Raw genomic sequence first — 53,746 nt, 5'->3', positions numbered from 1 at the left:
CCGACACCCGCGACGGGTATGCGCGCTCCTGATGCATTCGGATGGTCCCGTAACGCCCGTTGTTTGCGACCAGCACGATGACCTGCGCGCCATGTTGCACGGCGGTGGACATCTCGTTCAACGTCATCTGAAAGCACCCGTCCCCGGCCCAGCAAATCGCGGGTCGCCGCGTTTCGAGCGCGGCGGCGATGGCGGCCGGAAAGCCGTAGCCCATGGAACCGGAGGTGGCGCCGAGATAGCTCTTCGGTGTGGTGAACCGATAATACCTGTGCAGCCACATGTTGTAGTTGCCCGCCCCGTTGGTGAGCACGCTGCCCTCCGGCATCGCGCGTGCCAACTCGCTCACCACTTGTTCGAGCTTCACCGCACCCGGCGTCTCCAGCGGCTCGATCCATGCTTCGTAGTCATCGCGCAGACATGCCGTCCAACTCGCCCGATCATTGCGCTTTTGCGCCTCCCTCGCCGCCAAGACCTCCAGCATCGCGGGCGCGCCGGCGCATACAGCCACATCAGGGCGATAGACACGGCCCATTTCATCCGGGTCGGGATGGACGTGGATCACGGTCTTGCCCGGTGAAGCGGGGTCGATCGCGTAGCCGCCGGAGGCGATATCGCCGAACCGCGAGCCGAGGATCAAAAGCGCATCCGCTGCCTCGAGCGCCGCTTTCAACCCCGGCCTCATCCCGACCGACAGATCGCCCACATAGTTCGGATGATGGTTGTCCATGTAATCCTGCCGCCGGAAAGCCACCGCCACCGGAAGTCCATGCGCTTCCGCGAAATGCGTAAGATTTCGCGCCGCGTCGTCGGTCCAGAGGGGGCCACCGGCGACAACCAGCGGTCGCTCGGCAGTCGCCAGCACCTCGAGCACCGCGTCGGCATCTTCAGGCGCGACATGCGTCACCCCCGTCTCGCGTGCCGGCAGGTCCGGGACATCCGCCTCGGCCGAAAGCATATCCTCGGGGAGCGCGAGAACGACCGGGCCGGGACGCCCGGACATTGCGACGTGAAACGCGCGCGAGATGTATTCGGGAAGCCGCGCGGTGTCGTCCACCTCGGCCACCCATTTCGCCAGCCCGCCGAACATCTGGCGATAATCGACCTCCTGGAACGCACCCCGGTCCCGATGTCCCCGCTCGATTTGACCGACGAACACCACCATCGGGGTCGAATCGTGCATCGCGACATGGATGCCGGAGGATGCGTTCGTCGCCCCCGGTCCCCGCGTCACGAACAGAACGCCGGGCACATTGGTGAGCTTGCCATGCGCCTCCGCCATCATCGCCGCTCCGCCTTCCTGCCGACAGACGACGTTCTCGATCCCGCTGTCGTAAAGCCCGTCCAGCGCTGCGAGGAAACTTTCGCCCGGCACCGAGAACACCCGGCGCACGCCTTGTATCGCCAGTTGATCGGCGAGGATTTTGCCGCCATGCCGCATGGTTGAACCTTTCGCGATTTTGCTTCGTTATCGTCCAGACAGAATGAGGGAGCGCGATATGTCCAGACCCACCATCCTTGGAATCCCTGGAGCGTTGCGTCAGGCGTCGACCAATCGCCTGCTGTTGCGTGAGTCGGTGCGGGTTTTGGGCGACTGCCAATTCGTCGAGGCGGACATCGACTTCCCGGTGTTCAACGAAGACATCGAGAACGGACCGGGTATACCGGAAGCTGTCCAGACATTGTTCGATCAGATCGACGCGGCGGATGCGGTCATCATTTCGTCCCCCGAATACAACAAGAACATTCCCGGCGTCCTGAAGAACGCGCTCGACTGGGTGTCACGGTGCAAAGGCAACCCTTGGAAAGACAAACCCGTGTCCCTGATCGCTGCTTCGGATGGCCGCGCGGGCGGCGAGCGCATGATGCACAACCTGATCCTGTGCATGATGCCGTTTCGGCCGGATCTCGTCTACGGTCCGGAAATCTTCATCGGCAACTCGCGCGAGGCGTTCGACAATGACGGACGGCTCAAGGACGAGCGATCCGTAAAATTCCTGACGACGTTGATGGAAAACCTGCGAGAGACCGTAAAAGCCTGAGCCGTAGCCTTCGCGCCTCGCTCACTTGGACCCAAGCCGGTGCGGCTCGAACCCGGGCGTTCCGCCCGCCTCCGGATTGGCCGCGACATATTCCTGCTTCAGCCGTTCCGAACCGCCCCCGGTCCCGTCGTGGCGCCAACCCGGCGGCATGACCGCATAGAGCAACCGATCCCGCCACGTGATCCCCGGCTGAAACCAATCCCGAAAAATCGCGATCCATTCATGGAAGGCGACCCGCAACGGATTGAAGGTGCCGATATTGTGGACCAGCCCGTAGTCCGGGCGGTCGTTTTCCTGCTCGGGCACGAAGGTTCCGAACATCTTGTCCCAGATGATGAAGACCCCCGCGTAATTGGCATCGAGGTAGCGCGGATTGCGCCCGTGATGGACGCGGTGGTGCGACGGCGTGTTCATCACCGCCTCGAACCAGCGCGGCATCTTGTCGATCGCCTCGGTGTGTATCCAGAACTGGTAGATCAGGTTCAGACCGCCGACGAACAGGATCATCGCCGGGTGGAAGCCTAGCAGCACCAGTGGCGCGCGCACGATCATCATGAAGGTGAAAGTACCGGTCCAGGTTTGCCGGAGCGCCGTGGTCAGGTTGTAGTGCTGGCTCGAATGGTGGTTCACATGACTGGCCCAGACCCACCGCACACGGTGACCGAAGCGATGCACCCAGTAATAACGCAGGTCGTCCAGCACAAAGCACAGCGCAACGACCCACCAGCTGGTGCCAAGGTCGAACGGTGTGAGCGCCCAGAGCCACATGAAGAACCCGAAGGTGACGAACCCAAGTAGGATGCCCGAGGCCACATTGCCAACACCCATGGCAAGACTGGTCATCGCATCCCGCGTCTCGTACCGCCCACCCCGTTTGGCGATGAATATCCAGGTCATCTCGATCAGCACAGCCGCGACGAAGAACGGCACGGCGAGCGAAACGACGTCGGGATAGGTCAGTTCTGTAAGGTCCATTCAGGTCTTTTCGATCAGCGCAGTCCAGGTCGACGCCTCATCGGGCGCGAGTTCCAGTTTAACGCGCGGCGCGGCAAAGTCACGAAGTGTGAGTACGAGTCCCGAATTCGTCGGGATGATCTGAGGCGCATCGAGCACATGTGTCGCGACGTCCTGCCCCATCACCCAAAGCACATGAAGATTGCCGTTTGCCCGCACCAGGGCCGCCTGACCCGTTTTGGCCATGCGAATGTCGTCCGGCTCCAACCCGGGATTGTCCGCCATGAACTCGCGCCGTGCGGCATCTTCGTCGAGGGTCAGAGGCTTGTCATAGCCATAAAACCGCATCGCCACCCATATGGCGATGAGCCCGACGACCACGAATGCTCCTAGCAACCAAATCGGCATGTCTGTCCTCCTGCCGGGCGAATGTGTTTTTCGCACCTCGGAGTGTCAATCAGGCGAGTCCGGATCGGCAGGGAGCCGCCCGTCTCACTTATGGATCAGGTATCGCGTCAGCCTTCGGCGCCAATGAGTGCCGACATGATCGCCTTGGCGCTCTCGGAATTCCATTCCGCGTCACCCATCAGGCGTGCGATCTCCTTGCCCTCACGGTCGAGGATCAATGTTACGGGAAGCCCCATCACGCCGGAGGCGCGGGCCAGATCTCCGTTCGTGTCCATGAGAAGCGGCAGGTGCTCGACCTCGATCTCGGCAAAGAATTTCTCGGCGGCCATCTGTTTCGTGCGGAGCGTCGCGATCGGCACGACCGCAAACTGGTCGCCCCCGAACTCCGCCTCGAGCGCGTCCAGCCCCGGCATTTCCTTGCGGCACGGCGCACACCATGTCGCCCAGAAATTCACGACGACGATCTTGCCTTCGTAATCGGCAAGCGTCACGTCGCCGCCTTCCGCATCCTTCACGGCCATATCGCGCGGCACGTCTTTCGGCTCTGCATGGACCGCGAGCTTCTTCATCGTGCCATCTTTCAGGGCCTCGATGTCCGGCATGTCGGCAAACGCCGCGTTTGCAGTCAGAACGAGGGCCGCGTATAGCCAGTTTCGAAATTTCATGCTCTTCTCCAAGGCCTCATGCCATGACAGACACCAAGAAAGACGCCAACGCCATGTGGGGCGGACGTTTCGCCGCAGGCCCTGACGCGATCATGGAGGCGATCAATGCCTCGATCGGGTACGACCAGCGGCTCGCCCAACAGGACATCACCGGCTCTCGCGCCCATGCCGCGATGCTGGCGGCGCAGGGCATCATCTCTGATAAAGACGCCGAGGCGATCCGGGAAGGCCTGCTCACGGTTCTGTCAGAGATCGAGAACGGTGATTTCGCGTTTTCGACGGCGCTTGAAGACATCCACATGAACGTGGAAGCGCGGCTGAAAGAGCTGATCGGCGAACCTGCCGGGCGTCTGCACACCGCGCGGTCGCGCAACGATCAGGTGGCGACGGATTTCCGGCTCTGGGTGCGCGATCAAGTGGACGCCGCCATCGAAGGGCTCGACGCGCTCATCCGGGCGTTTCTGGATCAGGCCGAGGCAGGGGCCGACTGGGTCATGCCCGGCTTCACCCACCTGCAAACCGCGCAGCCCGTGACATGGGGCCATCACATGATGGCCTATGTCGAAATGTTCGCCCGCGACAAGTCCCGCTTCGAGGATGCCCGCCGCCGGATGAACGAATCCCCCCTGGGCGCTGCGGCGCTCGCCGGGACCGGCTTCGACATCGACCGCCACATGACCGCCGAGGCGCTCGGGTTCGACCGCCCGATGGCCAATTCGCTCGACGCCGTGTCGGACCGCGACCACGCGCTCGAGTTCCTGTCCTGCGCGACGATCTGCGCCTTGCATCTCAGCCGGTTCTCGGAAGAGCTGGTGATCTGGTCCTCGGCCCAGTTCCGCTTCGTGACCCTGTCGGACCGGTTCTCGACCGGCTCCTCGATCATGCCCCAGAAGAAGAACCCCGACGCCGCCGAGCTGATCCGCGCCAAGATCGGCCGGATCATGGGAGCGATGGTCGCGCTGTTCACGGTGATGAAGGGCCTGCCGCTCGCCTATTCCAAGGACATGCAGGAAGACAAGGAACAGGTCTTCGACGCCGCCGACAACCTGATGCTGTCGCTCGCCGCGATGACAGGCATGGTCTCGGATCTCACCGCCAATCGCGACGCGCTCGCCGCCGCCGCATCCAGCGGGTTTTCGACCGCGACCGACCTCGCCGACTGGCTGGTGCGCGAATTGGGCCTGCCCTTCCGCGATGCCCACCACGTCACCGGGTCGCTCGTCGCGCTCGCAGAGGACAAAGGCTGCGACCTGCCCGACCTGTCGCTCGACGACCTCAGGTCCGTGCATGACGCGATCACCGAGGATGTGTTCAACGTCTTGACCGTCGATGCCTCGGTCGCCTCACGCACGTCCTACGGCGGCACGGCCCCGGTCCGGGTCCGCGAACAGACCGCCGCCTGGCGCGAGAAGCTGAGCTGAAAAGGAGCGCGCTGACGCACGCACAGGATGTCCACGCCCCGCCGTGCGGCGGGTCGTGCAGCTGGAGGGCCAGCCCTCCAGACCTCCCGAAGTATTTCGGAAACGGTGAAAGGGATTGAAACCGGTCGCGTGTTCGGCGCGTATAGGTTTCATGTCTCGACTTCGCCTCATATATCTCGCCCTCGCCATCATCGGCGCGGTTTGGCCCATGTATCATTTCCTGACCTACCTTCTTGGCGAAGGTGGCAGTTTTTCGGGAATGCTCGCGGAATGGACCGATGGCCCCGCCGTGACTGGCATGGCGCTCGACCTCACCATCGCAGGCGTCACGCTTGTCGTCTTCGCGATCGCTGAAACAAGCGTGCGCCGCAACTGGAGCGCGCTCTGGGCGATCCCGGCTACGCTGTTCATCGGCGTGTCCTGCGGTCTGCCGCTCTACCTGTTCCTGCGCACACGCCCGGTCTAGAGGCTCGCGGCCAGTCGGGTGCCCTGGTCGATAGCGCGTTTCGCATCGAGTTCTGCGGCCACGTCCGCGCCACCGATGACATGAGGCGCTTTGCCCCGCGCTTCGAGCGCATCAGCGAGGCTCCGCTCGCTGACCTGCCCCGCACAAAGCACGATCGTGTCGGCTTCGATCACGCGCGGGTCCTCGCGCGCCTCGCCGGTGGTGACGTGGAGGCCGTCCGGCCCGATGCGTTCGTAATTCACGCCGCCCTGCATGGTGACGTTTTTCATCTTGAGGCTCGCGCGGTGAATCCAGCCGGTCGTCTTGCCCAGCCCCTTGCCCAGCGCCTTCGCTTTTCGTTGAAGCAAAGCGACGTTTCGCGCCGGAGGTTCCGGTTGCGGCCCTTCGGGGGCGAGGCCCGAACGATACGCCTCCGTATCGGCGACGCCCCATTCCTTCTGCCACAGTTCGAGGTCCATTGTCGGGCTGATCCCCTCATGGGTGAGGTATTCTGCGACGTCGAACCCGATCCCTCCGGCCCCGATGATCGCGACTTTCTCGCCCACCGGCTTCTTGTGCAGGAGCACGTCGATATAGGAGAGCACATTGTCGCCCTCCTGCCCCTCGATGCCGGGGTCGCGCGGGTTGACGCCGGTGGCAACGATCACCTCGTCATAATCCGCAAGGTCGTCCGCCGTCGCCTCGGCGCCCAGCCGGGTTTCAACGCCATGTGCCTCGACCCTGCGGGTGAACCAGTCGATCAGCCCCACGAACTCTTCCTTGCCGGGAATCGCGGCGGCCATGTGAAGCTGCCCGCCAATCCGGTCAGACTTGTCGAACAGCGTGACGCGATGCCCTCGCTCGGCCGCCGTGATCGCCGCCGAAAGCCCCGCAGGTCCCGCGCCGACGACGGCGATGGATTTGGGCTTGTCGGTTTTCGCGATGACAAGCTCGGTCTCGGAACAGGCGCGCGGGTTCACAAGGCAAGACGTGAGCTTGCCCGAAAACGTGTGATCGAGGCAGGCTTGGTTGCAGGCGATACAGGGCGCGATATCGCCTGCCCGCCCCGCCTCGGCCTTGGCAACGAAATGCGCATCCGCAAGGAAAGGGCGCGCCATCGACACCATATCGGCAGCGCCGCCTGCGAGCAGCTCTTCGGCCACGTCCGGCGTATTGATCCGGTTCGACGTGATGACGGGAATCGACACTTTGCCCATGAGCTTCTTGGTCACCCAGGCGAAGCCTGCGCGCGGCACGCTTGTCGCGATGGTCGGGATACGGGCTTCGTGCCAGCCGATGCCGGTGTTGATGATGGTCGCCCCGGCCTTTTCGATTTCCTGCGCCAGTTGGACGACTTCGTCATAGGTCGACCCATCCGGGACCAGGTCGATCATCGACAGCCGGTAGATGATGATGAAATCCGGCCCAACTGCCTCGCGCACCCGGCGCACGATCTCGATGGGGAGTCGGATACGGTTTTCATAGGATCCGCCCCAGCGATCCTCGCGCTTGTTGGTATGGGTCACGATGAACTGGTTGATGAAATAGCCTTCGGACCCCATCACCTCGACACCGTCATATCCGGCCTCCCGCGCGCGCGCCGCAGAGGTGGCGAAATCCGCAATCTGCTTCTCGATCCCGTCCTCGTCAAGCTCCTGCGGCGGGAACGGTGAGATCGGCGACTTCACAGGGCTGGCCGAGACGCATTTCGGCCCGTAGGCATACCGCCCAGCATGAAGGATCTGCATGGCGATCTTGCCGCCCGCCTCGTGAACCCGGTCCGTGACCATCCTGTGATTGGCAATGTCCTCGGGCGTGTAGAGCCCGGCAGCCCCCGGAAACACGCCGCCCTCGTCATTCGGTGCAATGCCCCCGGTGACCATCAGCCCGACGCCGCCGCGCGCGCGCTCGGCGTAATATTCGGCCACCCGGTTCCAGTCTCCGCGTTCCTCGAGCCCGGTATGCATCGACCCCATGAGCACGCGGTTCTTGAGGGTCGTGAACCCCAGATCGAGCGGAGCCAGCATATGTGGGTACTGTGTCATCGTCACCTCCCTGACATCCGCGCAAGGATACGCGCGACATCCGACCTGTCACCCCCATACGCCGCGTCAGCCCGCGTCCCTTCATCGTTTCGGAAATACTTTCGGGGTCGGTGAAATCCCCCGGGATTTCGCCGGGAGGGGCAGACAGCCCCTCAGCCGCGCGTCAGCGCGGCCCACCGCGACGCGCCTTGCGCGGCGCAATCACATGGTTTCGACGCAATGACGCCGGAACGCGCGCTTGAGCATGTCAAGCTCGGCCCGCAATAGCTCCATCTCGGCGCGGAAATCCTCGTCGAGCGGCTGCCCGGTCACAACGGTGAAACTCGCCAGCCTGTCGCCGCTCGCCTTCTCGGAAATCAGGAAGGTCTGCACGCCTTCGGACAAGAGATCCTGCGGGATCGGCACGAACACCCGGAACTGGCCCTCGATATCCGGGTCGTCTCGAAGCGACGCGCCGGCGATCTCCTGGCCATTATGAGTAACGGTAATGTCGGGCGGCGTATCGGCACCCGTCAGGACGCCCTCCCAGACACCGGCCTGAATACGGGTCTTCGTCAGCACCAAATCCGCCATGTCACACCTCCGCCCGCGGGCGGCGTGAAAAATTCACGTCCCGCAGCATCACTTGGTTCATCTCCGGTCCCTCGAAAATAAGGTCGACCCAGGCCCGTTCCACGCGTTTCTCGTTGAGCTTGGTATAGGCCAGGTCGAAATCAATCGAGAATTCCTTGTCATCGAGCGGCAGTTCACGAACCATCTGTTCGGTGTTCGGACCATGCTGGATGTTCACGCGCGCGAATATCTCGAGCTTCTTTTCCGTCTCGATCACCGCGTTCAGGCGCAGGAGATGCTTTCGCGTCAACCCGCGCATCGCGCTGTCCGGCAACTCGATGACCAGTGACAGGAAAGAGCCGTCGAACTTGAAGACATCGAGGCGCAGGCCATAGGGCGCGAGGTCCTCTTCCCGCGTATTGCGCATCTGCCGCACCGTGAGTTCCGATATCCGGCAATCGTGGAAGATCGTAACCTCGTCACCGAAATCGCTCTTGCTCTCCACCGCCGCGCGCCCCGGTGGGAAAATCGGCCCGCGCCAGAGCTGTGGGCGCCAGGACCAGTCGGAATGAAGCGGCTTGGGAAACGTATTCGACCCGATCAGGGGCAACGCGAGACGACCGTTCGCCACGAAGATGATCCGGTCGAGCGCCTGGCGGAGTTCCAGCGCCCGCAACCGAATGCGGCGCAACATGCCCAGACTGACTTGATCAGCGGCCGAGGCAGTCCGGCGCCAACGGCGGATCACTAGGGGGTGCAGGATAAGGTCAACGAGACCGAAAGCACGTTTGGACATCGGCGGGTTGTTTCCAGATCGTGAACACCGAAAGCAGTTAGACCAGAATTGTTAACCTATAGCAAACGCTCGAAGAAGGCGCGCAGCGCCCCGGGTTTCGTCCCGACCGTATTCGGGTCGCGCTCAAGCCGCTCGGGGTCCGCAACAAGGATTGGCTCGGCCGCGTCTGGTCCGGTTTCGGCCTCGGTTTTGGTATTGGCCGCTTTTATGGCAGCTACGAAATTCGTGACAAGAGCCTTGCCGCTGTCCTCGGGGATCTGAGCGGTGGCAAGGCTCGACACGGTGAGCGTGACCAAGGCACCGGACTCCGGAAAGATCGCGCGCCAGAACGCGGGGTCCATTCCGCGTTCCCCGGCATCTCGGGCGCGTATGAAAATCAGATCACCGCTGTGCAGGATGGTCTCGACCTCGACCTCCGATGCGTCACCGCCGCGAGACAGTGATGCCTTGCCCTCGGGCGTTGCGAGAAATCCGGCGAGTTGGGCGAAGTCACTTTCTGTAAGCGGCCCCGTGGACCGGGAAACGGCCGCGGTGAGAACGGCGGGCCTTGTCGGGGACTTGCCGCTCCCGGTGATCGCCCGGCACGACCCGAAAAGCACGAATGCGGATACATCGTCGCGTCTGGTCGAAACCGGGTCTTCGCAATACCCCGGTGGTGCGGCCAGAACGACGTCGCCTGCGAGAACGGAGACCGCGCTGCTTTCCGCCCCGGTGCCACCGGACCGTCCGCCCGAGAGACCGCCACCACCCGAACATGCGGCAAGACCCAGACACGCCGTCAGAGCTATGCCGAGCATCGCCGGTTTGGTCGCCATTTTTCCGTTCCCTCATTAATTGGCAAAGGGTCTAAGCGCGCACCCGTATGGATGCAACCACGACGCCACGACGGGTTGCCGATTTCCGGCGATACACTATGTACTTGCGAGAATGAGGGAGCGCGAAGTGATTGAATTCTGGCGGCCGGCAGAGCCGTATACGCAAGTCTGGCGCACGATCCTTGGATTTGCGCTCATGATCGGCGCGTTTTTCGCGGCGACCTTCGCGGTGTTCACGCTTGCTGGCGTGTTCCTCGGCACATCGCCGTCCAGTTTCCTGTCTGGTGAAAGCCCGATCTCCGCGGGTCTGTTTTTCGCCACGTTCATCGGATTTCACATCGGTCTCGTGATCGTGCTGCCGATCCTGCACAAACGCGGGTATACGAGCCTGTTCGGCCCGAACCGGCGACTGAACCTGCGCCATTTCGCCTTGGGCACACTCGTGGCCGTCCTTATCGCCACGGCGCTCTACTCGATCATGTTCTTCGAACGCGTGGTCCTGCCCGCCGAACTATCGCCAATGATCGAACAGGTGAGACCCGTTTCGGATTGGCTGGTCTGGCTCCTTCCGGCCCTGTTTCTGATCTTTCTGCAGACCTTCGCGGAAGAGGCGATATTCCGGGGTTATCTCCTGCAACAATTGCGTGCGCGGTTCCGCTCGATCTGGATATGGGCGGTGCTGCCCTCGCTGATTTTCGGCCTGCTTCACTTCGATGCAGCGACCTATGGCACGATGAACGCAGCGACCTACGTGATCAATACGACGGCGACAGGGATCATGCTTTGCCTCGTGACGATCCGTACCGGCAACCTCGGCGCGGCGGCCGGGCTTCACTTCGCCAACAACGCCTCCCTCACCGTGATCGGGATCGAAGGAACGCTGGACGGCTTTTCGCTGTTTACCGTCGGCATGGACCCGCAATCGGGCTATACGGCCTATTCGATCCTGTTCCAGACCGGCTTCAACATCCTTCTGTTCGCGCTCTGGTGGCTGTGGATGAACCGGCGCGACAAGATTGCAAATACCGTCTTCGCGGCATAGGTAGGGCGCTGAAAACGTCCCAAGGATCACGCGATGAACTGGATTTCCAACTACGTCCGGCCCCGGATCAACTCGCTCTTTTCGCGCCGCGAGGTGCCCGAGAACCTGTGGATCAAGTGCCCGGAATGCGGGACCATGCTGTTTCACCGCGAATTGTCGGACAACCTGAACGTCTGCACATCCTGTGACCACCACATGCAGATCACCCCGCGTGAGCGCTTTTCGGCCCTCTTTGACGGCGGCGTGTTTGCCGAGGTGTCCGTTCCCGACCCCGTCGAGGACCCGCTGAAATTCAAGGATCAGAAGCGGTATCCCGAGCGCATGAAGGACGCCAAGAAAAAGACCGGCGAAAAAGAGGCGATGCTCGTCGCCGAAGGCGAGATCGGACGCACGCCCATCGTCGCGGCCTGTCAGGACTTTTCGTTCATGGGCGGCTCGATGGGCATGTATGTCGGCAACGCGATTATTGCCGCAGCCGAACGCGCGGTGAAGCTGAAACGCCCGCTGATCCTGTTCTCCGCCGCCGGTGGCGCCCGGATGCAGGAGGGTATCCTGTCGCTCATGCAGATGCCGCGCACGACGGTCGCCGTCGACATGGTGCGCGAGGCCGGGTTGCCCTACATCGTGGTCATCACGCACCCGACCACCGGCGGCGTTACGGCCTCCTATGCCATGCTGGGCGACGTTCAGATCGCCGAGCCGAACGCGCTCATCTGTTTCGCCGGCCCCCGCGTGATCGAGCAGACGATCCGCGAAAGCCTCCCCGAGGGCTTCCAGCGTGCGGAATACCTCTTGGACCACGGGATGCTCGACCGCGTGACCCACCGCACGAAGATGCGCGACGAGCTCATCACCATCACGCGCATGTTGATGAAGCACCCGCCCGCGGTCATGGGCGACCTGCCCGCTCCGGAGCCTGACGTGGCGCCCCCCGCCGACGATGCGGGCAAACCACCCGAGGTCGCCGCCGAGGCCAAACCGGAGACCGAGGCGCCGAAGGAATGAGCCAGGGCTCCGATGTCATCCTCGACCGGATGATGGCGCTGCACCCGAAGATCATCGACCTGACGCTCGACCGCGTCTGGCGGCTTCTCGACGCACTCGACCATCCCGAAAAGCGCCTTCCCCCTGTGATCCATATCGCGGGAACCAACGGCAAAGGCTCCACGCTGGCGATGATCCGCGCCGGGCTGGAGGCGGCTGGCAAGAGCGTCCACGCCTATACCTCCCCCCACCTCGCGCGGTTCCATGAACGCATCCGTGTCGCGGGCGAATTGATTTCCGAAGACGACCTGACCGAGGTCCTCGACAGGTGCTACTCCGCCAACAACGGCGAAAGCATCACCTATTTCGAGATCACCACCGTCGCCGCGATCCTCGCCTTCTCGGAAACGCCAGCGGACTACACCCTGCTCGAAGTCGGTCTGGGTGGTCGGCTGGACGCGACCAACGTGGTCGACCCACTCCTGTCGGTCATCACGCCGGTTTCCATCGACCACACGCAATATCTCGGCGATACGCTCGCCGCCATCGCGGGCGAGAAGGCCGGGATCATCAAACGAAGCGTGCCTTGCGTCGTCGGCCCGCAAGAGGACGCCGCTCTCGAGGTGATCGAACGCACCGCCGAACGACTCGGCGCACCGCTCGTCGCGCAGGGTCAGCACTGGCATGTGTGGGAAGAACGCGACCGGCTCGTTTTTCAGGATGAGACCGGGTTGCTCGATCTGCCCATGCCCGCCCTCATCGGCGCGCATCAGGTCGAGAACGCCGGAGCTGCCCTCGCAGCCCTACGCACACTCGGTTTCGACGAGACAGCCTGCGAGGCCGCCATGACGAAGGCGACCTGGCCCGCGCGGCTGCAACGGCTGCGCAACGGTCCACTGGTCGACGCGGCCGGATCAGCGGAGCTTTGGCTCGACGGCGGGCATAATCCGGCGGCCGGTATCGCGCTGGCCGAGGCGCTCGAGCGTCTGCCGGACAAGCCCCTTCACCTGGTCTGTGGCATGCTCAACACCAAGGACGTGGTCGGCTACATGCGCCCTCTTGCATCACGCGCCGCAACCCTCACTGCCGTCGCGATCCCCGGCGAAGCGGCCACCTTACCAGCCGACGAGACCGCGAAAGCGGCGCGCGAAGCTGGCATGGCAACGGAAACCGCGCCCGATGTCGAAGCGGCGATCGAGCGCATCACCGAGACGGCCCCTGGCGCGCGCATCCTGATTTGCGGCTCCCTTTACCTTGCCGGACAGGTGTTGCGCGACAACGGGTGATTTGCCCGAAACGACCCTTCGGGGCGGCATTTTCCAAACGTGATCACGAAAAAAATTTCACGCCGTACGGGATCGTGTCGCTTCGACACGAGTCAACCCTTTGGTGCGACTCACTTTTCCGCCACTTCTGGCGGCAACCACGAAACACACACGAAATGTTGACCGATTCACGCAATTCGACCAATATATGGCGTATTGTTGCCCGGGCTCGCACCCGGAAAAAGGACTAAACCTGTCGAGCAGACAGGTCGGGGGATTAGGGATGTTTCGGTTGCTCTTGAGCGCCATTTCGGCACTTGTGATCACAAAAAACCCAGCCCATGCGCCTAAGCCGCATTTTGATCGGCATTCGCTGTTTTCAGGCAAAACAAAAACGCTCGCAGGCACGGCCTCCGGCGCATCTCTCCCCCGCTCATCTCACGTCAGTGTGTCGAACCTCGTGGCCCTGACGCGGGTGAGCAAACCCCATGCCAAGCGGTCGGGGGTCCATAGGACCCAGCGGCACGACCGAAATGCGGCATGGAACAGGCCGGGTCCGGTAATCGGCTAAGCCGGCCACCCGCCAAGGTGCACCGCCCCGGTCCCTCGCCGGGGCGGTTTCCGTTTCACCGGGTCAACTGCCCCAGTTCTTGTCCTGCATTTCGCGCAACCGGCTTGCCGTGCGCTCGAATTCGAAGCTGCCTTCGCCTTCGAGATAAAGGAATTCCGGCTCGGCCGCAGCAGAGGCGATCAGGCGCACATGCGCCTCGTAAAGCGCGTCGATCAGCGTAACGAAACGCTTCGCTTCGTTGAAGTTCTGCCGGCTGAGCGTCGGGATATCGTCCAGCACCAACACCTTGAGCGCATCGGCAATCGCAAGGTAATCGCCGGGCCCGAGCATCCGCCCGCAAAGCTCATAGAAACTCGCCCGCCCGATTCCGTTGCGAAACGCCGGTAATTCCACCTCGCGGTTCTTTACGTCGAGCATCAGCGGATCCGCCTCGCCCCCGCCTGTCAGGTCATGCCACACCTGATCCATCGCCTTGCGGCTCTCACCGTTAATGGGCGTGAAATAGACCTGGCTGCCCGCCAGCCGGTCTTGCCGGTAATCACGGTGGCTGGTCAACTCGTGAACGACGAGCCGGTCCTTGATGAGGTCGATGAAGGGCAGAAAAAGCTGCCGGTTCAGCCCGTCTTTGTAAAGATCATCGGGAACGCGGTTCGACGTTGTCACGATCACCACGCCATCGGCCATAAGCGCCTGAAACAACCGCCCCACCACCATCGCGTCGGCGATGTCGGTGATCTGCATCTCGTCCAATGCGAGCAGGCGAAGGTCCTTCCCAAGTTTCGCCGCGACCGGGGCAATCGCATCCGCCTCCCCTGCCTTGCGCGCCGCGTGAAGCCCCGCCTGCACCTCCTGCATGAACGCGTGGAAATGCACCCGGCGCTTGCCCTCGATCGGCAGATGCTCGACGAAGAGGTCCATCAGCATCGACTTGCCGCGCCCGACCCCGCCCCAAAGATACAAGCCGTCCGGCACGTCCTCGGGCTTGTGAAACAACCCGCCCAACAGCCCCCGGCGCTTCGATTTCTCGGCCAGCAGGTGCTCGCGAATGTCATCGAACAACGGAAGCGCCTCTTCCTGCGCCGGGTCCGGCGACAGCGAACCGCCCTCGACACGGGCGGCGTAGATCTCTTGCAGGGTCTCGCTCATGCCTCTGGTTAGCGCGGGGCGCGACATAAGGAAAGCTGATCCCACGCATCAAGAATTGCCGTTTGACGGCCAATGGATTTCGGGCATTTATGCACCCCATGACACGCGCGCCCCTCATCTCGCCGGTGCTGATCGCCGGCTGCATCATCATCATGGTCTCTTTCGCCGTACGGGCGAGTTTCGGGGTGTTCCAGATCCCGATTTCCGAAGAATTCGGATGGGCGCGGGCCGAGTTCAGCCTTGCCATCGCGATTCAGAACCTCGCCTGGGGTATCGGTCAGCCGATCTTCGGCGCGATTGCCGAAAAACTCGGAGATCGCCGCGCGATCATCCTCGGTGCGCTGACCTACGCGGCGGGCCTCGTCGCCTCGTCATTCGCCGTGACACCGGCGGCGCATCAGTTCTGGGAAATCGCCGTGGGCTTCGGCATCGCAGGCACGGGCTTCGGCGTGATCCTTGCCGTCGTCGGGCGCGCGGCGAGTGACGAAAACCGCTCCATGTCGCTCGCCATCGCGACGGCAGCCGGCAGCGCAGGTCAGGTCTTCGGCGCACCGCTTGCAGAATGGATGCTGGGGCTCATGCCCTGGCCAAACGTCTTCCTGATCTTTGCCGTGGCGATCATCGCGTCGCTCGTCATGCTGCCAATGATGCGCGCCCCCGCCGCAACTCGGCAGGAGATCGAGGAAAGCATGGGCACCGTTTTGACCCGCGCATTCCGCGACCCGTCCTACACGCTGATTTTCCTCGGTTTCTTCTCCTGCGGCTATCAACTCGGCTTCATCACCGCGCATTTCCCGGCGTTCGTGACCGAAATGTGCGGCGCCATCGACCCGTCCGGCACATTGGCCAGCATCGGCGTCTCGACCACATCCGCACTGGGCGCCATCGCCATTTCACTCATCGGTCTCGCCAATATCGCGGGCACGCTCTACGCGGGATATCTCGGCAACAAGTTCCCCAAGAAATACCTGCTCGCCTCGATCTACACCGCACGCACCATCACTGCGGCAATCTTCATCCTGACACCGATCACTCCCGCCACGGTCATCGTGTTCTCCATCGTGATGGGGAGCCTCTGGCTCGCCACCGTGCCCCTGACCTCCGGTCTCGTCGCGCACCTCTACGGGCTGCGCTACATGGGCACGCTCTACGGGATCGTCTTCTTCTCGCACCAATTGGGCAGCTTCATGGGCGTCTGGCTTGGCGGTCGGATGTATGACCTTACCGGCGACTACACTTTCGTCTGGTGGATCGGCGTCGGCGTCGGCGCGCTCTCGGCGCTCCTGCACCTGCCGATCAAGGAACGGCGCGTCGAACTGGTCCCTGCCTGACCCTCAGGTCGGCAACGCCGTGGTCTTGAACACCGTGCGCAGCGCGAAGCTGGACTGCATCCCCAGCACCCCGGGCAGGGAGGCGAGCTTCTGTCGATGCACCCGCGCGAAATCGTCGGTGTCGCGGGCGACGACCTTCAGGATGTAATCGGCCTTGCCGGCCATAAGGTGACATTCCAAGACCTCCGGCACGAGCGACACCTCCCGCTCGAACGCGGCCAGCAATTCATCGGCCTGACCGGAAAGCGTGATCTCGACGAAAACGATGGTCGGATAGCCCATCGCGCGGGGATCGAGCAGCGCGACGTAGTCCTTGATGAACCCCTCTTTTTCCAACCGCTGCACCCGGCGGTGACAGGCCGAGGGCGACAAGTGAACCTTGTCGGCAAGGTCGGCGTTCGACATGCGCCCCCTGCGTTGCAGGACACCGAGTATGCGAAGGTCCATATCGTCTAGTTGGTCGTCCATCGAAGATCCTGTCGTTAAACACGCCATATTGCGCAATATCCTCCCGCTACATTCCTCGCTTCACTGAAGAATATCAATCCTTTGCCTGTTCACCCCGCGTATCCTGAAGCAAAGAGGAGGACACGCGATGCTCATTGGATGCCCAAAAGAGATCAAGGCACAGGAATTCAGGGTCGGGATGATCCCGGCCGCTGCGGGCGAGGCGATTGCCCATGGTCACGACGTTATCGTCGAAACGAACGCGGGGATCGGTGCCGGTTTCACCGACGACGATTACCGCGCAGCGGGGGCCGAAGTGGTCGCCACAGCAGAAGAGGTCTTCGAACGCGCCGACATGATCGTGAAGGTCAAGGAACCGCAGGCCGAAGAACGGGCGCGGCTTCGCAAGGGCCAGATCCTGTTTACCTACCTGCACCTCGCGCCCGACCCGGACCAGACGCACGACCTGCTGAAATCCGGTGTGACGGCCATTGCCTATGAAACGGTCACGGATGCGTTCGGGCGTCTGCCCCTGCTCGCGCCGATGTCGGAGGTCGCAGGCAAGCTCGCGCCTCAGGTCGGGTCCTGGACACTGCAAAAGGCCAACGGCGGGCGCGGCGTTCTCATGGGCGGCGTACCGGGAGTCGGGCCGGCCAAGGTGGTGGTGATCGGCGGCGGCGTGGTCGGCACGCAGGCCGCGCGGGTCGCCGCCGGGATGGGCGCGGACGTCACCGTGCTCGACATGTCCCTGCCGCGCCTGCGCGATCTGGACGACATGTTCCGGGGTGAATTCAACACGTCCTATTCCTCGCAGGCCCGCCTTGCGGAGCTTGTCGCAGATGCGGACATGGTGATCGGCGCCGTGCTGATCCCCGGCGCCGCAGCGCCAAAGCTCGTCACGCGCGCGCATCTGGCGACCATGAAACAGGGCGCGGTGCTCGTCGACGTGGCCATCGACCAGGGCGGGTGTTTCGAAACCTCGCACGCCACGACGCATCAGGACCCCATCTACGAGGTTGATGGGATCATGCATTACTGCGTCGCCAACATGCCCGGCGCGGTCGCGCGGACCTCGACCATCGCGCTTGGCAACGCCACCCTGCCCTACCTCCTGCGGCTTGCCGACATGGGCTGGCGCGACGCCTGTGCCTCGGACGACGGGCTGGCGGCGGGCCTCAACACGCACGAGGGCAAGCTCACGAATTATGCCGTAGGCAAAGCGCTCGAGATCGACGTTGTATCGCCGCAACTGGTTCTGAAAGGCTGAGGAGTTTTACGTGGTGGCGTGGGGCGGACTTGAACCGCCGACCCCAGCATTATGAGTGCTGTGCTCTAACCAGCTGAGCTACCACGCCATTCACGTGAGGCGCTAGGTAGCCGCGCTGGCGGCACCTGTCAACGCTGATTCTGGGCAAATTTGCAGGGTGCGGGCAGCTTGGTGGAAACCAGCCCGCACCCCGCGTTTCAGGCAGCGTTGCTCTGCACCTTGACCGGATCGCCCTCGCCTTGCTGGACGAAGAGCACGCGATGCGGGAACGGGATCGACACGCCGGCCGCATCGAAAGCCTCCTTGAGATCCTTGCGCAGCGCAAAGTGGAGATTCCAGAAGTCATCGGCCGTCGCCCAGACCCGCATGGTCAGATCCACCGAACTGTCACCCAGGTTCGTCACCCGCGCCCAGGGTTCCGGGTCCTTGAGCACGAGATCGCTCTTCTCGGCATAATCCAGCATCACACCGAGCGCCTTGTCGATATCATCGCCGTAGTCGATGCCCACCGTAACGTCGGCGCGGCGTGTATCATGTGCGGAATAATTGGTGATGATCGCACCCCAAGCTTGGCCGTTCGGAACGATGATCTGAATATTGTCGGGCGTCGTCAACTCGGTGAAGAACAGGTTGATTTCCTTGACCGTCCCGGACGTGCCGTCAATCGAAACATACTGTCCGTTGCGGTAAGGCCGGAACATGATGATCATGAAACCGGCGGCCATATCACCCAGCGTCCCCTGCAGCGCAAGGCCGATGGCGAGGGTCGCAGCACCAAGCATGGCGACGAGCGAGGTGACTTCGACACCAAAGACATTGAGCACCGTGATCCCGACGATGGCCAGTAACACCCAGCGCACGATCGAGGACAGAAAGCTCCCGATGGTCTGGTCGATCCGCTTGTTCTTTTCGATCCGTTTTCGGACCATCCGGCTGATCGCCCCCGCGATCACCCAACCGATGATCAGGATGATGAGGGCTTTCACCCCGTTCACGATATAGGGGAGAAACTCCCCGAACTTGTCCAACCAAACGGCGATTTGCTGGTCGATGGCTTCCATGATGTCCTCTCTCTTGTCGGAGTTTCAGGCAATGAAAAGGGCCCGCGGCGGGCGGGCCCTTACACGTTGATAATATTCGGTTATCTGGTCGCGAGCGAATCGCGGATTTCGGTGAGAAGCTCGATCTCGGTCGGCGTCGGCGGATCCTCCGGCGCGCTTTCCGCTTCCGGTTTTTCGGCAGCTTCCTTGATCCGGTTGACCTGTTTGACGAGCAGGAAAACGACGAATGCGATGATGAGGAAGTTGATGACGGCCATGATGAACGAACCGTATGCGAAGACCGAAGCCCCGGCCTCCCGCGCGGCTTCCAGACTCGCACCTTCCGCAACGTCGCCACTGAGAACAGCGTAATTGTTGGTGAAGTCGACGCCGCCCGTGAAGAGCCCGATGATAGGATTGATGAGATCGTCCACAAGCGATGTGACGATCGCCGTGAACGCCGCACCGATGATGATACCCACCGCCATGTCCATGACATTGCCCTTGGCGATGAAGTCCCTGAATTCCTGTAACATTGTCCTGTCCCTTACTAAGCCGCGCCGAGGATTGTAGCGCGTGAGGAAACAATAACATGCAAGCGTCGTGGAACTTAGTGGTTTTTACGGCAACGGCCCCGCTGGCGGGAGGATGCCAGCAGGGCCGGGTGTGGATCTCGGCAGATTGCCGGATCACGGTCAGACCGTGGCGGAACGGGACTTCGGCCCGAGGAACAGCCACAACAGGAAGCCTACGAGCGGCAGCAGGATCACCAGAAGCGCCCAGAGCACTTTCGAGCCGGTCGACGCGCCGGACGAGAAAATCGAAACCAACGCCCAGATGTCGAGTGCGAGCAGAATGATGCCGCCAATGCCGGTCAGTTCAAACATGTTCATCTCCATATCTACTGGTCCTTTTTGGATCAGGTCGTGAATTCAACGCATTGGATAAAATTTGGTTCCCGACGTCGTGAGTTCGGCGCGATTAACCACCCCGGCGAAGGGCCGATAGCCACATATGGAAGACGTATGGAACACGTATGGAAAACGTATGGCACGACACCCCGACGCGGGGGCCACGGTTTTGCGTGAACGCAACGTTCGCTGCTCATTGCAACGGGTCCACCCGACACCGATGAAACCCGGCGAACCCGCGCCGATCATCCGCGGGTTTCCCCGATCCGAGGCGGGCTTCCGCCGCCGCGCGGCGAACCTGCGCCGAAGATGTCGCCCGAGCGACCGCAACCTCGCAAACCCGGCCTGAACCGACGAGACAGGAGCGCAATCAACGCTCAATCGGACGAGAGACAGGAGAGACCCAATGGACATGAGACCCAACCGGACGTTCAGAATGCTTCCGCTCGCCTTCGGCGTCATGCTGACCACGGCAGGTATCGCGCAGGCACAAGCGATGAGCTTCGCCGGGATCGACACGGACAGCGACGGAATGCTGTCGGAAGTCGAACTGGAAGCGGCCTTCGGAGCGAACGCGGCGCTTGCAATGCAACAATACGACCTCGACCGCGACGGGATGGTCGCCATCGAGGAAGCCAGCCGCGTTGCAAGCCGTGGCACCGTCGGTGCCGAGAGCGGCCTCGCGGCAATGCCGGAAACCGCGAAGGTGGACGGAGAAGACATCCCGGACGAATTGATGACCGCCAAGGAAGCCATCGACGCCGCAGAGGCCCGTCAGGCCGAAGTCGGCGCATCGGGCGCGGTCGAAGCCGTCTCAGATACGGAAATGAGCGGTAGCTGATCCTGCTGCCCTTCGTCTCTGTCCAATCCCCTAGCAGAGGCGAAGCTGGCCCCGGCCTTCGGGTCGGGGCTTTTTTATGCGCGCAGGGCTGTCGCGGTCATCCGGGCAAATTGCCGGTGAGCACGTAGCGCAGGATATCGACCACCTGCTTCGGTTCGCGGGCCACGGCAAGCGCGGCGGCGTCGACCTCTTTCAATGCGTGATCGTGTTCGGGGGGCTGCAGGATGATGAGCGACTGGCCGAACGCCGCGGCCATGCCGGCGTCGAACGCCGCGTTCCACTGCTTGTACTTGTCGCCGAAACGCACCACGACCACGTCCGCCTGTTCGATCCCGCGTCGGGTGCGGATCGCGTTGACCTGCGCCCCCTTCCGGTCATGCCAGAACTTGTCAGGTTCAGCGCCAAGGATCTCGACCCCGCAATCGTCAGAGGCGGCATGGTCGGTCACGGGCGATGAAAATGCGATGTCCAGACCATCCGCCCCGGAGATGATCTGCTCCCGCCAATCGGTGTGGATTTCGCCGGAAAGATAAACAGACAGGGTCATGGGGGGCCTCCTGCGCCGGATGGGAGATTGACACGTGCGACCGCAACTCTGCGGGATGCATCCGGGTTTAGCAACCGGATGCCCGCGCCCGGCCACCTGGCCTAAGGTATCAGGCCCGACGGTCTGGGGGTCTCAGGCTATGAGCCACAGGGCAGTCGAACACTGGATGCGCTGCGTGCAATTTTAGCGTCGGACGACGGCCTGTCCCTGCGATAGGTTCCCCGCTCGGCAGGCGGCTCATCGCTGACCCGAGGCGGTTTCTCGCACGGGGTCGGCGGTGTTTCGCAGGCGGTTGGCAACCCTCTGCTGACCATGTCGTGAGGCGTCAGGTCGGGATGGAACGTTTGACGGGGGGATGTTCGTTTCGCAGGTGAGGGACGTCATGATGGCGCCCGCAACCTGGAAAGGAGACACCATGAAACCGATCCGCACGACACTCGCCGCAACGCTCGCACTTGGCACGGCATTCGCCGCAGGTGGCGCATTGGCGCAAGGCATGAGCTTTTCGCAGATCGACGCGAACGGTGACAGCATGCTCGACGCGACCGAGCTTCAGGCCGCGTTTGGCCAGAATGCCCAAGCCGCGCTGACCACCTATGACCAGAACGGCGACGGCATGGTCGCGCTGACCGAGGCGACCGCCGTGTCCGCACGCGGTGCCGCCGAGGACGACCGGATGATGACCCAGGCCGAAGCCGATGCGATGGCCGAAGTGGGTTCGGAAGTCGAGACCGGCAACATGAACGCTTCTGGCATGGCCAACGTCGACGGTGAAACGGAACTCGACCTCGGTGTGAACTGATACCTGCCACATCGGCATGTATCGCGCCCCGGCCAGCCTCTGGCCGGGGCTTTTTCTTGTCGGAATCTGAACCGGCGTCGAGGCCCGGTCACTCCACTCCGAATGTGACGCTGTAGTCGCTCACGTCGCTGGATTGGCTCACGATTTCGACGGTGTAATCCCCGCTCGCGGGCAAAGTACCGGAAAACGGTTCGGTCGCATCGGTGCCTCCGATCAGCCGGGAATCGTCCGGCCCGATGATCTGGAAATACATGTCTGCCCCCATCGGGTCGATCACGACGCTCATCGTCTGACCCGCTGACGCGCTAAGGACGTATTGCGCAACGCCGCCTGCCTCCATCGTGGCCTCGTAGGTCGCGCCGGAAGCGCCGGAGTCGAACGTGACGCGGGTCGGCTCGAACGGGTCGGGGAAATCCGGTAGGTCGGCTTCGGACACTTCCGTAAGCTCACCCACGGCGCCGTCGGAATAGGCCAAGCAGCGCCAATACGTGCCATCCGCTGCCATCAGATAGACCTCGGTCGCCGCTTCGGAGAAGGAGGAGTTCAGAATCTCTCCGCCGATGAGTCCGACGCGTTCGCGCACGGCGTCGATGCAGCCGTCTATGGCGTCCTGCTCGGCGGCGAACGCCGGCGCGGCAAAAGACAGTGTCGCCAGAACCATGGCGGGGAACCTGTAAGGGCCGATCATGAGGCGCACCTCCTGCTCCGTTGAAACCGGGTTCAGAATGGCGGGAGTCGGTGTTTCGGTAAACACATTAGAAAAAGCGCCGCGTTTCGGCGGCGCTTCCCTTCGCGGTCGGGTGCGGGGGCAATCAGCCCCGAAGCGTGCCGCCTGTCGCCTTCTCTACCTTCTCGACAATCTTGGCGGCGACCGCCTCGATATCCTTTTCCTTGAGCGTCTCGTCACGCGGTTGCAGGCGCACGGTGATGGCGAGGGATTTCTTGCCCTCTTCGCCCAGCGTGCCACCGGTGAATTCGTCGAACACGCGCACTTCGTCGATCAGAACCTTGTCCGCGCCCTGAGCCGCGTTGACGAGCGTCAGCGCCTCCACATCGGCACCCACGACGAAGGCGAAGTCACGCTCGACCGGCTGGAGGTCGGATGCACCCAGAGCGGCGCGGGTGGCCGCGGATTTGCGCGGGAGCGGGATTTCCTCGGGGTAGATGGTGAAGGCCACGGCGGGGCCTTTGACGTCCATCTCGGCCAGCACTTTGGGGTGCAGTTCGCCGAACACGCCGAGCACTTTCTTGGGCCCGAGACAGATCTTGCCGTGGCGACCGGGGTGCCACCAGCCTTCGGCCCCGCGCAGGATCTGCACCTTGGCGGGCGCGCCCATTGCGGCGAGGATCGCCTCGGCATCGGCCTTGGCGTCGTAGACGTCGACCGGGCGCATTTCGCCATGCACATCCTTGGGGCCGGTATTTCCGACGAGGATGCCGGTCACGGCGGTCTTCTGTTCCTCAGGCTCGCCGCCGAACCATTGCGGCCCGACCTCGAACAGGGCGAGGTCGGAGAAGCCGCGCGCCTGGTTGCGGGCGGCCGCCTGCAGGAGGCCCGGAAGCAGGTCGGGGCGCATTTGGGACATTTCCGACGAGATCGGGTTGGCGAGACGGGTGGCGTCCGCGCCGCCAGCGAACAACGCCGCCGAGGCCGCGTCGATGAAGCTGTAGGTCACGCATTCGTTGTAGCCCAGCGCCGCCGCCGTGCGCCGTGCGGCGTTTTCGCGTTTCTGCATCGGAGTCATCACCGGTTTCGGCACACCGATCTGCCCGCGCGAAAGGGGTTTGCCTTCGAGCTTGGTCAGCGACGCGATACGCGCGACTTCTTCGACCAGATCCGCTTCGCCCAGAATGTCAGGCCGCCACGACGGGGGATGGGCCATATCCCCCTCGAGCGTGAAGCCCAGCGCTTCGAGCGAACGGCGCTGTTCGTCCGCCGGAATGTCCATTCCGACGAGCGATTGCACGCGGTCGGTGTCGAGCTTGTAGGCGCGGTCCGTGTCCGGCACGGCGCCAGCGGTCACGACGTTGGACGGCTCGCCCCCGCAGAGGTCGAGGATCATCTGCGTCGCAAGCTCGATCGCGACCGGGTTGAAGGCCGGGTCGATGCCGCGTTCGTTGCGGTAACGAGCGTCCGAGTTGATCTTCAGCGCGCGGCCTGTCTTGGCGATCTGCACTGGCTCCCAGAAAGCCGCTTCGAGGAAGACGTTGGTGGTTTCCTCGGTGCAGCCGGTATGCTCGCCGCCCATGATGCCGGCGATGCTTTCCACGCCGTCTTCGTCGGAGATCACGACCATGCCCGGCTCGAACCTATATTCCTTTTCGTCCAACGCGAGGAGCGTTTCGCCGCCCTCGGTCTGATGGATGCGCAGGCTCCCCTTCACCTTGTCGGCGTCGAAGACGTGGAGCGGGCGGTTCTGGTCATAGGTGAAGAAGTTGGTGATATCGACGAGCGCCGAAATCGGGCGCAGGCCGATGGCCTTGAGCCGGTCTTGCAGCCACTGGGGCGACGGCCCGTTCTTCACGCCCTTGATGAGACGCCCCTGAAAAAGCGGTGCAAGCTCGGCGGTGTCGTCGTCGATGGTGACGCCGATGGGGCTGTCGAACGTGCCTTCCACCTTCGCTTCGGGCGCGGGTTTGAGCGTGCCCAGGCCACGGGCCGCGAGGTCGCGGGCCACGCCGCGCACGCCCAACGCGTCGGGGCGGTTGGGCGTGATCGCGATTTCAATGACCGGGTCGACTTTGGCCGGGTCATTGGCGGCGAGCCAGTCGACGAAGGCCTCACCCACCTCGCCCGAAGGCAGTTCGATGATGCCGGTGTGCTCGTCGGACAATTCAAGCTCTCGCTCCGACGCCATCATGCCGTGGCTTTCAACGCCGCGGATATTGCCGACCGACAGGGTTACGTCGATGCCGGGAACGTAGTCGCCCGGCTTGGCCAGAACTACGGTGATGCCTTCGCGCGCATTGGGCGCGCCGCAGACGATCTGCTTCTCGCCCTCGTTCGTCATGACGCGGCACACACGCAGACGATCGGCGTCGGGGTGCTGTTCAGCGGCGATCACCTTGGCCAGCGTAAAGGCCGACAACTTCTCACCCGGATTTTCGACGCCTTCGACTTCGAGCCCAAGGTCGGTCAACGCTTCGCAGATCTCGTCCACGGAAGCCGTGGTATCGAGGTGGTCCTTCAGCCAGGAGAGGGTGAATTTCATCGGTCTCGTATCCCTTTACGCGTGCCCATGCGGGTTACTGCAAATGGCCGCGGTTGAAAAGGCCGAGGCTTACGGCTCGGCCTTTTGCGCAAGGTGATCGACATGGCCCATGTGATAGAGCTTGATCTCCCGCGAGATCCTGAGCGTGGGCTTGGTCGCGAAGAGCACCGATCCTACGAGATAAGTCCAGATCACGGTCGTCTCGGACACGTTCAGCATATACATCACCGACCCCGCCACGAAGGCGAGCGATGCGGCGAAGTCGACGGCGGTATAGGCCAGTTGGAACCGGGCGTAGATGGTCTTCGACCGCTCGGTCCGCTGGCGGTTGGAATGGCGAAACAGTCCCATTTCTCGCTCCTGTCATTGGCGTTGCGATGCCGGTAACGGAAGCGGTCGGGCGGGTGTTCCGACGTTGCGGAAATTTAACCTTGTGGGCGGCGGCGTCAGCCCTGCTCGCGCTCCGCCAGCGTCTCGATCTTGCCCATGCGGTAGAGCTTGATCTCGCGGATCAGGCGCAGGGTGGGTTTCACCGCGAAGGCGAAGGAGCCAGCGACGAAGAGCCATGTGGCGATGGTCTGGGTCGCTTCGGAGAAGAACAGGAAAGAGCCGATGAGGAACAGGAAGGCGGCGGTGAAATCGACGAAGGTGTAGATGATTTCGAAGCGGGCGTAGAGCGCGCGGGAGGCATGGGAGCGCTGGCGGTTCTCGTGTCGGAAGAGGGGCATGGGTTCGGTTCTCCCAGTTTTTTCGATTTTGCGTTAGGGGAGAATCCCTATCTGCTGCAACAGAATGCGTCCCAAAACAAACGCGGCAATCGAAGTGACGATTGTAGGAATGTTTTCGATGATGTTTGCCCACCATCTGTGAAGCAGGGGCTTATAGTGCTCTTCCACAAATTCCCAACCTTCGCGCGTCAAACAAACCACCTCATCTTCAAGGTGGTACGCAGACTTGTCCTTTTCAGGTAGAAATTCAATTTCTTGGTATCTTGAACGTGTGACCAAACCAAAACGCCAAGCTAAAATGAGGTAGTCCTCAAATTCGTCTTCGCTAAACCTGTGAGCGGACATTACGGAAATTCTGAATCGGTTTGACTGGTATTTTCTGCCTCTATCCATCACCTTTCCGATGATGCCATTGTGATCCATTCCGTGAATCCCGGACTCCCCAACAATCGATAGAACTTGGGCCATCCAGTCCTTTCGATAAACAAAGCTCACCGACTCAACCCACCCCGCATCGTCGGCACGTCCAGCGCACTGAAGCCGTAATGCCGGAGCCAGCGCAGGTCGCTGTCGAAGAACGCGCGCAAATCTGGGATACCATATTTCAGCATCGCGATGCGGTCGATGCCGATGCCGAAGGCGAAGCCCTGGTACTTGCTGGCGTCGATGCCGGCGGCTTCCAGCACCTTGGGGTGGACCATGCCGCTGCCCAGAATTTCCATCCAGTCGTCGCCCTGCCCCACGGTCAGTTGGCCGTCGTTCCATGAACAGCGCAGGTCAACCTCGGCCGAGGGTTCGGTGAAGGGGAAGTGCGAGGCGCGGAAGCGGAGTTCGACTTCGTCCACCTCGAAATAGGCGCGGCAGAATTCTTCCAGCGTCCATTTCAGGTTCGCCATCGAAATGTCGGTGTCGATGGCGAGGCCTTCGACCTGGTGGAACATCGGCGTGTGGGTCTGGTCGTAATCCGAGCGATAGACACGGCCCGGCGCGATGACGCGGATCGGGGCGCCCTGATCCTGCATCGCGCGGATCTGCACCGGCGAGGTGTGGGTGCGCAGCACGTGCGGCGGGCGGTTGTCGCCCGGCTCGCGGTGCATGAAGAAGGTGTCGTGCTCCTGGCGCGCCGGGTGGTGCGGCGGGATGTTGAGCGCGTCGAAATTGTGCCAGTCATCCTCGATCTGCGGGCCTTCGGCGACGGCGAAGCCCATGTCGGCGAAGATCGCGGCGACTTCTTCGGTCACCTGGCTGATCGGGTGGATGGTCCCTTGCGGACGGGCGCGGCCCGGCAGGGTCACGTCGAGCCATTCGCCGCGCAGACGCTCATCCAGCGCGGCGTCGCCGAGCGCGGCTTTCTTGGCCGCCAGTGCCGCGTTGATCTCATCCTTGAGCGCGTTGAGCTTGGGGCCCATGACCTGCCGCTCCTCGGGCGTCATCTTGCCCAGTTCGCGCATCTTGAGGGCCACTTCGCCCTTCTTGCCGACCGCTTGCAGGCGGATGTCTTCGATCGCGGCTTCGTCGCCCGCATTCGCGATCAGGTCGAGGTATTTGCTCTTCAGGTCGTCCATCCCGGATCCCCTTGGTTTTCGTCGTGTCCCTGCTAGCCAGCGGGGGGCGCGTTTGCAAGTCGCTCGCGATGCTCATCCGAGCCGTTGGCCCGTCTTCGCGATGAAAGGCCGCCCGGAGTTGAAGGGCGGCGCCAGATGCAAAGAAGCCGCGGGCACCTTTCGGCTCCGCGGCTTCAATTCTTCGACCCTGACGGGTGCTTACGCGAGCGCGGCCTTCGCCTTGTCGACGATGGCGGTAAATGCTTCGGGCTCATGAACGGCGAGGTCGGCGAGCACCTTGCGGTCCACTTCGATGCCGGCAACGGACAGGCCGTTGATGAACTTCGAGTAGGTCAGGCTTTCGTCGTTCGCACGCACGGCGGCGTTGATCCGCTGAATCCAGAGCGAGCGGAAGTTGCGCTTGCGCTGCTTGCGGTCGCGAGTTGCGTATTGGTTCGCCTTGTCGACGGCCTGGGTGGCGGTCTTGAAGTTGGTGGAGCGACGGCCGTAGTAGCCTTTCGCTGCCTTGATCACCTTCTTGTGGCGAGCGTGGGTGGTGGTTCCGCCTTTAACGCGAGACATGTCAGTACCTCCTCTTAGCGATCGTAGGGCATCATCGACTTGACGATTTTCGCGTCAGGCGCCGACATGACAGTGGTACCGCGTGCGTTGCGGATGAATTTCTTGTGGCGTTTGATCATGCCGTGGCGTTTGCCGGCCTGACCCGTCAGCACCTTACCGGTGGCCGACACCTTGAACCGCTTTTTGCAGCTCGACTTGGTCTTCATCTTGGGCATTTGCGTCTCCATTCTTTTCAGACGTTACGCGCGACTCGGCATGCCTCTGTCGGCCGGTCCCGCATGGAAATGCGGCGTATAGTGGGGTTGGTCCCGTCTGGCAAGGGGTTTTTGGCGGTTTTCGTCTACCAGTAATGCCCGATCACGGTGATGAACACGCCGGGGATTTCTTCGAGCGTGTAACCCCCTGGTTTCGTCCGAAGCGTCCAGACGATCAGCCCTCCGCCTGCGAGGATCAGAACCGTCGCGATGCGTGGCGACCGGCGCTCGATCCAGGACGACAGCGCCGAAGGGATCGCCAAGGCGAGCACGATGATCCCGATGGACATGTAAAGGTCGTGGGGCATGTGCCCAGTTATTCCGGGTCAGTCGCGAAAATCAAACGTTCCGCACAGGGCGCGATGCGCAGGATGTTCGTGGTGCCGGGCACGTTGAAGGGCACGCCGGCGGTGACGACGATCTGGTCGTCCTCGGTCGCCAGCCCGCTTTCCCGCGCCGCGCGTGCCGCCGAGACCACGGCCATCTTGAAGCGGTCCACCTCGCCGGTCATGTGGCTCTGGATGCCCCACGAAAGGCAGAGCCGCCGCGCGGTGCCCTTGAGCGGCGTGAGCGCGATGATCGGAACCTTGGGCCGTTCCCGCGCCACGAGGAGCGCGGTGGTGCCCGATTGGGTGAAGCAGGAAATGACCTTGATGTCCGTCGCTTCCGCGATTTCGCGGGCCGCCGAGACGATCCCGTCGGCAATCGTCGTGCGCGCGACCTTGCGGGAATTGTCGAGCACTTCGCGGTAGGTCGGATCGCTTTCCACCTCGATCGCGACGGCGTTCATCGTCGCGACCGCCTCACGAGGGTAGTTGCCCGCCGCGGATTCCGCCGACAGCATGACCGCGTCCGCACCTTCATAGATCGCGTTGGCCACGTCCGAGACCTCGGCGCGGGTGGGCACCGGGCTTTCGATCATGGATTCCATCATCTGCGTTGCGACGATCACCGGTTTGGCGGCGCGGCGGCAGGCATGGACGAGACGCTTCTGGATTGGCGGCACGTTCTGCACCGGCAATTCGACGCCCAGATCGCCACGGGCGACCATAATGCCGTCGGAGGCGGCCAGGATCTCGTCGAAGGCGCGCACGGCCGAGGGTTTCTCGATCTTGGCGAGCACGGCGGCGCGGCCCTGTGCCAGCGCGCGCGCCTCTTCCACGTCTTCGGGGCGCTGCACGAAGGAGAGCGCGAGCCAGTCGACGCCGAGCGAACAGGCGAATTCGAGGTCTTCCTTGTCCTTCTCCGACAGGGCGGCAAGTGGCAGCACCGCGTCGGGCACGTTCACGCCTTTCCGGTCCGAGATCGTGCCGCCGACGATCACCTTGCAATTGGCGAAATCATCGCCGTTGTCGACGACCTCGAGCCGCATCTTGCCGTCATTCACGAGAAGCGTGTCGCCGGGGCTGAGCGCATCGAAAATCTCTTTGTGCGGCAGGCAGACGCGGTGGTTTTCGCCCGGCGCCGGGTCGAGATCGAAGCGGAACATATCCCCGTCTTCCAACTCGGCGGAATGGGCCACGAAAGTGCCGCAGCGCAGTTTCGGACCTTGAAGGTCGGCGAGGATCGCGATGGGTCGTCCGAGTTCCTTTTCGACCTTGCGGATCTGGGCGTGCCGTTCGCGGTGATCGTCGTGTGTGCCGTGCGACATGTTCATGCGGAACACGTCGGCCCCGGCTTCGGCGAGCACCTTGATCATCTCGTAGGTCGAGGACGCCGGACCCAACGTGGCGACGATCTTGGTGTTTCGATTACGGCTCATGGGGCGTCGGACCTCGCTGCGGGTGTTTGCGGTAACAGTCGGCTTCTCTCTATCGGTTGCCGATGCGGCAAGCAACGGCATCTGCCGAAAAATCGGGCGCATTCGCCCTCTTTTGCTTTCCCTGTGGCTCGGTTACGCAGGTTTGGCGAAAAACACGACAGGCGCATGACATATCATCCCTACCACATTTTCGGAGAGGCGCGGCCCGGCCGGTGGCTGGTGACCTGCGATCATGCGACGAACACGGTGCCCGATGAGGTGGCAGGCGGCGATCTGGGGGTCGCGGCCGAGGACATGGCCCGTCATATCGCCTTCGATCCCGGCGCGGCGGGGGTGACGGTGGCGCTGGCCGAGATGCTCGACAGCCCGGCGATCTGTTCGAATTTCTCGCGTCTCGTGATCGACCCGAACCGGGGCGAGGACGATCCGACGCTGTTGATGAAGCTCTATGACGGAACGATCGTGCCCGCCAATCGCCACGCCGGTCAGGCCGAGACGGAACGGCGGCTGAACCTGTGCTACCGGCCCTATCATCAGGCGGTGGCGCGTCTGGCCGCGCGACAGGACGATACGATCTACGTCGCGATCCATTCCTATACCCGGCAGCTTCGCGGGCGTGACCCGCGCCCGTGGCATATCGGGATTCTGTATGCCGAGGACGAGCGGTTTTCGCGCCCGCTGATCGAGCGGCTGGCGCGAGAGCGTGACCTCGTGGTGGGTGAGAACGAGCCTTATGGCGGGCATCTGGAAGGCGACAGCGTAGATCGCCACGCGATCCATCACCGCCGCGCGAACGTCTTGATCGAGATCCGCAACGACCTGATCGAAACCGACGCGCAGCAATATGCATGGGCCGAACGGCTCGCCCCGATCCTTGAAGAGGTGCGCATCGCCGCCCAATTGTAATCCAGGAGGACCACACATGGACGACCAGACCCGCATCGAATTGGAAGCCGCCGCGTTTCGCCGTCTCCAGCAGCACCTGATGGAGGACCGTCCCGACGTTCAGAACATCGACATGATGAACCTCGCCGGGTTCTGCCGGAACTGCCTGAGCCGCTGGTATCAGGAGGCCGCGAACGCGCGGGGAATCGATATGACGAAGGAAGAGGGACGCGAAGTATTCTATGGAATGCCTTATGAAGACTGGAAGTCGCAGAACCAGACCGAGGCAAGCCCGGAAAAACAGGCTAAATTCGAAAAATCGTTCAAAGAGAACGTCCTGAAAGACAAGTCGTAGGGATTTATTGTCCCGTTCTCGGCGACAATATTCTCAATTGAGGCGAATTAAGGGCCGGACTTTCGCCTATTAACCAAAAATGCTCGAATAATAACCTATAATCGGCACATTCCCGTGCGAGATTGCGCGTCGCAACAATCAAGTTCGGGGTTTGCCATGCTTGTCGCTTTCATTGCACTTGTCGCCTTGGCGATCGTGGGCCTCGTCCTGAGCGGGCTCTTTTCCAAGGACCTTGACGATTGGGCCGAGGACGGCGAGCCCGAGACCCTGGCACCCGAGGAAGATCGGGCCGGGTTCGAGCCCGTGGGCCTGAAGCCTTCGTTCGGTCAGACCGATCTGATTGTCGAAAAGGGCGATGCCGTCGATGATGGCGATGAAGAAATTGATGAGGACGGCGACGAGGCCGAAGATATTTCGGACTCCGGGACCGTCATCGCCTTGGTGAAGACCCCCAACGAGCCGGATCAGGACAACGAACCAGACACCGCTGAAAGCGAACCTGCCGAGGTGGAGAGTGCCGACGATATCACGCCGCGCCGACCGAAAGTCGATTACCTGTCCGGTGGCGCCGGGGACGAAAACCTTTTCGAGCCGGAAGACGCGCAATCGTCGGATGTTTCGCCTGATGAATCCGAGGATGACGACGACAGGAATATTTTCGGATCTGAGGACGCGACGGCCGATGCCGAAGAGGACGAGGACGAGGACGCCGGCATACAGGCGGCCGCAATCGAGGACGAGGGCGACGCTTTCGACGACCCGGACGATAAGCCCTACGCGGTTGAGGATGAACGCCTCGAAGTGATCGGCGCACATGCGCTGTCGCCCACGGCGTTCAGAATGTACACGATGCAGGACGCCGGGGATGTCGAAGACGCTATCGAAGTGCCCGATCAGGTCGCGGAAGAGACCAAGGCCCAGAGCGAAGACTTGACCGAGGTCGATGAGGTGCTGGCCAGTGCCGCGCCGGTCGAGCCGGTCGAGACGCCCGAAACGGACGATGCGGATTGCCATATCTACGACAGCTACGGCGCGGACGATCCTGTCGTGATCGAGGATTTCGATCCGCGCGCCGAAGCCCTGAACATCATCGCCAAGAACGCCTGCGCCATCGGCCCTGCACGGTCCCACGCCAAGGACCCGGTCGAATACAGTCTGACGGAGAAGGACGGCAACGTGGAAGTGCGCGTCGATGGCGGATTGATCGCAGTGCTCAAGGGCGTGTGCGTGGATGACCTCAAGGTCAGCAGCTACCCGGGCGATCCGGAGGTGGAAAACCCGAACCTGTCGCTGTGCTACGCCGCGGCGGACGTGCAGGAGACGCGGTGGCCGGCGCAGGCCGTCTGATCGCTTGCGCACAGATCATGTTTGGCATCGGGCACTTCTGTTAACATCTGAAATGGTCCATATCTGATCCAACCGAAGATCGGAGTGCGACATGACACGGATGCCAACATATTTCATTTCTCACGGCGGCGGCCCCTGGCCGTGGATCGAGGACATGCGCAAGGGCTTCGCCGCGCTGGAGAAAAGCCTTGCCGCGATGCCCGGAGAGCTGCCCGAAACACCCAGGGCGATCCTGATGATCTCGGGCCATTGGGAGGCGGACGAGGCGCGGGTGATGCACGCCGCCAACCCTCCGATGGTTTACGACTACTTCAACTTTCCGCCGCACACGTATGACGTGGTCTATCCCGCGCCCGGTGCGCCGGACATCGCGGAACGCGCCAAGGCTCTGCTCGAAGAGGCAGGGATCGACGCCACGCTGGACGAGACGCAAGGCTACGATCACGGCACCTTCGTTCCAGCTTATATCATGTACCCGGAAGCCCAAGTGCCGGTGTTCCAGATCTCGCTTCTGAAAGGCTATGACCCGGAGGCGCATTTCGCCATCGGACGTGCGCTCGCCCCGCTCCGGGACGAGGGCGTGCTGATCGTCGGGTCGGGCTTGTCCTATCACAACCTGCGCAACTTCGGCCCGCAGGCGGAAGTGCCGTCGAAGGCGTTCGATGCGTGGCTGAACGACGCGCTGGACCTCGATGCCGGGGCACGGACCGAGGCGCTCATCCACTGGGAGGACGCGCCTTACGCTCGCGTCTGCCATGCGGAAGAAGATCACCTTGTCCCGCTGTTCGCTGCGTTGGGCGCGGCGGAGGACGGCAAGGCGACGCGGGTCTACCACGAAGACGGGATCTTCGGCGGTGTGACCGCATCGAGCTGGCGGTTCGACTAAGCCTCAGCGGCCACCACTTCGCCGAGCCATTCACGAAAACGGCGAACCTTGGGTGTATCCCATGTGTCCGCCCCACCGATCAGACAGCCTCGCCCCATCGGCGAGGCTGTCACCATATCGGGGAAGGGCAATACGAGGGCACCGCTTTCGATCTCGTCCCGGCACAGGGTCAGGTCGGCCATGACCACGCCCGTCCCCATCACGGCTGCGCGTGTCGCCATGTCGAGGTTCGGAAAGGCGTCTCCGGCGGTCGGGTCGAGACCCGGCACGGCAAATGCCGTCTGCCAGTCGGTCCAGTCGCGGTGACTTTCGGATTCATGGAGCAGCGTCTCGCCCGCCATGTCGGACGGCGCCGAGAGCCGCGCGGCGATCGACGGCGTGCAGGCCGGAACGAGCGGAATGTCGAACAGGGGCATCATCGCTGTCGGCGCGGTGCGCGACCAGTTCTCGACCGAAAAGCCGACGTCATACTCGATCGCGTCGAAGCCGTCGCGACCGTGAAAGTCAGTGGTCAGCCGCACCCGAAGATCGGGGTTGCGGGACCGAAAATCATCGAGACGAGGAAGGAGCCAGCGGATCGACATGGCGGGTGGGCAGATGATGCGCAGATCGGCGGCATCCGTGGCGATCCGCGACGTCTCTGCCGCGATCCGGCCAAAGGCATCCGTCAGGACAGATTGAAGCCTGCGCCCTGCTTCCGTCAGCGTGACGCCCTTGGCGTGACGGCTGAACAGCGGTGTGCCGAGGTGATCCTCGAGCAGTTTAACATGGCGGCTGATCGCGCCGCGCGTCACATGAAGTTCGTCTGCGGCACCAATGAAACCTTCGTGGCGTGCGGCAGCCTCGAACGCGCGAAGGGCATTGGGCGGGGGAAGTCTCATGGCACCTCTAGGATCAGAAAACCTGATCCATGATAGGAGAAAGCTTGCTTTGCAGGCAAGCATGATGGGGCCGTAGACTACCAACACGTCAGATTTGTTGGGAAGCCAATCATGATTTCAGCAGCCAGCCGAAGCAATCGCATTGTCCTCCACCCGGTGCCCGCGGCAATTTCGCGGCTCCTGGTGCGAAGACGTGAGGCGCGGTTGGACCGGATCACGCGAGCCGAATTCGAAAGGCTCGCAGCAACCTCGCCCCACCTTCTGGAAGATATCGGTGTCAGGGCAGAATATCGGACGGATCGGGCACAGGCGGCTGGCCTTCGTGCTGAGGCAGACCGTCTGTGATGTCGCAGCAGGCGGATTTCTGGGCCGTGAAGGCGTGGCGGAAGACGTCGAGGCCACGAGTGTCGTCCAGAAGGCCCGCGTGCAGGATCACCATTCCCGCACCCTCGATTTCGACCGGAAGCGGCGAGCCGCAGGTCTTGCAGAAATTACGACGATAGGCCGGCGGCGCGTGCAATATCGGCGCCTCGTAAGATGCGATCTGATCCCGGTCGCCCACCCATTGAAATTTTTCTGACGAGGCGGCGATTTCGGGGGCGAACAGGCCGCCGGTCGCCTTGCGGCAGCGTTCCGCGTGACAGGCCTGCACCCGGCTGACCCAGCCTTCCAGCGAAAAACCGATAGCGCCGCAGAGACAGGTTCCCGTGAGTTTCATAATGCGCTCCCGTCTTGGCTGACGATGACGCGCGCGCCGATCAGCCCTGCCAGTCGAAAGTGGTGCGCCGGTTCGCGGCGCGGCCTTCTTCGGTGTCGTTCGACGCAATCGGCTCGGTTTCGCCGTATCCGATGGCGACCATCTTCTGCGGCGAAATTCCGCGCGCGGCGAGTGCATTGCGCACCGCGTTCGCGCGCGCGACCGAAAGCGCGAAATTCTCGTTCTCGTCACCGTCACTGTCGGTGTGTCCGCCGATGGTCACCCGCATCCCGTAGGCCTGCGTGCAATGAAGCACCAACCCGGCAAGGTCGTTGATCACGGCGAGCGACGGCTTGTCGAGTTCGGCCGAACCGGTGAGAAAGCCGATGCGCCGTTCCTCCTGCAGGTCTTGCGCCCGTTCGGTGCAGACGGCACCGGCGACGTCGAAGTCCGGCTTGACCAGCCAGTGCCCTTCGTGAAGCACTTCGGTCTCTCCCGTCGCGATATTCTGTCGGGTGGTGCCCGGTTCGGCGTCGATCACGGGATCGGTGAAATCGACCGAGATGCGGCCCAGCGCCTCGGACAGGACAGAACCGACCAACGCGATATCGAGGCCCGGAAGAACCTGCGCGGTCGCCTCGGCCACCTGTCCGTCCTCGACTCTGAGCGTGAGCCCGTTCAGATCCGGCAGAACGGCCGAAAGCTCGGTCAGCATGTCGCCAAGACCCTCCATGGCGGCGTCGGTCGTGACGATTTCGCCGGATGGTGCAGGCAGGCCCATGGCAGCCGCGATCCCGTCGGGTCCGAGCGTTTCGGGGATGCTCCCATCGAGGTCGAGGCCCGTCACCGGGTCGTAGCGCAGTTCGAAGGTGACGACGCCCGGATCGTTGACCTCGATCTCGGTCACGGTTTCATAGCCGGACGGCATGTTCGCGAGCGCGGATCGGGCGGCTTCGGCACGTTGTGCGCTGAGCGCGACGCCACTCAACATCGCCTTGGTCGACGTGAGCGCGAAATTTCCGTGGTCGAGCGAGGCGAGCGCGTCGGCACCCGCCGTGAATGCGGCTTCCCACTGGTCCGGTGCGCCGGATGCAAGCGGAAGGTCGGTCGCGCCCACCACGCCGGCCTGTTCGAGCGTTGCGGCGGCGGCAGCGTTCGGGATGAACCCGGACACGTTTAAAGACCCATCGCCAGCCTTGGCAAGCGCGGTGGAATACGGGTCGGCGACGGGAATGACGTCTACGGTGTCGAAATTGATGCCGCGATGGCCTTCGACCTTGTCGAGCGCCGCGACGATGGTCGCGAGTTCTTCCTCCGTGTCGGCAATTCCGGTGAGCGTGATGTCGCGCCCGGAAACGATGGCCTTTATGGAATGGACAGCGCCCCGGGTCGCGGCCTCGGCGGCCACGCGTATCTGGTCTTCGACACCCGGCCCACGCTCCGTGGCACCCCAGAGCGTCAGACCGCCGATGCCCGCGATCATGACGATGCTGCCCAAGATTATCCGCATGGCGTCCCCTTCCACCCGGTCGCTCTAATCACATTCAGGCCCGAATGGTTCGAAAAATGCAAGCAAATATGGGCGGTCAGATGCCAACCTTACGGCTTTCCTCCAGGTAAATCTCCCTCAGGCGGCTTGCGACCGGGCCGACGGACCCCGAACCGATCGGTGCGCCATCGAGTTCGACAACCGGCATGACGAAGGTGGACGCCGAGGTGACGAAGGCTTCGTCGGCCTGTTTCGCCTCGTCGATGGTGAAGCTGCGCTCCTCCACCTTCATCTGCGCTTCCTTGGCGAACCGCAGGACGGCGGCGCGGGTGATGCCGTGCAGAATGTCGGTGGACAATTCACGGGTGATGATCTTGCCGTCCTTGACGATGTAGGCGTTGTTCGATGTGCCTTCGGTCACTTTGCCGTCCTCGACCATCCAGGCATCGTCCGCCCCGGCCCTCTTGGCCATCATCTTGCCCATCGACGGGTAGAGAAGCTGCGTCGTCTTGATGTCCCGGCGGCCCCAACGGATGTCGTCGATGGAGATCACCTTGATCCCGGTCTTCGCCGCAGGATTGTCGGCAAGACCCGGCTTGGACTGGGTGAAGAGCACCAATGTCGGCTTGACCACCTCCGGGTCCGGGAAGGCGAAGTCGCGATCGCCCGCCGAGCCGCGCGTGACCTGAAGATAGATCATGCCCTCGTCGATGGCGTTCTTGGCGACCAGTTCGCGGTGGATGCTCAGAAGGTCGTCGAACGCCTCGGGCTTTTGCATGTCGAGCTCGTTCAGAGACCGTTCCAGCCGCGCGATATGCCCGTCGAAGTCGATGATCTTGCCGCCCAGCACGCTGGTGACTTCGTAAACGCCATCGGCCATGAGAAAGGCCCGGTCGAAGATCGAGACCGTAGCCTCTTCTTCCGGCAGGTATTCTCCGTTCACGTAAACGATGCGGCTCATGGCAGTCTCCTTCTGGCTAGGCGCTTTCATCGGACCAAGTGGCGGCAGCGTCAAGGGTCAGGCGAAGTCATTGGGGGCGAGATGACCCCTGCGCAAGAGATGCTGAAGCGCGCGGGCGGTCGACAGGGCGTCGCCCAATGCGTCATGGGCGGCAAGGTCGTCGTCCGGCAGGCCGAAATGCGCGGCGAGCTTGTCCGAGCGCAATTGGTGAATGTCATCGACCGGTAGGCCCGCGCGCTGAAACAGCTGCGTCGCATTGCCGAACGCGGTCACGGGGAGCGGCGGGTCTATACCTGCCACGTAGCAGGAAATGGCCACGGCGAAATGCTCGTCGTTGCCCCAGGCCCAGATGCGCGCGCCATTCGCGAAATCGCCGAGCGCTTCAAGCGCAGGGGCAAGCCCGACACCTTCTGCCGCGATTCGGGCCTTGTCGATCCCGGTCAGCTTCGTGAACAGCGCGGACGGGGCGAGCACGTTGCCGTCGCGGCCACGCGGGGTCACGATCCGCTCAAAGGTCGCGCCAATCGGACAGTCCTCTTCGAGACCCAGCTTCACTGCGCCGATCTGCACCAGCACCGGGTCCGGGTCGTTCGGGCCGCACCAGAAGCGTTGCGGCGCACCTATGTCGGTCAGAAACTCCACATCCCAGATCACCGTCTCTCGCAGCATACTACCCCCAAAGCTCGGGCGTGGGCGGATGCACGCCCGCCTCGTCGAAGATCAGCGGCGCGGGGCGGTCTTCGGCCAAGAGGAGCGGTCCGTCGAGATCGGTCACCATTGCCCCCTGCGCCACAAGCGTCGCGGGCGCCATGGCGAGCGACGTGCCGACCATGCAGCCAACCATCACGCGGTAGCCTTCGGTGCGGGCGGCATCGCGCAGGCGCAGCGCTTCGGTCAGCCCGCCGGTCTTGTCGAGCTTGATGTTCACCACGTCGTACTTGCCCTTGAGCGCAGCCAGCGTCGACGTGTCATGCGCGCTTTCATCGGCACAGACCGGGACAGGGCGATCCATGCCGATGAGCGCCTCGTCCTCGCCCGCCGGAAGCGGCTGCTCCACGAGGTCGACGCCCAGACGCACCAGATGCGGGGCGAGATCCGCATAGACAGCTGCGCTCCAGCCTTCGTTCGCATCCACGATGATCCGCGATTTGGGCGCGCCACGCCGCACCGCCTCGAGCCGCGTCATATCGTCAGGCGTGCCGAGCTTGATCTTGAGGAGCGGGCGATGGGCGTTCTTCGCAGCGGACGCCTCCATCGCCTCCGGTTCGCCCAGCGACAGCGTGTAAGCCGTGATCTCGGGTCCGGGGACCGCAAGACCCAGAAGCTCCCACACCCGCTTGCCCGCGCGTTTGGCTTCCAGATCCCACAGCGCGCAATCCACGGCGTTGCGCGCCGCGCCTGCGGGCAACAGGTCGAACAGGTCGTCGCGGCGGAAGCGCTCCGGCAGGCCCTCGATCTCGGCGGTGACGCTGGCAAGCGTTTCGCCATAGCGCGCATAGGGAACGCATTCGCCCCACCCCTGGACGCCCGCATCTTCGATCCGCACGGTCAGCACGTCGGCAGATGTCTTGGACCCGCGCGAGATCGTGAAAACCTCGGCAAGCGGAAATGTTTCAGGCGTTACGGTCAGCCGCATGGACCCTCTCTTTCCGGTCGTCAAATATCCCGGGGGTGCGGGGGGCTGGCCCCCCGCCCTGGTCCCGGGCATCAGCACGGGACCACCCTACAGAGCCGCCAGCGCGTCCACCAGTTTGCCCGCGCCGAAACGGTAGGGGTCGGTGGTGGGCAGGCCCATCCGCGCTTCCGTCTCCGCACAATAGGCCCGCGCCTCGTCCTCGGACATGTTCTGCGTGTTGACCGAAATGCCCACCACTTCGCAGGCCGGGTTGGCGACGCGGGCAAGCGGCAGCGCGGTGTCGCGCAGGGTCTCGAGGCTCGGCAGGCTGTAGCCCGGCAGGCCGCGCATATGCTCGCGCGTCGGTTCATGGGCGAGGATCAGGGCGTCGGGCGCGCCGCCATGGATCAGCGCCATGGTCACGCCGGAGTAGGAAACGTGGAACAGGCTCCCCTGCCCCTCGATCAGATCCCAATGGTCGTCATCGTTGTCGGGCGTCAGCCATTCGACCGAGCCGGCCATGAAATCCGCGATCACGGCGTCGAGCGGCACACCGTCGCCGGTAATCAGGATCCCCGTCTGTCCGGTTGCGCGGAAGGTGGCCTTCATGCCGCGCTCGCGCATCTCGGCATCCATCGCCATCGCCGTGTACATCTTGCCGACCGAGCAATCCGTCCCGACCGCAAGGCACCGCTTGCCGCTGCGCTTCTCGCCGTTGGCGATGGGATACTTGACCTCCGGCACGCGCACGTCATGAAGCGCCTGACCGGTCGCTGCGGCCACGGCCACGAGGTCCGGCTCATCGCGCAGGAGGCTGTGCAGGCCGGACGCGAGGTCGAAGCCTTCCTCGAGCGCTGCGACGAGCACCTTCTTCCACGCCTGCGAGATCACGCCGCCCCGGTTGGCCACACCGATCACAAGCGTCTTGGCTCCGGCCGCCTTCGCCTCGGCCAGCGTCATGTCGGTCAGACCGAGATCGGCCTTGCAACCCTCCATGCGGAACTGGCCAACGGCGTTGTCGGGGCGCCAGTCCCGAATACCGATAGCGACCTTGGCGGCGAGCATGTCGGGCGCGTCGCCGAGGAACAGAAGGTATGGGGTCTGAATCATGAGAAGCTCCGCTGGCTGATGTGAGGAGTCTATGCCGCAACTGCGAAAAGAGTTCCCAAAAAGTCATGATTGCTTACTCATCTTTGGGGGTTTCTTGCGCCGAAAAGGCTGTTTGGAGAATCTTCTTGCATGAATTGCGCGTCACGCGTCGAATCTCCGCGCCGAGATGTTGATGTCTCCCCAATCCGCCTCGGCGATCTCGTCACCGCTCAGACCATCGCGCACGAGCCATCCGCCAGGTGTCATGACCAGCGCGACCGGGTGCACCTTGCGCGCGGCCCCCGTGGCGTCGAGCCGGACGATCCGGCGTTCACGCACGGCGCGCGCCAGGGCTTCGCGCTCGGGCACTGTCCCGGCCTGCGCGACGCGGACCGGAAAACGCCTGCGCGCCGCGTCCATCGCTGCGCGCGTCTGGTCGGGAAAGGCCTCCCATATCTTGGCCCGCGCCCGGTCCGCCGCGTCACCGCGCCCGATGGCGGTCAGTGCCGGCGGGGTTGCGGACAGGATAATGCCCATCGCCTCGGCCTCATCCGCGTCCAGCCCGGTCAACCGCGTGCGGTAGTCGAAGCCAAGTTCGATCCCGCCGCGCGGTCCGTGGAATACGATCACCGGCAGCCCGGCTTCGGTCATCGCGTCGACATCCCTGAGAATGGTGCGGCGCGACACCTCCAGCGCATCCGCGAGTGTGGCCGTCGTCATCCGTCCGCGGTTCTGAAGCAGGAGCAGCATGTGAAGCAATCGGGCGGCGCGCATGGGTCCTCGCAGTTATACGACAAAAGATGTCACCTATTGGCCGGTATACATCGCATGAGGGATTCGCCGGGAGTGAAAATGAAACAGGTCAAAGTGACACGAGACATTGCCGCGCCGCCGGAAACCGTTTGGGCCATCCTCACGGATCCCGCGCAACTGGTTGCGTTGGAGACGGGGATCACATCGCTCGAGGGCGAAATCGGCGAAGGATCGACCTTTCGCCTCATGGCGGAGGCCTCGGGCACGCGGGCATTCAAAATCCGTGTCTCCGGCTTCGAACCACCCCGCCGGATGGAATGGTCGAGTGGCGCCAAGCCGATGTTTCACGGGGTCCGTGTCTTCGCGCTGACACCGGTGCCGGGTGGAACCCGGCTTGAGATGACCGAAACGTTCACCGGGCTGATGCTACCGCTGATCTGGCGATCCATGCCGGACCTCACGCCGACGTTCGAGCGGTTTGCGGCAGCCGTCGCGGGGCAAGCGGAAAGGAAAGCAGCATGAGCGTGACCTACGGGACGGGCGAAAAGGATGACCCCTGGCTCCTCAGGACGCCGCCCCTTACATCGGAATTCCAGGCCTGGCGCGATGAAGCCAATGACCCGCCGGCGCTCGTCGTGCAGGTCGGCAAGACGCGGTTGTCCTACCGGCTTTCCGGGATCGAGGACTGCGCCGAAATGCTGCGCGCGCATGGCGATTGGATGCCACTCGGCAACGCCGACGAGGGCAAGCCTGTCAAGCCGGACACTGTGGAGGCGTGGGCGCGCGCCGACGCCAATCCTGTCGGCGGCTATTACGGGCTGCGCAAAGGATACCGTGGGCGATTCGCAAACTACGTCACGCCCGTCATGGAGCTTCTCGGTTTGGTCGAACTCGAACACGGCGCACGCAACAACAGGGTGCGGGCCAAAGCGTGATGCTGCACCTGCGAAATGATGCTTGAACGCGGCCGCGCAATAATCTAACCCAAGAGCCAACGAAAACGAAACGACGTTGCGAGGCTCCATGTCATTCCGTATCCAACCCGCCGCCCCGGCCCGTCCGAACCGCTGCCAGCTTTTCGGCCCCGGCTCCAACACCAAGCTGTTCGAGAAGATGGCCGCCTCCGAGGCGGATGTGATCAACCTCGACCTCGAGGACAGCGTGTCGCCCTCCGACAAGGACGCCGCACGGGCCAACGTGATCGAGGCGATCAACAACGTCGACTGGGGCAAGAAGACGCTTTCCGTGCGCATCAACGGGCTGGACACGCCTTATTGGTATCGCGACGTGATGGACGTGCTGGAACAGACGGGCGAGCGGCTGGACCAGATCATGATCCCAAAGGTCGGCTGCGCGGGCGACATCTATGCAGTGGACGCGCTGGTCACGGCGATCGAAGCGGCCAAGGGGCGCGAGAAGCGGATCGACTTCGAGGTCATCATCGAAAGCGCCGCCGGCATCGCCCATGTCGAGGAAATCGCGGCAGCGTCACCCCGGCTGGTCGCCATGTCGCTGGGGGCGGCTGATTTCGCGGCGTCGATGGGGATGCAGACCACGGGGATCGGTGGCACGCAGGAGAATTACTTCATGCTACACGAGGGCCAGAAGCACTGGTCCGACCCGTGGCACTGGGCGCAGACGGCCATCGTCGCGGCCTGCCGGACCCATGGACTTCTGCCCGTTGACGGACCGTTCGGCGATTTCTCGGACGACGATGGCTACATCGCGCAAGCGCTGCGCTCTGCCACGCTGGGCATGGTTGGCAAATGGGCGATCCACCCGAAACAGATTGCGCTGGCCAACAAGGTGTTCACACCCTCGGACGAAGCGGTGGCCGAAGCCCGTGAAATCCTCGCCGCGATGGAGGACGCCAAGCGCACGGGCGCGGGTGCCACCGTCTACAAGGGTCGGCTGGTGGACATCGCCTCGATCAAACAGGCCGAAGTCATCGTGAAACAATCGGAACTGATCGCCGGATCCTGATTTCATCGTGCCCCAAATATGCAAGACCGCATGACCCCGCCCCGGCGGGGTCATGCTTTTCATGCGCCGCGCCTCTGGCGCGGCTCATTTCGGGATCGGCACCACGGGCTGGCGCAGGATCGTCTTGAGCTTCTCGGGCGCGGTGCGGCCAGGGTTCGAGATGTAAATCTCGTGATGCGGCAGGCCGAAAGTCACCTGCGCCTCCGGCATGATCTCGTCATGCAGCCGGGCGAGTTTCGGGGCTTCTTCCGAATACGGTCCGATGTGGAGCATCTGAAAACAATCGCCTTCATCGATCATGTCGAGCGTGACCTCGTCCCGTCGTGGGCCGGGCTTGGCGGTTGCGCGGGCGGCGTCGAGGTATGCCTGATCCACCCAGTCTGGCATCCGTATGAGCGCCCGCCATTTCCAGGCCGCGCGGTCGCCGGTCGTAAAGACGGTCGGGTCGTCCGCCCACCATTGCGTCGAAACCGGCGGAACCGTGAAATCACGTCCCTCGCCCTTGGACCGGAACTTGATCGCATAGGCCAACGGGTAGAGCGCCTGCATCGCTTCGGCATATCCCGGACCTTCGGGCGCACCTTCGCCGGTGATCGCGAGATAGGGGATGGGCGGGAGCGTGACGCGGTGCCAGTCCTTGTGCGTCGTGTAATACGTCTTGTCGGTTTTCTTGAGTTCCAGCTTGGTCATCGCCGTTTCCTTTCATGCCAGGTCAGCGCCGCGCGGATCATCGGGGTGAGCGCGGCGGGGTCGACCTCGTCCGCGTCATCGAACAGGATCGCGCGGTTCTTTTCGGTGCGAAACGCCCCATGCGTCGCGTCGCGGAAATCCGGGATCAACGTCGTGCGGCAATGGGCAAAGAGGGCGAACCGGCCACCGTCGCGCGGCAGGCCGAGCCGGAGCGTCGTGCCTTGCGGGGCGAGATAGGCGGGCTGTCCCCAACGGGTTTCCTCCGAGACCTCGACCCCGGCGCTCTGCGCGACCTCGAAGATCAGCGCGCGGAGCCGATCGAGGCCCGCGCGCGCGTCAGGGGGTGCTTCATCGAATAGAGCGCGGACCTCGGGTTTCATCGCGGTCATTTCAAAGGCACGCCGATGAGGGTGACGAGATCCTCGGGCGCCGTGTCCATCGGGTTGTTCACGTAAAGCTCGAAGGGCGGTTCCTCGCGCGGCATTTCGCCCGATACGCCGAGCCATTCGCCGAAGAGATACCGATAGGCTTCTGAAAGACCCGCATAAGGCCCCGTGTAGGTCAGAATCGCGTGTTTGCCGCCCTTGATCCGCACCTCTTCGAGCGGCGGGGCGATCTCGGCTGTCTCGTCGAGCTCGAACCCGGCGGCGGCGCGCAGCTCATCGGGCGGAACGTTCTCGGGGTCGTCGAAATAGAGCCCCAGCATCGCGCCAAGATGCGGCCCCATGCCCCGCGCCATCACGGTGGACCCCGCCTTGTCGAAGGCCGCGCCGATGTTCAGGTATGGCCCCCGGTGCTCGATCACCGCGAGGCGGCGGTCGGGCTGGTCTTCGATTTTCACGTCATACATCTGTTTTTCTCCCGATGATCCAAGACGCAAGGGCGGGACCGTTTTGGCATGTTCGCGAAACTCGGACGGGGTGCGCCCAAAGGCATCGCGAAAGGCGCGCGAAAAGCTGCGGGTGTTGTCGTAGCCCATATGCGCCGCGATTTCGGCCACCGGCGCATCCGTAGTGACCAGTTCCAGACCGGCACGGTGCAAGCGCACCCGGCGGATGAAATAGGCGAGCGTTTCGCCAGTCACCGCCGTAAACACCCGGTGGAAGTGAAAACGCGACAGCGCCGCCACATCCGCCAGCGTGTCGAGCGACAGATCGCCGTCGAGGTTGTCATAGACATAGTCCAGCACCCTCAGCAGCCGTTTTTCATAATCGTTCGCCATCCGGCCCTCCTTGCCCGATCTTGGTCGCACAGGCGCAGGTCACAAATCTTGCCGAGTTGCATTCGGCCCCCGCCCGCCATTATATCGGCTCAAACAGCCGCGGGGCATCTCAATGACCAACTATCTCGACTTCGAAAAGCCGCTTGCCGAAATCGAAGGCAAGGCCGAGGAACTGCGCGCGATGGCGCGGGCCAATGAAGAGGTCGATATGGAAGGCGAGGCCAAGGCGCTCGACGCCAAGGCCGAGAAGATGCTCAAGGACATGTATTCGAGCCTCACGCCCTGGCGGAAATGTCAGGTCGCGCGGCATCCTGATCGCCCGCATTGCAAGGATTACATCGAGGCGCTGTTCACCGAATACACGCCGCTTGCCGGTGACCGGAACTTTGCCGACGATCACGCCGTGATGGGCGGGCTGGCGCGTCTGGCGGATACGCCCGTGATGGTGATCGGGCATGAGAAGGGCCATGACACGAAAAGCCGGATCGACCGGAACTTCGGCATGGCGCGGCCCGAAGGGTACCGCAAGGCGGTGCGCCTGATGCAGATGGCGGATCGCTTCGGGCTTCCCGTCATTTCGCTGGTCGATACCGCCGGGGCCTATCCCGGCAAGGGTGCCGAGGAACGCGGGCAATCCGAGGCCATTGCCCGGTCCACACAAGCCTGCCTCAACCTCGGGGTGCCGTTGGTCAGCGTCATCATCGGTGAGGGTGGGTCCGGCGGCGCCGTTGCCTTCGCCACCGGCAACACCGTGATGATGCTGGAGCATTCGATCTACTCGGTGATCAGCCCGGAAGGCTGCGCGTCGATCCTGTGGAAAGACGCCGAGAAGATGCGCGAAGCGGCCGAGGCGCTGCGTCTGACCGCGCAGGACCTGAAGGCGCTGGGTGTGATCGACCGCATCATTCAGGAGCCGGTCGGCGGCGCGCATCGTGGCAAGGACAAGACCATCGCAGCCGTCGGTGTTGCCATCGAAGCCGAGATCAAGGCGTTGGCCGCGAAAAAGCCCGCGGCCCTCGTCAAGGCCCGCCGCCAGAAATATCTCGACCTGGGGTCCAAGGGCCTCGCCGCCTGACGCGGGCCGCCGCTACCACATCGTCTTGTCGGCCCGTTCCGACCACTCCGCGTCATAGGCCGCGCCGTCGAACGCGCCGTTCGTCACGTCCTTGAGCATGTCGCCTATGGTCGGCAAACCGTCCGACCGGTCGCCGGACGTCCAGAGACCGGAGCGCATGATCGCGCGGGCGCATTGCGGATAGACCTCGGCAATGGTGACGACGATCACGCTTTTGGGCGGCTTGTCGTGCTGCGCGAACGAGGCGCACAGGTCTTGATCGGCCGTCACGATCGCGCGCCCGTTCACCCGCATGACATTTCCCGACCCCGGCACGAAGAACATGAGCGACACGCGCCCGTCGCGCACGATATTGCGCAGCGTGTCGAGCCGCTTGTTTCCCCGCCAGTCAGGCAGCGCGATGGTCCCAGCGTCGAGCACCCGCACAACGGGGCCATCGTCCCCGCGCGGGCTGCCATCCGTGCCTTCCGGCCCGACCGTCGAAATGACGCAGAAGCGCGACGCCATGATCCATGCGTGATACGCGCGCGTCAGCCGGTCCGTGACCTTCTCGACAGCCGCTCCCCCGGGTTTCTCAACATAGAGCGCCTCCAGCGCCTCTATCGTGTCAATCGCCTTCATAGCTGTCCGGGTCGAACCCAGCCTCCCGCATGAGCCTGTTGGAGTTCTCCTCCACAGCTTCCTCGATATGCTCCATGAAGTCGTTGATCGGCAGCCCCGGTTCGACCGCCGGGAGGAATTCGAGCACTGCAAGCCCCGGTTTGCGCATCAGCCCGTGACGCGGCCAGAACACGCCCACATTCGTCGCCGCCGGGATGCAACGTTGGCCGCTTTCGGTGTAGAGCACACCGGACCCGATCTTGTATGGTTTCTTCGCCCCAGCCGCGACGCGGGTGCCTTGTGGAAAGATGATAAGCTGACCGGGCCGGGCCGCCCCCGACGCCACGTCCTCGATCATCTTTTTGACCGCCGCCCCGCGCTTGCCCCGATCCACAGGGATGCACCCGATGGCCTTGGCGAAATAACCGAGCACCGGGGCATAGACGAGCTGCTTCTTCATGATGAACTTGGGGCGCGGCACGGCCGAGACGATCAGGATGATGTCGAAGAAACTCTGATGTTTCGAGCAGATCAGCACTTCGTCCGTCGGCACCTCGCCCCGGATTTCCGAACGCAGGCCGATGACCCAGCGGGCGAGAAAGCGCACGACCATCGTGTAATGACCGACCGCGGTATAGGCCATGTCGCGGTTGAACAGGGTCAGAAAGAAATAGACGACGCCCATGAGCCCCATCGCGGCATACATCAGGAAGATGAACACCAGCGAACGGATGAGTTGGATCGCTTGCATCAGGTCAGCTCACGAAGTGTGGTGTTGGCCGCCTGTCGCGTGGCGAGAAAGGCCACGATCGCGGCCAGCGGAGGGATGAGGAGCGGCAGGAGCCAGTGCCAGCCGCGAAACCCCAGACCGGTGAGGAACCCGCCCCCGACATCCGCCGAAGGCAGGAGCAGGATCGCGAGAAGTCCGGCCAACATGCCGATCGCGGCCCCTGCAAAGGCTCTCAGGGTGAAGCGGCGCACGAAAGCGCCGGCGATGTAGCGGTCCCGCGCGCCGACGAGGCGCAGGACATGGATCACCTGATCGTTGGCGGCGAGTGCGGCATTGGCGGCCAGCGTGATCATCGCCGCCGTTGTCAGCGCGATGAGCGCGATGGAGACGCCACCCAGGAGCCTGAGCCGCCCCGCCGCACGCACCAGTGGCTCACGCCAACGGGAATGGTCGTCGAGGATCGCACCGGGCGCTTCGCCGGCAAGCCGTTGGCGCAGGCCCTCGGGGTCGAACCCGTCGCCGTCCTCGATGATTTCGATCAGGCGCGGGATGGGAAGGGTTTCGACCGGCAGATCCGGGCCGAACCACGGTTCGAGAAGCGCGCGCTGTTCGTCATCGGTCAGAACGCGCGCGTCCGCCACGCCGGGGGTCGTCTGCAGGATTTCCATGACCGCGAGCACTTGTTGGTCCACCTGGCCTTCGGGCGCCGCGACCCGGATCGTGGCACTTTGGGCAAGCGCATCGGACCATTGCTCGGCCAGCCGCCCGGTGGCGAGCGACAGGGCCAGCGCGAAGACGGCGAGGAACGCCATCGCGCCAGAGGCGAACACGGTAAGGCGGGCGGTGAACCCGGTCGGCGGCACGACGCGGTCCGCCTGCGTATCGACGGAAAGAAGTGCCAGGATCGGGGCTAGGAAACGGTTCACAGATCGGCCCCCGCAAGCTGCACACGGTGATCCGAAATTCTGAGCACACGGGCCTGAACCTGCGCCTTCGCGGCGCGGATCAGGTTCATGTCGTGGGTCGCGATCAGCACCGTCTTGCCCATGCGATTGAGTTCGATGAGCAGTTTCAGAAGCCGCTGCGACATATCCCAGTCGACGTTCCCGGTTGGCTCGTCCGCCAGGATCACCTCGGGCGACATGATGACGGCGCGGGCCAGCGCCGCGCGTTGACGCTCGCCACCGGACAATTCCGGCGGGCGCGCCTCGACCTGCCCCGTCAGCCCGACCCATCCCAGAAGGTCGCCAAGATCCTGCATCTCGGTCGCGCGGCCCGACACGGTGAGGGGAAGAGCCACGTTTTCGGCCAGCGTCAGGTGGTCGAGGAATTGCACGTCCTGATGCACGACGCCGACCTTCCTCCGGGTCTCGGCGATGTCGTCACGGCTCATCTGGCGCACATCCTGATCGAACAGCACGGCGCGGCCCTGCGTCGGAACGAGCGCGCCGTAGCAAAGCTTGATCAAGGTCGTCTTGCCCGCTCCGGACGGGCCTGTGAGGAAATGGAACGACCCCGGCGCAAGCTTCAGATTGATGTCTGACAGGAGCGGGCCGGTGCCGCCGTATCCGTAAGAGACTTCTTCGAACTCGATCACGCTTCTGCCCCGCCAATCCTCGCGACAGTTTTGCCTCACGCCGGAGATTGTTGCAATCTCGGGATTGCAAAGGTTTGATTTTGCCCGTTTTGCTTAGCATAGTGACCCTGTCTGCACTTGGGTGGCGCGGACGGGGAACAGGTAGTGTGAGGACATATGCGGCTGGTTTGCCCGAATTGCGGTGCGCAGTACGAGGTCGATGATCGCGTGATCCCTGATGGGGGTCGGGATGTCCAGTGCTCGAATTGTGGCCATGCCTGGTTCCAGCGGCCCGCGAATTGGGAAGAGCACCGACACGATCCGGAGGTGACCGACGCGCGGGACGAGACCCCCGCCGAAGTGGCCGAAAGCCCGCCCGAGGTCCCATCGGAAGATGCGCCGGAACCGGCCGTCGAAGCCGTCGAGCCCCCGGTCGAAGAGGAAGATCCGGGCGACGACACCGATGAACCCGGCCACGGTCCCGAGCCGCGCCCAAGACGCGAATTGGACGAGAACGTGCGCGGCATCCTCACCGAAGAGGCAGACCGCGAGATCCGTGCGCGCGCGGCCGAAGGGGTCGAGACGCAGCCGGAGCTGGGTATTACCGAACCGGACGACCACGAAGAAGAGCGTCGCCGCATCGCGCGTGAACGCATGGCGCGGATGCGGGGCATCGAAGAAGGCGAAACGCTGGAGCCGGAAGTGCCGCCGCCGCCACCGGAACCCGAACCGGAGCCGCGCCCCCGCAAGGAGCTTTTCCCGGATATCGAGGAAATCAACTCCACGCTGGACACGCCGCTGGCAGCCGAAGCCCCCCCGGAGACCGAGCAGCAGACCGGCGAAGCGCAGGTCGCACCGGTCGAGAAGCGCGGCGGCTTCCGACGCGGATTTTCGTTGGTCATCTTGCTCGCCGTCATCGCTTTCGCGATTTACATTCTGGCACCGCAGATCGTGGAGAGTTTCCCAGCAGCCGAACCCGCGATTGCGAGTTACGTCTCGTTCGTGAACGGGTTGCTCGAATCCATAGACGGCTGGATGCAGAACCTGATCGAGAAAATGGAAGCGGCGGCGGGCGGCGAAGGCTGACCCAACCCTTTCATCGTGCCATAAATATGCAAAACCGCATCGCAGCCCCATAGGGGATGCGATGCTTAAGATGCGCGCGCCCTGGCGCGCTCCTTCGGGGAATGTCCGCGCTCAGAAGAGGTCGAGCAGGCGTTCAACGTATTCACGCTCGAGATCCGGGCGGTCGGTTTCGCCGGAGCGGCGGCGCAGTTCTTCCATCAACTCCTCGGCCCGGCGGTAGACGTCCTCGCCATCGGCGAGCGGGCTGTCGGAGCCGAGCGCCCCGCGCTCACCGGCTTCGCGGCCCAGCGGGTCACGCCGGTCGCGACCGTCGGGGCCGCCACGCTGTTCGCCCTGGCCTCCGGCCTGTTGCTGATCGCCCGGCTGACCATCCTGCGCTTCGCGGCGCATCGCGTCCTCGAGGTTGCGCATGCCTTCGCGCATTTCCTCCATCGCGTCCGCCTGACGGTCGAGCGCGGTGCCGTTGTCGCCCTGTTCGAGCGCCTCGGCGGCTTCGTCCATCGCGCGGCCCGCACGGTCGAGCGCCTCGCGCGCCGCCTGACCTTCCTCGGTTCCGGCACCGGGGAGGTTGTTGCGCTGGCGGCGAAGTTCGTTTTCCAGCATCTGCTGGCGGTCGGCAAGGCTCATGCCCTCGCCGTCCTGACCCTGGCCCTGCCCCGGCATCTGGTCAGATCCCTGGCCCTGCTGTTGGCCCTGTCCGGGTTGTTGGCCTTGTCCTTGCTGACCTTGTTGGCCTTGCTGACCCTGCTGCCCTTGTTGGCCCTGCTGACCCTGTTGTCCTTGCTGACCTTCCTGGCCCTGCTGCCCCTGCTGGCCTTGCTGGCCCTGCTGGTCCTGAAACGTTTCGTCCGAAAGGTCGCGTTGCTGGCGCAGCGTATCCTGAAGGTCGCGCATGGCCTGCTGCCCTTCACCCTGCTGGCCCTGCTGGCCTTGGGTGACCTGCATGTTCTCCATCATCTGCTGGAGCATCTGAAGCATCTGCATGGCCTCTTCCATGCGGCCTTCGCGCATCAGTTCTTCGATGCGGTCCATCATGTCCTGAAGATCCTGCGGCGACATTTCCATCATTTCGCCGTTCTGGGCCTGCTGCTGTTCGCCGTTCTCCTGCGCCTGTTCGGCGAGTTGCTGCATGTAATCGCGCATGGCGTCGCGCAATTCCTGCATGAGTTGCGACAGTTCTTCGGGCGTGGCGCCCTGTTCGATGGCTTCCTGCACCCGCTCCTGCGCCCGGCGGAGCCGTTCCAGCGCGTCGGACAACGCGCCTTCCTCCAACTCGATGGCGAGATCCCAGAGCGACTGGGCCACCTCGTCACGCACCGATGGGTTCAGTTCGTCGGCTTCGAGCGACGACAGCGACGCACGGAGTTGCTGGGCTTGCTCGGCTTTGGGGAAAAACCCTTCGGGCGCATGGGACACGGCACGCAGAATGCGTGCGGCGCGGGGTGCGTTGTCCATGGTCCAGAGGATATCGCGGCGCATCTCGATGATGGCCTGCGCGATGGGGTTGAGGAACCGGCGACCCGGAAGCGTGAGCTCGACCGGGGCGCTGTCACCCGACTGGCCCGCCGCATCGACCGCCGTCATGGTGACGGTCACTGGCATTTCGGCCCAGGGGTGCTCGGCGAAATTGTCGACCAGCACTTCCTGCACCTCTTCGCGCGATCCGCGGAACGGCATCGGCAGGTCGACCACGATGGGCTCGCGCGGCTCGGGGTCCTGCACCAGCCCGAAGCGGCGTTCGACTTCCGGCAGGTTCAGTTCGAAACGCGCCTGTCCGGTGGCGACACCGTAATCGTCGGTCGCGGTGAAGCCCTGACGCATTTCCCCGACCAGCGTTCGCGAAAGGTCGCCCGTGACCTCGATCGCCGGGTTGGCGTCGTCGATCGCCGCGATCTGCCATTCCGCGTCGTCGATGGTCAGCGTGCCGCCTTCGTCGATGGTGAACAGGCGCGTGGGCAGCGGTTCGGTCGGCGGCTCGTCAGACCATGTTTCGGCGATGTCGATCTCATCGATCTTGCCGTAGAGCCGAAGCGTCACCCGTGCGCCCTCGGGCACGGACAATTCGCCGGGGGGTTGATCGTTGAGATAGAGCGTCGGTTTGCCGGTGTAGCTCGGCGGTTCGATCCAGCCCTCCCAGCTTGCCTGCGCGGCCTGCGGGGTCGCACCCGGTACCATGGCGGTCAGGCCGGGGCCGGCGGCCCGCACGCCAAAGATCAGCGCAACGACAAGCGCGGTGGCGGCGATCAGGCGGAAGCCGAACGGGTCGCGGGGGGCGAGATTCGGGCGCGCGGGCGCGGCGCGGGCCGCATCCAGCTTTTCAGCCATACGCGCAAGGTGCACGTCCCAGACCGCGCGCGACGCCGGATCGGCGACGCCCGAGGCCTGCGCATCGGACAGGGCCGCGATGGGCGTGCCGGGCAGGTTCGCGTCGAGCCGCGCCAGCGCGTCGATCTCACGCGGGCGGTGGAAACGGATGACACCGATGACGGCGCTCGTGAGAATGGCGACCGTGGCGAGCGCGAAGGCGATCTGGCTCGCCCAGAGCGGCGTGGTCGCGGCAAGCCCGGACAAGAGCCACGCGCCGAAAAGGGCGAGGGCGGACAGAAGCGGCCAGAAGGCGCGAAGGATACGCTCGACCCAGAGACCCGCCCAGGTCGCCAGTAGCGGTCTGCGCACACGGGCGCGGGCTTTCTCGGGGAAGTGCTCGTAACGCTCCATCGGGGCCTTTCTGCCTGTCGCGGCCCCTCGGGTTCAGGTCAGAGCCACTCCGGAACCATATCGCGGGCGATCATTTCTTCATAGGTCGGCCGCGCCCGGATAACTGCGAAGTGATCCCCGTCGACCAGAACCTCGGGAATGAGGGGGCGGGAATTGTATTCCGAGGCCATCACCGCGCCGTAGGCCCCCGCCGAACGGAAGGCGACGAGGTCTCCGTCCGTCATGGGCGGCAGGTTGCGCATCTTGGCGAAAGTGTCGCCGCTTTCGCAGACCGGGCCCACAATGTCGAAAGGCGCGCGTTCCACGCCCGGCTCCGCCTCGGTCACGGGCACGATATCGTGATGCGCGTCATACATCGACGGGCGCACCAGATCGTTCATCGCGGCGTCGAGGATAAGGAAATTACGGCCTTCGCCCTGTTTCAGGTAAATGACGGAGGACACCATGATCCCGGAATTGCCCGCGATCAGGCGGCCTGGCTCGATCTCGATCTCGCAGCCCAGATCGCCCACGGTTTCGCGGATCACCTGACCGTATTCCATCGGAAGCGGCGGGGCCTGGTTGCCATGCTCATAGGGAATGCCGAGACCGCCGCCCAGATCGAGACGCGTGATCGTGTGGCCGTCCTCACGCAGCACACCCGTCAGCTCCGCAACCTTTTCATAGGCTGCGCGGAAAGGTGCCAGATCGGT

At 63.4% G+C, this 53,746-nt stretch carries 60 protein-coding genes and 1 tRNA gene (2 of these 61 cut by a window edge); 19 read left to right on the top strand and 42 right to left on the bottom strand.

Translation table 11 applies throughout. From position 1 onward, the window contains the following. Positions 1-1,438, bottom strand: partial view of a thiamine pyrophosphate-binding protein gene (locus KJP28_RS00890; protein ID WP_218390349.1) — the 5' portion only. 200 nt of this gene lie to the left of the window's left edge; only the first 1,438 of its 1,638 coding nucleotides appear in the window; it begins with the start codon at positions 1,436-1,438; its stop codon lies beyond the left edge, outside the window. Positions 1,439-1,496: 58 nt separating this feature from the next. Here KJP28_RS00890 and KJP28_RS00885 point away from each other — a divergent pair, with 58 nt between their 5' ends. After that, a complete protein-coding gene (locus tag KJP28_RS00885; RefSeq protein ID WP_218390348.1) occupies positions 1,497-2,039 on the top strand; it encodes an NADPH-dependent FMN reductase in 543 nt (180 codons plus the stop codon). A 21-nt stretch (positions 2,040-2,060) separates the two neighbouring features. Here the strand turns inward: KJP28_RS00885 and KJP28_RS00880 are convergent, their stop codons facing one another. The 3 genes from KJP28_RS00880 to KJP28_RS00870 all read right to left on the bottom strand — a co-directional run bounded on the left by KJP28_RS00880 (position 2,061) and on the right by KJP28_RS00870 (position 4,066). After that, the gene (locus KJP28_RS00880; protein WP_218390347.1) at positions 2,061-3,014 is read right to left on the bottom strand and encodes a sterol desaturase family protein; all 954 of its coding nucleotides are present in this window, start codon (positions 3,012-3,014) and stop codon (positions 2,061-2,063) included. After that, positions 3,015-3,401 carry a hypothetical protein gene (locus KJP28_RS00875; protein ID WP_218390346.1) on the bottom strand — a complete coding sequence of 129 codons (387 nt, stop codon included), beginning with the start codon at positions 3,399-3,401 and terminating at the stop codon, positions 3,015-3,017. 107 nt (positions 3,402-3,508) lie between these two features. Next, positions 3,509-4,066 (bottom strand): TlpA disulfide reductase family protein, encoded by a 558-nt coding sequence (locus KJP28_RS00870; protein ID WP_218390345.1) that lies wholly within the window; start codon positions 4,064-4,066, stop codon positions 3,509-3,511. 23 nt (positions 4,067-4,089) lie between these two features. On the opposite strand from KJP28_RS00870, the gene argH reads away from it, so the two are divergent. Continuing rightward, entirely contained in the window at positions 4,090-5,487 is a 1,398-nt protein-coding gene (gene argH / locus KJP28_RS00865) for an argininosuccinate lyase (protein ID WP_218390344.1), read from the top strand. Positions 5,488-5,638: 151 nt separating this feature from the next. Beyond that, positions 5,639-5,953: a DUF2834 domain-containing protein gene (locus KJP28_RS00860; protein ID WP_218390343.1), complete on the top strand. Its 315-nt coding sequence runs from the start codon at positions 5,639-5,641 to the stop codon at positions 5,951-5,953. Here the strand turns inward: KJP28_RS00860 and KJP28_RS00855 are convergent. The 4 genes from KJP28_RS00855 to KJP28_RS00840 all read right to left on the bottom strand — a co-directional run bounded on the left by KJP28_RS00855 (position 5,950) and on the right by KJP28_RS00840 (position 10,140). Further along, positions 5,950-7,977, bottom strand: coding sequence for an NADPH-dependent 2,4-dienoyl-CoA reductase (locus KJP28_RS00855; RefSeq protein ID WP_218390342.1), 2,028 nt, complete (start codon positions 7,975-7,977; stop codon positions 5,950-5,952). The genes KJP28_RS00860 and KJP28_RS00855 overlap by 4 nt on opposite strands. A gap of 201 nt (positions 7,978-8,178) precedes the next feature. After that, on the bottom strand, positions 8,179-8,550 hold the full coding sequence (locus KJP28_RS00850) for a hypothetical protein (RefSeq protein WP_218390341.1): 372 nt from the start codon (positions 8,548-8,550) through the stop codon (positions 8,179-8,181). Between the two features lies 1 nt (position 8,551). After that, the gene (locus KJP28_RS00845) at positions 8,552-9,325 is read right to left on the bottom strand and encodes a DUF6478 family protein (RefSeq protein WP_218390340.1); all 774 of its coding nucleotides are present in this window, start codon (positions 9,323-9,325) and stop codon (positions 8,552-8,554) included. Positions 9,326-9,381: 56 nt separating this feature from the next. Continuing rightward, on the bottom strand, positions 9,382-10,140 hold the full coding sequence (locus tag KJP28_RS00840; RefSeq protein WP_218390339.1) for a hypothetical protein: 759 nt from the start codon (positions 10,138-10,140) through the stop codon (positions 9,382-9,384). 127 nt (positions 10,141-10,267) lie between these two features. Between KJP28_RS00840 and KJP28_RS20070 the strand changes: the two genes are divergently transcribed. Genes KJP28_RS20070 through KJP28_RS00825 form a run of 3 tightly spaced genes read left to right on the top strand, consistent with a single transcriptional unit; the run spans position 10,268 to position 13,452 of the window. Continuing rightward, complete coding sequence (locus KJP28_RS20070; protein ID WP_218390338.1) at positions 10,268-11,182, top strand: CPBP family intramembrane glutamic endopeptidase; 915 nt, start codon at positions 10,268-10,270, stop codon at positions 11,180-11,182. Between the two features lie 33 nt (positions 11,183-11,215). Further along, complete coding sequence (gene accD, locus KJP28_RS00830; RefSeq protein WP_218390337.1) at positions 11,216-12,187, top strand: acetyl-CoA carboxylase, carboxyltransferase subunit beta; 972 nt, start codon at positions 11,216-11,218, stop codon at positions 12,185-12,187. Then, positions 12,184-13,452, top strand: coding sequence for a bifunctional folylpolyglutamate synthase/dihydrofolate synthase (locus tag KJP28_RS00825; RefSeq protein WP_218390336.1), 1,269 nt, complete (start codon positions 12,184-12,186; stop codon positions 13,450-13,452). Before accD ends, KJP28_RS00825 begins: the two co-directional genes overlap by 4 nt. Before the next feature lie 613 nt (positions 13,453-14,065). On the opposite strand, the gene zapE is transcribed toward KJP28_RS00825, so the two are convergent. Next, positions 14,066-15,148, bottom strand: a complete 1,083-nt coding sequence (gene zapE, locus KJP28_RS00820) for a cell division protein ZapE (protein ID WP_218390335.1) — start codon at positions 15,146-15,148, stop codon at positions 14,066-14,068. A gap of 98 nt (positions 15,149-15,246) precedes the next feature. On the opposite strand from zapE, the gene KJP28_RS00815 reads away from it, so the two are divergent. Continuing rightward, positions 15,247-16,479: an MFS transporter gene (locus KJP28_RS00815; protein ID WP_218390334.1), complete on the top strand. Its 1,233-nt coding sequence runs from the start codon at positions 15,247-15,249 to the stop codon at positions 16,477-16,479. Between the two features lie 3 nt (positions 16,480-16,482). Here the strand turns inward: KJP28_RS00815 and KJP28_RS00810 are convergent, their stop codons facing one another. After that, positions 16,483-16,947 carry an Lrp/AsnC family transcriptional regulator gene (locus KJP28_RS00810; protein ID WP_218390333.1) on the bottom strand — a complete coding sequence of 155 codons (465 nt, stop codon included), beginning with the start codon at positions 16,945-16,947 and terminating at the stop codon, positions 16,483-16,485. A gap of 127 nt (positions 16,948-17,074) precedes the next feature. Here KJP28_RS00810 and ald point away from each other — a divergent pair, with 127 nt between their 5' ends. Further along, a complete protein-coding gene (gene ald / locus KJP28_RS00805; protein WP_218390332.1) occupies positions 17,075-18,193 on the top strand; it encodes an alanine dehydrogenase in 1,119 nt (372 codons plus the stop codon). Between the two features lie 11 nt (positions 18,194-18,204). On the opposite strand, the gene KJP28_RS00800 is transcribed toward ald, so the two are convergent. The 4 genes from KJP28_RS00800 to KJP28_RS00785 form a co-directional block, all read right to left on the bottom strand. Beyond that, positions 18,205-18,281, bottom strand: a tRNA-Met gene (locus KJP28_RS00800). A gap of 109 nt (positions 18,282-18,390) precedes the next feature. After that, positions 18,391-19,254 carry a mechanosensitive ion channel family protein gene (locus KJP28_RS00795; protein ID WP_218390331.1) on the bottom strand — a complete coding sequence of 288 codons (864 nt, stop codon included), beginning with the start codon at positions 19,252-19,254 and terminating at the stop codon, positions 18,391-18,393. Between the two features lie 80 nt (positions 19,255-19,334). Beyond that, the gene (gene mscL, locus KJP28_RS00790; RefSeq protein WP_218390330.1) at positions 19,335-19,769 is read right to left on the bottom strand and encodes a large conductance mechanosensitive channel protein MscL; all 435 of its coding nucleotides are present in this window, start codon (positions 19,767-19,769) and stop codon (positions 19,335-19,337) included. A 159-nt stretch (positions 19,770-19,928) separates the two neighbouring features. Next, positions 19,929-20,132 carry a PLD nuclease N-terminal domain-containing protein gene (locus KJP28_RS00785; RefSeq protein ID WP_218390329.1) on the bottom strand — a complete coding sequence of 68 codons (204 nt, stop codon included), beginning with the start codon at positions 20,130-20,132 and terminating at the stop codon, positions 19,929-19,931. Positions 20,133-20,550: 418 nt separating this feature from the next. On the opposite strand from KJP28_RS00785, the gene KJP28_RS00780 reads away from it, so the two are divergent. Further along, positions 20,551-20,985, top strand: coding sequence for a hypothetical protein (locus KJP28_RS00780; RefSeq protein WP_218390328.1), 435 nt, complete (start codon positions 20,551-20,553; stop codon positions 20,983-20,985). A 97-nt stretch (positions 20,986-21,082) separates the two neighbouring features. Here the strand turns inward: KJP28_RS00780 and KJP28_RS00775 are convergent, their stop codons facing one another. Further along, positions 21,083-21,532 (bottom strand): YtoQ family protein, encoded by a 450-nt coding sequence (locus tag KJP28_RS00775; protein WP_218390327.1) that lies wholly within the window; start codon positions 21,530-21,532, stop codon positions 21,083-21,085. Between the two features lie 415 nt (positions 21,533-21,947). Between KJP28_RS00775 and KJP28_RS00770 the strand changes: the two genes are divergently transcribed. Then, the gene (locus KJP28_RS00770) at positions 21,948-22,334 is read left to right on the top strand and encodes an EF-hand domain-containing protein (protein ID WP_218390326.1); all 387 of its coding nucleotides are present in this window, start codon (positions 21,948-21,950) and stop codon (positions 22,332-22,334) included. Positions 22,335-22,422: 88 nt separating this feature from the next. Here KJP28_RS00770 and KJP28_RS00765 read toward each other — a convergent pair whose 3' ends face one another. The 10 genes from KJP28_RS00765 to pyk all read right to left on the bottom strand — a co-directional run bounded on the left by KJP28_RS00765 (position 22,423) and on the right by pyk (position 30,416). Beyond that, the gene (locus KJP28_RS00765; protein ID WP_218390325.1) at positions 22,423-23,022 is read right to left on the bottom strand and encodes a hypothetical protein; all 600 of its coding nucleotides are present in this window, start codon (positions 23,020-23,022) and stop codon (positions 22,423-22,425) included. A gap of 124 nt (positions 23,023-23,146) precedes the next feature. Further along, on the bottom strand, positions 23,147-25,546 hold the full coding sequence (pheT, locus tag KJP28_RS00760; protein WP_218390324.1) for a phenylalanine--tRNA ligase subunit beta: 2,400 nt from the start codon (positions 25,544-25,546) through the stop codon (positions 23,147-23,149). A 69-nt stretch (positions 25,547-25,615) separates the two neighbouring features. Further along, positions 25,616-25,897, bottom strand: a complete 282-nt coding sequence (locus tag KJP28_RS00755; protein WP_218390323.1) for a YrhK family protein — start codon at positions 25,895-25,897, stop codon at positions 25,616-25,618. Positions 25,898-25,992: 95 nt separating this feature from the next. Further along, entirely contained in the window at positions 25,993-26,274 is a 282-nt protein-coding gene (locus KJP28_RS00750) for a YrhK family protein (protein WP_218390322.1), read from the bottom strand. A gap of 33 nt (positions 26,275-26,307) precedes the next feature. After that, complete coding sequence (locus KJP28_RS00745) at positions 26,308-26,742, bottom strand: hypothetical protein (RefSeq protein WP_218390321.1); 435 nt, start codon at positions 26,740-26,742, stop codon at positions 26,308-26,310. A gap of 23 nt (positions 26,743-26,765) precedes the next feature. After that, positions 26,766-27,839: a phenylalanine--tRNA ligase subunit alpha gene (pheS, locus tag KJP28_RS00740; protein ID WP_218390320.1), complete on the bottom strand. Its 1,074-nt coding sequence runs from the start codon at positions 27,837-27,839 to the stop codon at positions 26,766-26,768. A 198-nt stretch (positions 27,840-28,037) separates the two neighbouring features. Further along, a complete protein-coding gene (gene rplT / locus KJP28_RS00735) occupies positions 28,038-28,400 on the bottom strand; it encodes a 50S ribosomal protein L20 (protein WP_218390319.1) in 363 nt (120 codons plus the stop codon). A 14-nt stretch (positions 28,401-28,414) separates the two neighbouring features. Then, positions 28,415-28,615: a 50S ribosomal protein L35 gene (gene rpmI / locus KJP28_RS00730; RefSeq protein ID WP_218390318.1), complete on the bottom strand. Its 201-nt coding sequence runs from the start codon at positions 28,613-28,615 to the stop codon at positions 28,415-28,417. A 125-nt stretch (positions 28,616-28,740) separates the two neighbouring features. Beyond that, complete coding sequence (locus KJP28_RS00725; RefSeq protein WP_255552136.1) at positions 28,741-28,962, bottom strand: hypothetical protein; 222 nt, start codon at positions 28,960-28,962, stop codon at positions 28,741-28,743. A gap of 8 nt (positions 28,963-28,970) precedes the next feature. Next, entirely contained in the window at positions 28,971-30,416 is a 1,446-nt protein-coding gene (pyk, locus tag KJP28_RS00720; protein WP_218390317.1) for a pyruvate kinase, read from the bottom strand. A 165-nt stretch (positions 30,417-30,581) separates the two neighbouring features. Between pyk and KJP28_RS00715 the strand changes: the two genes are divergently transcribed. From KJP28_RS00715 to KJP28_RS00700, 4 genes are all read left to right on the top strand, one after another. After that, positions 30,582-31,322 carry an N-formylglutamate amidohydrolase gene (locus KJP28_RS00715; RefSeq protein WP_218390316.1) on the top strand — a complete coding sequence of 247 codons (741 nt, stop codon included), beginning with the start codon at positions 30,582-30,584 and terminating at the stop codon, positions 31,320-31,322. Positions 31,323-31,338: 16 nt separating this feature from the next. Continuing rightward, a complete protein-coding gene (locus KJP28_RS00710; RefSeq protein WP_218390315.1) occupies positions 31,339-31,656 on the top strand; it encodes a DUF1244 domain-containing protein in 318 nt (105 codons plus the stop codon). A 156-nt stretch (positions 31,657-31,812) separates the two neighbouring features. Continuing rightward, positions 31,813-33,003, top strand: a complete 1,191-nt coding sequence (locus tag KJP28_RS00705) for a hypothetical protein (protein WP_218390314.1) — start codon at positions 31,813-31,815, stop codon at positions 33,001-33,003. A 91-nt stretch (positions 33,004-33,094) separates the two neighbouring features. Next, positions 33,095-33,889, top strand: a complete 795-nt coding sequence (locus KJP28_RS00700; protein ID WP_218390313.1) for a DODA-type extradiol aromatic ring-opening family dioxygenase — start codon at positions 33,095-33,097, stop codon at positions 33,887-33,889. On the opposite strand, the gene KJP28_RS00695 is transcribed toward KJP28_RS00700, so the two are convergent. The 8 genes from KJP28_RS00695 to KJP28_RS00660 all read right to left on the bottom strand — a co-directional run bounded on the left by KJP28_RS00695 (position 33,886) and on the right by KJP28_RS00660 (position 41,395). Next, positions 33,886-34,770 carry a LysR substrate-binding domain-containing protein gene (locus KJP28_RS00695; protein ID WP_218390312.1) on the bottom strand — a complete coding sequence of 295 codons (885 nt, stop codon included), beginning with the start codon at positions 34,768-34,770 and terminating at the stop codon, positions 33,886-33,888. The genes KJP28_RS00700 and KJP28_RS00695 overlap by 4 nt on opposite strands. A 277-nt stretch (positions 34,771-35,047) precedes the next feature. After that, positions 35,048-35,488: a GFA family protein gene (locus KJP28_RS00690; RefSeq protein ID WP_218390311.1), complete on the bottom strand. Its 441-nt coding sequence runs from the start codon at positions 35,486-35,488 to the stop codon at positions 35,048-35,050. A 40-nt stretch (positions 35,489-35,528) separates the two neighbouring features. Continuing rightward, positions 35,529-36,977, bottom strand: a complete 1,449-nt coding sequence (locus tag KJP28_RS00685; RefSeq protein WP_218390310.1) for an OmpA family protein — start codon at positions 36,975-36,977, stop codon at positions 35,529-35,531. 76 nt (positions 36,978-37,053) lie between these two features. Beyond that, a complete protein-coding gene (locus KJP28_RS00680) occupies positions 37,054-37,917 on the bottom strand; it encodes a D-amino-acid transaminase (protein ID WP_218390309.1) in 864 nt (287 codons plus the stop codon). Between the two features lie 57 nt (positions 37,918-37,974). Next, the gene (locus KJP28_RS00675; RefSeq protein WP_255552135.1) at positions 37,975-38,586 is read right to left on the bottom strand and encodes an exonuclease; all 612 of its coding nucleotides are present in this window, start codon (positions 38,584-38,586) and stop codon (positions 37,975-37,977) included. Between the two features lies 1 nt (position 38,587). Next, positions 38,588-39,553, bottom strand: coding sequence for an N-acetyl-D-Glu racemase DgcA (dgcA, locus tag KJP28_RS00670; RefSeq protein WP_218390308.1), 966 nt, complete (start codon positions 39,551-39,553; stop codon positions 38,588-38,590). Positions 39,554-39,640: 87 nt separating this feature from the next. After that, positions 39,641-40,642: an N-acetyltransferase DgcN gene (gene dgcN, locus KJP28_RS00665; protein WP_218390307.1), complete on the bottom strand. Its 1,002-nt coding sequence runs from the start codon at positions 40,640-40,642 to the stop codon at positions 39,641-39,643. Between the two features lie 141 nt (positions 40,643-40,783). Then, positions 40,784-41,395 carry a helix-turn-helix transcriptional regulator gene (locus tag KJP28_RS00660; RefSeq protein WP_218390306.1) on the bottom strand — a complete coding sequence of 204 codons (612 nt, stop codon included), beginning with the start codon at positions 41,393-41,395 and terminating at the stop codon, positions 40,784-40,786. A 78-nt stretch (positions 41,396-41,473) separates the two neighbouring features. Here KJP28_RS00660 and KJP28_RS00655 point away from each other — a divergent pair, with 78 nt between their 5' ends. The 3 genes from KJP28_RS00655 (at position 41,474) to KJP28_RS00645 (ending at position 43,357) form a co-directional block, all read left to right on the top strand. Next, positions 41,474-41,896, top strand: coding sequence for an SRPBCC family protein (locus tag KJP28_RS00655; RefSeq protein WP_218390305.1), 423 nt, complete (start codon positions 41,474-41,476; stop codon positions 41,894-41,896). Then, positions 41,893-42,309 (top strand): DUF6855 family protein, encoded by a 417-nt coding sequence (locus KJP28_RS00650; protein ID WP_218390304.1) that lies wholly within the window; start codon positions 41,893-41,895, stop codon positions 42,307-42,309. The genes KJP28_RS00655 and KJP28_RS00650 overlap by 4 nt, the downstream gene beginning before the upstream one ends. An 88-nt stretch (positions 42,310-42,397) precedes the next feature. Next, positions 42,398-43,357 carry an L-malyl-CoA/beta-methylmalyl-CoA lyase gene (locus KJP28_RS00645; RefSeq protein ID WP_218390303.1) on the top strand — a complete coding sequence of 320 codons (960 nt, stop codon included), beginning with the start codon at positions 42,398-42,400 and terminating at the stop codon, positions 43,355-43,357. Between the two features lie 84 nt (positions 43,358-43,441). Here the strand turns inward: KJP28_RS00645 and KJP28_RS00640 are convergent, their stop codons facing one another. The 3 genes from KJP28_RS00640 to KJP28_RS00630 are packed head-to-tail and all read right to left on the bottom strand — an operon-like array spanning position 43,442 to position 45,269. Next, positions 43,442-44,047 (bottom strand): GyrI-like domain-containing protein, encoded by a 606-nt coding sequence (locus tag KJP28_RS00640; RefSeq protein ID WP_218390302.1) that lies wholly within the window; start codon positions 44,045-44,047, stop codon positions 43,442-43,444. Beyond that, positions 44,044-44,436, bottom strand: coding sequence for a DUF1801 domain-containing protein (locus KJP28_RS00635; protein WP_218390301.1), 393 nt, complete (start codon positions 44,434-44,436; stop codon positions 44,044-44,046). The genes KJP28_RS00640 and KJP28_RS00635 overlap by 4 nt, the downstream gene beginning before the upstream one ends. Then, the gene (locus KJP28_RS00630) at positions 44,433-45,269 is read right to left on the bottom strand and encodes an AraC family transcriptional regulator (RefSeq protein ID WP_218390300.1); all 837 of its coding nucleotides are present in this window, start codon (positions 45,267-45,269) and stop codon (positions 44,433-44,435) included. The genes KJP28_RS00635 and KJP28_RS00630 overlap by 4 nt, the downstream gene beginning before the upstream one ends. Positions 45,270-45,381: 112 nt before the next feature. Between KJP28_RS00630 and KJP28_RS00625 the strand changes: the two genes are divergently transcribed. Next, positions 45,382-46,344: an acetyl-CoA carboxylase carboxyltransferase subunit alpha gene (locus KJP28_RS00625; RefSeq protein WP_218390299.1), complete on the top strand. Its 963-nt coding sequence runs from the start codon at positions 45,382-45,384 to the stop codon at positions 46,342-46,344. Positions 46,345-46,356: 12 nt separating this feature from the next. Here KJP28_RS00625 and KJP28_RS00620 read toward each other — a convergent pair whose 3' ends face one another. Genes KJP28_RS00620 through KJP28_RS00605 form a run of 4 tightly spaced genes read right to left on the bottom strand, consistent with a single transcriptional unit; the run spans position 46,357 to position 49,271 of the window. After that, complete coding sequence (locus KJP28_RS00620) at positions 46,357-46,965, bottom strand: pyridoxamine 5'-phosphate oxidase family protein (protein WP_218390298.1); 609 nt, start codon at positions 46,963-46,965, stop codon at positions 46,357-46,359. Beyond that, positions 46,952-47,695 carry a lysophospholipid acyltransferase family protein gene (locus KJP28_RS00615; protein ID WP_218390297.1) on the bottom strand — a complete coding sequence of 248 codons (744 nt, stop codon included), beginning with the start codon at positions 47,693-47,695 and terminating at the stop codon, positions 46,952-46,954. Before KJP28_RS00615 ends, KJP28_RS00620 begins: the two co-directional genes overlap by 14 nt. After that, complete coding sequence (locus KJP28_RS00610) at positions 47,695-48,600, bottom strand: cell division protein FtsX (RefSeq protein ID WP_218390296.1); 906 nt, start codon at positions 48,598-48,600, stop codon at positions 47,695-47,697. Before KJP28_RS00610 ends, KJP28_RS00615 begins: the two co-directional genes overlap by 1 nt. After that, on the bottom strand, positions 48,597-49,271 hold the full coding sequence (locus KJP28_RS00605; RefSeq protein WP_218390295.1) for a cell division ATP-binding protein FtsE: 675 nt from the start codon (positions 49,269-49,271) through the stop codon (positions 48,597-48,599). The genes KJP28_RS00610 and KJP28_RS00605 overlap by 4 nt, the downstream gene beginning before the upstream one ends. A gap of 156 nt (positions 49,272-49,427) precedes the next feature. Here KJP28_RS00605 and KJP28_RS00600 point away from each other — a divergent pair, with 156 nt between their 5' ends. After that, positions 49,428-50,336: a zinc-ribbon domain-containing protein gene (locus KJP28_RS00600; protein ID WP_218390294.1), complete on the top strand. Its 909-nt coding sequence runs from the start codon at positions 49,428-49,430 to the stop codon at positions 50,334-50,336. Between the two features lie 111 nt (positions 50,337-50,447). On the opposite strand, the gene KJP28_RS00595 is transcribed toward KJP28_RS00600, so the two are convergent. Together KJP28_RS00595 and lysA are read right to left on the bottom strand one after the other, a co-directional pair. Beyond that, the gene (locus tag KJP28_RS00595; protein WP_218390293.1) at positions 50,448-53,054 is read right to left on the bottom strand and encodes a TIGR02302 family protein; all 2,607 of its coding nucleotides are present in this window, start codon (positions 53,052-53,054) and stop codon (positions 50,448-50,450) included. A gap of 38 nt (positions 53,055-53,092) precedes the next feature. Further along, positions 53,093-53,746, bottom strand: the 3' portion of a protein-coding gene (gene lysA, locus KJP28_RS00590) for a diaminopimelate decarboxylase (RefSeq protein ID WP_218390292.1). 612 nt of this gene lie beyond the right edge of the window; only the last 654 of its 1,266 coding nucleotides appear in the window; the start codon falls outside the window, past its right edge — the gene reads right to left on this strand; the stop codon is at positions 53,093-53,095.

The organism is Maritimibacter dapengensis, assembly GCF_019218265.1.
Classification (GTDB): Bacteria; Pseudomonadota; Alphaproteobacteria; order Rhodobacterales; family Rhodobacteraceae; genus Maritimibacter; species Maritimibacter dapengensis.
Note: the sequence above shows the minus strand (reverse complement) of the source record. Positions and strands in the feature narration are given on the sequence as shown.

Bases quoted from the DNA above. Each gene is read 5' to 3' on its own strand.
- KJP28_RS00885 (WP_218390348.1), top strand. From the start codon at position 1,497: ATGTCCAGACCCACCATCCTTGGAATCCCTGGAGCGTTGCGTCAGGCG.
- KJP28_RS00880 (WP_218390347.1), bottom strand. From the start codon at position 3,014: ATGGACCTTACAGAACTGACCTATCCCGACGTCGTTTCGCTCGCCGTG.
- KJP28_RS00875 (WP_218390346.1), bottom strand. From the start codon at position 3,401: ATGCCGATTTGGTTGCTAGGAGCATTCGTGGTCGTCGGGCTCATCGCC.
- KJP28_RS00870 (WP_218390345.1), bottom strand. From the start codon at position 4,066: ATGAAATTTCGAAACTGGCTATACGCGGCCCTCGTTCTGACTGCAAAC.
- argH (WP_218390344.1), top strand. From the start codon at position 4,090: ATGACAGACACCAAGAAAGACGCCAACGCCATGTGGGGCGGACGTTTC.
- KJP28_RS00860 (WP_218390343.1), top strand. From the start codon at position 5,639: ATGTCTCGACTTCGCCTCATATATCTCGCCCTCGCCATCATCGGCGCG.
- KJP28_RS00855 (WP_218390342.1), bottom strand. From the start codon at position 7,977: ATGACACAGTACCCACATATGCTGGCTCCGCTCGATCTGGGGTTCACG.
- KJP28_RS00850 (WP_218390341.1), bottom strand. From the start codon at position 8,550: ATGGCGGATTTGGTGCTGACGAAGACCCGTATTCAGGCCGGTGTCTGG.
- KJP28_RS00845 (WP_218390340.1), bottom strand. From the start codon at position 9,325: ATGTCCAAACGTGCTTTCGGTCTCGTTGACCTTATCCTGCACCCCCTA.
- KJP28_RS00840 (WP_218390339.1), bottom strand. From the start codon at position 10,140: ATGGCGACCAAACCGGCGATGCTCGGCATAGCTCTGACGGCGTGTCTG.
- accD (WP_218390337.1), top strand. From the start codon at position 11,216: ATGAACTGGATTTCCAACTACGTCCGGCCCCGGATCAACTCGCTCTTT.
- KJP28_RS00825 (WP_218390336.1), top strand. From the start codon at position 12,184: ATGAGCCAGGGCTCCGATGTCATCCTCGACCGGATGATGGCGCTGCAC.
- zapE (WP_218390335.1), bottom strand. From the start codon at position 15,148: ATGAGCGAGACCCTGCAAGAGATCTACGCCGCCCGTGTCGAGGGCGGT.
- KJP28_RS00815 (WP_218390334.1), top strand. From the start codon at position 15,247: ATGACACGCGCGCCCCTCATCTCGCCGGTGCTGATCGCCGGCTGCATC.
- KJP28_RS00810 (WP_218390333.1), bottom strand. From the start codon at position 16,947: ATGGACGACCAACTAGACGATATGGACCTTCGCATACTCGGTGTCCTG.
- ald (WP_218390332.1), top strand. From the start codon at position 17,075: ATGCTCATTGGATGCCCAAAAGAGATCAAGGCACAGGAATTCAGGGTC.
- KJP28_RS00795 (WP_218390331.1), bottom strand. From the start codon at position 19,254: ATGGAAGCCATCGACCAGCAAATCGCCGTTTGGTTGGACAAGTTCGGG.
- mscL (WP_218390330.1), bottom strand. From the start codon at position 19,769: ATGTTACAGGAATTCAGGGACTTCATCGCCAAGGGCAATGTCATGGAC.
- KJP28_RS00785 (WP_218390329.1), bottom strand. From the start codon at position 20,132: ATGGAGATGAACATGTTTGAACTGACCGGCATTGGCGGCATCATTCTG.
- KJP28_RS00780 (WP_218390328.1), top strand. From the start codon at position 20,551: ATGGACATGAGACCCAACCGGACGTTCAGAATGCTTCCGCTCGCCTTC.
- KJP28_RS00775 (WP_218390327.1), bottom strand. From the start codon at position 21,532: ATGACCCTGTCTGTTTATCTTTCCGGCGAAATCCACACCGATTGGCGG.
- KJP28_RS00770 (WP_218390326.1), top strand. From the start codon at position 21,948: ATGAAACCGATCCGCACGACACTCGCCGCAACGCTCGCACTTGGCACG.
- KJP28_RS00765 (WP_218390325.1), bottom strand. From the start codon at position 23,022: ATGATCGGCCCTTACAGGTTCCCCGCCATGGTTCTGGCGACACTGTCT.
- pheT (WP_218390324.1), bottom strand. From the start codon at position 25,546: ATGAAATTCACCCTCTCCTGGCTGAAGGACCACCTCGATACCACGGCT.
- KJP28_RS00755 (WP_218390323.1), bottom strand. From the start codon at position 25,897: ATGGGACTGTTTCGCCATTCCAACCGCCAGCGGACCGAGCGGTCGAAG.
- KJP28_RS00750 (WP_218390322.1), bottom strand. From the start codon at position 26,274: ATGCCCCTCTTCCGACACGAGAACCGCCAGCGCTCCCATGCCTCCCGC.
- KJP28_RS00745 (WP_218390321.1), bottom strand. From the start codon at position 26,742: ATGGCCCAAGTTCTATCGATTGTTGGGGAGTCCGGGATTCACGGAATG.
- pheS (WP_218390320.1), bottom strand. From the start codon at position 27,839: ATGGACGACCTGAAGAGCAAATACCTCGACCTGATCGCGAATGCGGGC.
- rplT (WP_218390319.1), bottom strand. From the start codon at position 28,400: ATGTCTCGCGTTAAAGGCGGAACCACCACCCACGCTCGCCACAAGAAG.
- rpmI (WP_218390318.1), bottom strand. From the start codon at position 28,615: ATGCCCAAGATGAAGACCAAGTCGAGCTGCAAAAAGCGGTTCAAGGTG.
- KJP28_RS00725 (WP_255552136.1), bottom strand. From the start codon at position 28,962: ATGCCCCACGACCTTTACATGTCCATCGGGATCATCGTGCTCGCCTTG.
- pyk (WP_218390317.1), bottom strand. From the start codon at position 30,416: ATGAGCCGTAATCGAAACACCAAGATCGTCGCCACGTTGGGTCCGGCG.
- KJP28_RS00715 (WP_218390316.1), top strand. From the start codon at position 30,582: ATGACATATCATCCCTACCACATTTTCGGAGAGGCGCGGCCCGGCCGG.
- KJP28_RS00710 (WP_218390315.1), top strand. From the start codon at position 31,339: ATGGACGACCAGACCCGCATCGAATTGGAAGCCGCCGCGTTTCGCCGT.
- KJP28_RS00705 (WP_218390314.1), top strand. From the start codon at position 31,813: ATGCTTGTCGCTTTCATTGCACTTGTCGCCTTGGCGATCGTGGGCCTC.
- KJP28_RS00700 (WP_218390313.1), top strand. From the start codon at position 33,095: ATGACACGGATGCCAACATATTTCATTTCTCACGGCGGCGGCCCCTGG.
- KJP28_RS00695 (WP_218390312.1), bottom strand. From the start codon at position 34,770: ATGAGACTTCCCCCGCCCAATGCCCTTCGCGCGTTCGAGGCTGCCGCA.
- KJP28_RS00690 (WP_218390311.1), bottom strand. From the start codon at position 35,488: ATGAAACTCACGGGAACCTGTCTCTGCGGCGCTATCGGTTTTTCGCTG.
- KJP28_RS00685 (WP_218390310.1), bottom strand. From the start codon at position 36,977: ATGCGGATAATCTTGGGCAGCATCGTCATGATCGCGGGCATCGGCGGT.
- KJP28_RS00680 (WP_218390309.1), bottom strand. From the start codon at position 37,917: ATGAGCCGCATCGTTTACGTGAACGGAGAATACCTGCCGGAAGAAGAG.
- KJP28_RS00675 (WP_255552135.1), bottom strand. From the start codon at position 38,586: ATGCTGCGAGAGACGGTGATCTGGGATGTGGAGTTTCTGACCGACATA.
- dgcA (WP_218390308.1), bottom strand. From the start codon at position 39,553: ATGCGGCTGACCGTAACGCCTGAAACATTTCCGCTTGCCGAGGTTTTC.
- dgcN (WP_218390307.1), bottom strand. From the start codon at position 40,642: ATGATTCAGACCCCATACCTTCTGTTCCTCGGCGACGCGCCCGACATG.
- KJP28_RS00660 (WP_218390306.1), bottom strand. From the start codon at position 41,395: ATGCGCGCCGCCCGATTGCTTCACATGCTGCTCCTGCTTCAGAACCGC.
- KJP28_RS00655 (WP_218390305.1), top strand. From the start codon at position 41,474: ATGAAACAGGTCAAAGTGACACGAGACATTGCCGCGCCGCCGGAAACC.
- KJP28_RS00650 (WP_218390304.1), top strand. From the start codon at position 41,893: ATGAGCGTGACCTACGGGACGGGCGAAAAGGATGACCCCTGGCTCCTC.
- KJP28_RS00645 (WP_218390303.1), top strand. From the start codon at position 42,398: ATGTCATTCCGTATCCAACCCGCCGCCCCGGCCCGTCCGAACCGCTGC.
- KJP28_RS00640 (WP_218390302.1), bottom strand. From the start codon at position 44,047: ATGACCAAGCTGGAACTCAAGAAAACCGACAAGACGTATTACACGACG.
- KJP28_RS00635 (WP_218390301.1), bottom strand. From the start codon at position 44,436: ATGACCGCGATGAAACCCGAGGTCCGCGCTCTATTCGATGAAGCACCC.
- KJP28_RS00630 (WP_218390300.1), bottom strand. From the start codon at position 45,269: ATGGCGAACGATTATGAAAAACGGCTGCTGAGGGTGCTGGACTATGTC.
- KJP28_RS00625 (WP_218390299.1), top strand. From the start codon at position 45,382: ATGACCAACTATCTCGACTTCGAAAAGCCGCTTGCCGAAATCGAAGGC.
- KJP28_RS00620 (WP_218390298.1), bottom strand. From the start codon at position 46,965: ATGAAGGCGATTGACACGATAGAGGCGCTGGAGGCGCTCTATGTTGAG.
- KJP28_RS00615 (WP_218390297.1), bottom strand. From the start codon at position 47,695: ATGCAAGCGATCCAACTCATCCGTTCGCTGGTGTTCATCTTCCTGATG.
- KJP28_RS00600 (WP_218390294.1), top strand. From the start codon at position 49,428: ATGCGGCTGGTTTGCCCGAATTGCGGTGCGCAGTACGAGGTCGATGAT.
- KJP28_RS00595 (WP_218390293.1), bottom strand. From the start codon at position 53,054: ATGGAGCGTTACGAGCACTTCCCCGAGAAAGCCCGCGCCCGTGTGCGC.